Source organism: Nonomuraea sp. NPDC026600 (genome assembly GCF_040638335.1).
Taxonomy (GTDB): domain Bacteria; phylum Actinomycetota; class Actinomycetes; order Streptosporangiales; family Streptosporangiaceae; genus Nonomuraea.
Genome location: NZ_JBEZYD010000024.1, coordinates 57393 through 112914 on the forward strand (window position 1 = coordinate 57393; position 55522 = coordinate 112914).

Consider the following 55522-nt stretch of genomic DNA (forward strand, 5'->3'; position numbering starts at 1 on the left):
CTGATACCGCCGTTCGCGGTCGTCGGCAGCTCGGCGGCGACGTCGGGGACGACGGCGAAGCCCTTGGTGGTCTCGGCCTCCTTGGCCACGCCGTTCAGGTTGAACAACTGACGCGCGTAACCGCGCAGGATGCCGCTGGTGACCGTGTAGTAGGCGCTGGTGGGATCGAGGTGGTCGACGTCGCCGCCGCCCACCAGCCTGAGCGTGCCGCCCGGTAACGGATTGCCGGTGTTCTGGGCGGCTGTCGGGGGCGCGGAACCGTTCGTACCGGTTTCCGTGGCGCAGGCGGCGGCGAGCAGACTTGCCGCCGCCACCATGGCAATGCTGAGATAGCGCAAGCTGGCCATCTGGCCCTCCCTCGTGCCGAGATGGGATGTGTGGCTGGCCAGTGGGGTGCGCTTCGTGGCCGCGAGGCGTGCCCCACGTTCGCTCTTTCACGGTGCTCTTTCGAGCAACCCACCTGGAGGGGCCCGGTGTCGAGGACGGTTATTCAACCGTTGGCGAGTAGCGACCGCCGAGTGATGCCGGTTCTGTCAAGGAACCGTGAGAGATGACGACGAGAGCGAGATTCAGCTGAAAACCTGCTGGTAGAACGCCAGCTCCGCGGCCAGCGCGGTGGCCCGCGTCTCGGTGCGGCGGAAACCATGTGACTCGCCCTCGAACGCCAGATACGTGCACGAGACGCCGCGCTCGGCCAGCGCGTCGGCGAAGGCCGCCGACTGCTCGGGCGGCACCGCGGGATCGTCGAGCCCCTGGAGCAGCAGCATCGGGCAGGACACGCCGCCGACCAGCGCCAGCGGCTCGCGCTCGGCGTAGAGTCGCGGGTCCTCCGGGCCGACCAGCCACTCCACGTAACGTGACTCGAAATCGTGCGTGTGGGCGTTGAGCGGGGCGAGCGTGCTGACGCCGTAGTAGGACACACCCCCCGCGAACACGTCCGAACGGCAGCAGGCCGCCATCACGGTCCAGCCGCCCGCGCTGCGGCCGCGCACCGCGATGCGCCCGGGGTCGGCCAGTCCTTCGGCCGCCAGCCATTCGGCGGCCATGATCGTGTCCTCGACGTCGACGACGCCCCACTGCCCCTTCAGCCGATCGCGGTAGGCCCGGCCGTAGCCGGTGGACCCGCCGTAGTTGACGTCGAGCACGCCGATGCCGCGCGAGGTGAGGTAGGCCTTCTCCAGGTCGAGCGCCGTGTCCGCGTGCGCCGTCGGGCCGCCGTGCACGAAGACCACATACGGCGGAGCGTCCTCCGAGTCCTCGGCGGCCGGGTTGGACGGCGGGTAGAGGAAGCCGTGCACCCGGTGCCCCACCTCCACCGGCCGTGGCGTCGGCAGGCAGGCGAGGTCGGGCAGCTCCTCGATGTCGAGTCTGAGACCCTCGGCCCGGCCGGTCACGGTGTCGACGCGCAGCACCGATTTCGGCACCGCGGCGCCGTAGGCGATGCCGGTCACAAAGGTGCCGTCGGCGGTCAGCGCCGGATCCCAGCCCTCACACGGCAGGTCGAGGTCGGCGAGCTCGCCCGTCTCGGGGTCGAGCACCCCGAGCCGCAGGTCGCCGCGCCCGTGCAGCACCGCGAGCCGCCCGTCGCCGAGCACGAGGTAGGGCAGGCCGCCCAGCGTCCACGGCGGCCAGGCGAACTCCTCCTTCAGGGGATGGAGCGGCTGGGGCGAGGCGTCGTGGAGACCGGTCTGGTAGAGGTTCCACCAGCCGGAGCGGTCGGAGATCAGGTAGAGGTGCTCGTCGTCCTTCCAGCTGGGAGCCAGCACGGACTCGGACGGGCCGCCCCACACGGTCCACGAGGTGCCGTCGGACAGGCGGGTGACGCGGAGCTCGGTGCCGATCCACGGCATGAGCGGATGGTTCCAGGTGATGTAGGCGAGATGCCGTCCATCAGGGGAAATGGCGGGGGAGGCGTAGAAGTCGCCGCCGGTGACCCATTCGCGGGTCTCGCCGCCGCTGACCGGGACGGAGACGACGGCCCTGGTCACCTTTCCGTCGTCGGCGTGCCGTTCGCGTACGCACCAGACCTGGCCGTCGCGGATCAGCAGGTCGGCGTAGCGGTCGCCGCCGGGGGTGAGCGGGACGGGCTCGCCGGCGATCTGGTCGAGCAGGTAGAGGCGCTGGTCGGCGAAGCAGGCGAAGATCACGTCGCCCTCGGGGGTCACCGCGTAGGGGCGCCCGCCGTACTCGTGCACGCGGGTGCGGGCGCTCCACGGCGCGGGCAGCAGCTCGCGGCAGGCGCCGTCGGCGGCACGATGCATGATCGTGGTGCGCCCGACCTGGTCCGGTCGGTCCTCCGTCCACCACACCTGGCCGTCGAACGCGGTCGGCCAGCCGAGTCGCCGGCCGGACCGGGCGACGTCGGTGGTCGAGATGGGGGAGCGCCAGAAGGGCATAGACGCATCCTGCCGGAAGATCAGCAAGAGTGCGGGGTGATCACCTCACTCCGGTGACCACCCCGCTCGATCACCGTAGCCCGGTGACCACCCCACTCCCGCCACCCGTCCACCGCGGTGACCGGCTTTGCCGACCTCAGCCCTACGCCACCACGGCTCCGTCGGGAGCCGGCCGGCCCGAAGGCAGGCCCGCCACCGCACCCGGCGGCTCGATCGGCCTGGCCGTGGTCTTGCGGCTGCGGCGGCTGCGCTTCTCCAGCCAGGTGGCGAACGCGCTGAGCGCCATGGCCATGACGATGTAGATGACGCCGATGACGATCGCCGACACCAGCTTCGTGCCGGGGTAGACCGACGGCAGGGTCTTGAAGCCCATGTTCAGGAGGTCGACGTAGACGATGAAGTAGCCCAGCGCGGTGTCCTTGAGCAGGACCACGAGCTGGCTGACCACCGCGGGCATCATCACCGTGAGGCCCTGCGGCAGCAGGATCAACCGCATCACGCCGCCCTTGCGCAGCCCGACCGCGTACGCCGCCTCCGACTGGCCCTTCGGGATCGAGTTGATGCCCGCCCTGACCACCTCGGCCAGCACCGAGCCGTTGTACAGGGTGAGCCCGAGCACGATCGCGAACAGCGCGTAGTCCCCGCCGCCGAACACATCGGGAGACAGGAACCAGATGAAGAAGATCAGCAGGAGCAGCGGGATCGCCCGGAAGAGCTCCACGATCCAGGCGGCCGGAATCCTGACCCACCGGTGGTCGGAGAGCCTGGCGATGCCGAAGACCGCGCCGAACAGCAGCGCGAAGACAGCGCCCAGCGCGGCGGCCGTGAGCGTGCCCACCAGTCCGGGCAGGATGAAGTCCACCCAGACGGTCTCGGTGGTGAACGGCTCCCAGACCTTGGCGTCGAACTGGCCCTTCTCGTTGAACTTCAGCACCACCCAGCCGAGGATCGCCAGCAGGGCCAGCGCGGAGATCCCGGTGATCAGGTGGTTGCGCACCCGGCCGCGTGGGCCCGGGGTGTCGAAGAGGACGGACGTGCTCATCGGGCCACCGCCAATCTCCTGGCCAGCCAGCCGGTGTACCAGCCGATCGGCAGGATGAGTACCAGGAACGAGGCCACAATGCCGATGAAGATGGGGATCGAGACGCCGGTGGTGTCGAACGTCTCCCTCATCTTGGCGGCGACGTCGATGGTGTAGCCCGCGGCCGCCACCACGGTCGTGTTCTTGATCATGGCGATCAGGACGCTGCCAAGCGGGGCGATGACCGCCCGGAAGGCCTGCGGGAAGATGACCAGCGTGATCGACTGGCTGAAGGTGAGCCCGATCGCGCGGGCCGCCTCGGCCTGTCCCATCGGCACCGTGTTGATGCCGGAGCGCAGGGCCTCGCAGACGAACGCCGCAGTGTAGGCCGACATGCCCAGCACGGCGAGCCAGAACGAGTTCGTCAGCGGCACCTCGGTGGAGAAGATCAGCCCGAGGGTGTCGCTGAGCCCGAGGTAGCAGAAGGCCAGCACCAGCGTCAGCGGGGTGTTGCGCACCACGTTGACGTACGTCGTGCCCGCGGCCCGCAGGACCGGGGTGGGGGAGACCCGCATGGCGGCCAGGACCGTGCCGACGATCAGGGAGAACACCGCGATGATCAGCGAGAGCTTAATGTTGTTCAGGAATCCTTCGCCCAGGTCGGGCGCGTACTGAATCAGTTCGTCCATCGTGCTCCACCAGAGAGAATGGCGGCGGCGGCCGGGTCACCGGCCGCCGCGGGTTTGAGGATCAGGCGCAACCCTCGGCCGGTGGGGCCTCCTTGGGCAGTTCCAGGCCGGTCTTGCCGTACCACTTCGTGAGGAGCTGGGTGGCCGTGCCGTCCTGCCACATCTTGGCGACGGCCTTGTTGACGGCCTCGCAGGTCGTCTTGTCGCCCTTCTTCAGGCCGATGCCGTACTTCTCATCCGTGAACGGGTCGTTGAGCAGCTTGTACTTGCCCGGGTCCTGGCTGGCGAAGCCGGCGAGGATCAGGTTGTCGGTGGTGACCGCGTCCAGGTTGCCACCGCTGAGCTTCTGCACGCACTCGGAGTAGTTGCTGGCTCCGACGAGCTTGGCGGGCAGGTTGAGCTTGCCGTCCGGCGGCGGGTCGGTGATCCGCTTGTAGGAGTTGGAGCCCTGCGCCTGGCAGATCCGCTTGTCCTTCAGGTCCGTCGCCTTGGTGATGTCCGCGGCGTCCGCACGAACCATGGTGTCCTGGTGGACGATGACGTACGGACCACCGAAGGTGACCTTCGGCTTGCGAGCGTCGGTGATGGAGTATGTGGCGAAGATGATGTCCACGGTGCCGTTGGCGAGCAGCGCCTCGCGGTTGGACGAGGGCGACTCCTTCCACGTGATCTTCACATCCTGGCCGCCGGCCAGCTCCTTCACGATGTACTTGGCGACATCGACGTCGAAGCCCTCAGGATCGCCGCCACCCTTTTTCAGACCCAGGCTGGGCTGGTCCCACTTGGTGCCGACGGTGATTTCCTTGGCACCCTTGAGCTTGTCCATGACGTTGGTGTAGCTGCCTCCACCGCCACACGCGGCAAGACCGACCGCCATGGCCGTGACGGCGAACACGGCCCCAGTTCGACGCATCTGCATAGTGGTTACCTCAATCTTCCTGCTGCGGACTGGGATCAATGCGTGAGGATCTTCGAAAGGAAGTCCTTGGCCCGGTCTGTCTGGGCGTTGGTGAAGAACTCGTCCGGGGTGTTCTCTTCGACGATCTGGCCGTCGGCCATGAACACCACCCGGTTCGCGGCCCTTCGGGCGAACCCCATCTCGTGCGTGACGACCATCATCGTCATGCCGTCGCGAGCGAGCCCGATCATCACGTCGAGCACCTCCTGGACCATCTCCGGGTCCAGCGCCGACGTCGGCTCGTCGAACAGGATCATCTTGGGATCCATGGCCAATGCCCTGGCGATCGCGACGCGCTGCTGCTGGCCGCCGGAGAGCTGCGCCGGGTATTTGTCCGCCTGCGCGGCGATGCCCACCCGTTCGAGCAGCTCCATGGCGCGCGTGTCCGCGGCGTCACGGGCCTTCTTGCGCACCTTGATCGGTCCCAGCGTGACGTTCTCGCGAATCGTCTTGTGGGCGAACAGGTTGAACGACTGGAAGACCATGCCCACTTCGGAGCGGAGCTTGGCCAGTGCCTTGCCCTCTTCGGGCAACGGCTGACCGTCGAAGATGATCTGCCCGCCGTCGATGGTCTCCAGCCGGTTGACCGCCCGGCACAGGGTGGACTTGCCACCACCCGAAGGGCCGATCACGACCAGGACCTCGCCACGGGAAACGGTCAGGTTGATGTCCTTCAGGACGTGCAATGCCCCGAAGTGCTTGTTGACGTTCTCCAACTTCACTAGTGGAGTGACGTCCCCGTTCTCCGTCATGGTCAAAACCTAGGGGTGAATAGGACGCTGGTCACTAACCGAGCGGTACCGATCCGATCACATCGAGCCGTCAAGCTGCTGTTTTAGATCCTACGACCGTCGCAAGCCGGACAAGGACTACCCTTGGACGTGCGATGACTGTGACCGAGGAGAGCGCCCGCACCTATGAAGTGCGCACATACGGGTGCCAGATGAATGTGCACGATTCCGAGCGCCTTTCCGGCCTGCTTGAGGACGCCGGTTACGTGGCCGCGTCCGAGGGCGAGGCGGCCGACGTGGTGGTGTTCAACACGTGCGCCGTGCGCGAGAACGCCGACAACCGCCTTTACGGCAATCTCGGCCACCTACGGCCGGCCAAGATGAGCAACCCTCGCATGCAGATCGCCGTGGGCGGCTGCCTGGCGCAGAAGGACCAGGGCGAGATCGTCCGTAAGGCGCCGTGGGTCGACGTGGTGTTCGGCACCCACAACCTCGGGGCGCTGCCGGTGCTGCTGGAGCGGGCCCGCATCCAGGGCGAGGCGCAGGTCGAGCTCAAGGAGTCGCTCGAGGTCTTCCCCTCGACGCTGCCCACCAAGCGCGAGTCCGCCTATGCCGCCTGGGTCGCGATCTCGGTCGGGTGCAACAACACCTGTACGTTCTGCATCGTGCCGTCGCTGCGGGGCAAGGAGAAGGACCGGCGGCCAGGCGACGTTCTCGCCGAAGTCCAGACATTGGTGGATCAGGGCGTTCTTGAGGTCACGCTGCTCGGCCAGAACGTCAACACCTACGGCGTCGAGTTCGGCGACCGGCTGGCGTTCGGCAAGCTCCTGCGCGCCTGCGGCGACATCGACGGGCTGGAGCGGGTCCGCTTCACCTCGCCGCACCCGGCCGCCTTCACCGACGACGTGATCGCCGCCATGGCCGAGACGCCCAACGTCATGCACCAGCTCCACATGCCGCTGCAGTCGGGCTCCTCGCGCCTGCTGAAGGAGATGCGCCGCTCCTACCGGGCCGAACGCTACCTCGGCATCATCGAGCGGGTCCGCGCCGCCATGCCCGACGCGGCCATCTCCACCGACATCATCGTGGGCTTCCCCGGTGAGACGGAGGAGGACTTCCAGGCCACCCTCGACGTCGTACGACAGAGCCGCTTCGCCAACGCCTTCACCTTCCAGTACTCCATCCGGCCCGGCACGCCCGCGGCGACCATGGACGACCAGATCCCCAAGAAGGTCGTCCAGGAGCGCTACGAGCGCCTGGTCGCCCTCCAGGAGGAGATCTCCTGGGAGGAGAACCGCAAGCAGGTGGGCCGGACGCTTGAGGTGCTGGTCGCCGAGGGCGAGGGCCGCAAGGACGACGCCACGCGCCGGCTGTCCGGGCGCGCCGCCGACAACCGGCTGGTGCACTTCGCGGTCGGCGACCACGCGCCGCGGCCCGGTGACATGGTCACGGCCGAGATCACGTACGCGGCTCCGCATCACCTGGTGGCCGACGGGGCGGTTTCCGTCCGCCGTACCCGGGCGGGCGACGCCTGGGAGGCGCGGCAGGGCGCCCCGGCTCCGGCCAAGGGCGTCTCGCTCGGCATGCCCACCATCGGCCGCCCGCCGTCCGTGCCGACAGCCGAGGCGTGCTCCGCCTCCTAGCCCACGTTTCACGGGCCCCTTATTTATGGGCCCTATTGTCACGGGGCTGCGCGTCACGGGGCTGTCTGCCGACGGGTCATCTGCCGAGGCGGTCGAGCACCCGGTAGCAGTAGTCGCGGCGGAAGTCGAGGAAGGTCGCGCACGGGTCGGTCGCCAGGGGTATCGGAGGCTCGTGCCTTTCGGATCGCTCGCCGGGCGCGGTGGCCTGGGCCGCCGGTGCGTCCGGCGGGGGTTCCGTGGGTTTCCGCGGGGTCGGCAAGGGCCGGGGTGCCCGCGACCTCTCCGGCGGTCCGCTCGGCGTGGGACTGTCCCGCTGCGGCGGCGGCAGCGCTTCGCCCACTCCCGGGCTCGGTGAAGGCACGGGCTGTGGGCGCGCCTCGATCTCCTTGGGCGTCAGGTCCTTCTCGGGAGTCGGGCCGTTCTCCGGGGGCGGGCCGCTGTCGGGGTCTGGATCGTCGCTGTCGCTGTCGCTGTCGCTGTCGCTGTCGCTGTCGCCGTCGTTGATGTTGGCGGCGGCCTGGTTGTCGTCTGAGCTCGTGTACGACGGCCACGACATCGGGGTCGTAGTCGAAGCCAGCGTCGGAGGCGGGCTCGGGCTCGGCGAAGGAATGCGTGATTGATCGGAAAGCCCGCTTTCCTGATCATTTTCCGGCCCCTTTTTCGGCTCGGGACTTTGAGATCCCATGAGCGACAGGAAAACACCGAGCGCGGCGACGACGATCACCCCGGCCACACCTGCCGCGGCTGCCAGGCGGTCACGACGACCTGGGCGAATAGCTTTATGCGGTGACAAGTCGTGATTCCTTTGTGATTGGTGCGCGAGCATTCGACTCCTGCGGCTAGTGTGGTCCATCACCCGCGGAAGCCGGCGAGCTTTCCCGATACGACCGCAGGGAGTCGCACCACCATGCAAGATCCGATGGAGCCGGATCGCCAGGAGATCCTTATGGGGCCGGGCGATATGCCGAGACCTGCCAGAAATGGCAGGTCCGCCACCAACAAGAAGACCGCCATCATCGCCGCGTCGGCCCTCGTCGCGGTGCTCGCGGCGGGCGGCATCGGCTTCGCGCTGGCGGGTGGCACCGGAGGTCCCGCCCAGCCCGCGCCGTCCACCGGCCAGGCCGGCCAGGCGAGCCCCGCTGAGACCACCGCCGACGAGCCGCAGGACGAAGAGGCGTCCATGGGCGACGCCAAGACGGAAGCCCCCGACGAAGGACTCTCGTCCGACGAGCCCGCCGCCGACATGGGCGACGCGGCCACGGACCCGGATACGAGCACGGATACGGACAAGGGGGCGGCGGGCACCGATTCACGCACCACGACCACGCCTCCGGCCAAGAACGGCAAGAAGCCCACGTCCTCGCCGACCAAACCGGCGCAGGAGTCAGCGGGCGACAACCCGGCGGACGGCCCGGCGGGCGAGATCATCGGGCAGTGCGCGAAGAGCGGCTGCTGAACCGCCAAGTGGCTTGGCGGTTCCCTGCGGTATTGGCCCTTTGGCGGGAGCCACTCCCTTCCTAGGCTGACCCGTATGACCACAGACAAGGCCGCTCTGCTCCGGGCTCTCCACGTGCCCGGGAACCCGTTGGTGCTGCCCAACGCCTGGGACGCGGCGTCCGCGCGGGCCGTACAGGAGGCCGGGTTTCCGGTGATCGCCACCGGAAGCGCGGCCGTCTCCCAGGTGCTGGGCTACGAGGACGGCGAGGGGACGCCCGTCGCCGAGATGATGGCCGCCGTGGCCCGCATCACGCGCGTCGTGGACGTGCCCGTGACGGCGGACGTCGAGCGCGGGTACGGCCTGAAGCCGGCCGAGCTGGTCGAACGCCTGCTCACGGCCGGCGCCGCCGGCTGCAACCTGGAGGACTCCGACCCCCGCACCGACCTGCTCGTCGATGTGGAGGCGCAGGCCGAGTTCCTGGCGGACGTGCGGGCCGCCGCCGGGCCGGGGCTCGTGATCAACGCCAGGGTCGACACCTATCTGCACGGCGACCGGACACGGGAGGCGGCCGTGACGCGGGCACGGCGCTACCTGGAGGCGGGTGCCGACTGCGTCTACCCGATCGTCCTCGGCGACGCGGAGGAGATCCGGGCCCTGGTGAGCGAGGTCGGCGGTCCGGTGAACGTGCTGTTCAGGCCCGGGGTCCCGGATCTGGCCCGGCTGGCCGAGCTGGGCGTGGCCCGGATCAGCTACGGGGGTGGGCTGCACCGGGCCACGTACGAGTACGCTCGCGGCCTGATCCAGGCGATCGACGAGGGCCGCAGCCCGTACGAGTGACCGCGTACCTGCTCAGTAGGACTGGAACTCCACCAGATTGCCTTCCGGGTCACGCACGTGCGCGGCTCGCAGACCCCAGCCCGGCCGGTCCGCGGGCTCCGTGACGGACCGGCCGCCGTGGGCCAGGCAGACGGCGTACGCCCGGTCCACGTCGGCCACCCGGCTGACGAGCATGGCGTGATCCTGCGCGGCGGCGGCCACCGGCAGGGCGCCGGTGCCCGCGACCTCGGTCATGTAGCCGCGGTCGAGCATCGACAGCACCCCCTCCGACCCCACGTCCCAGTGCGCGTAGGGACCGTCCGGGCCGCCCTTCACCAGGCTCGCCCCGAGCACCTCTGGCAGGACCGCGTCATAGAAGGCGAAGCACTCCGCGAACGCCGAAACCAGCAGCCGAGGATGCAGCACGTCCATCCGGAAATCTCCTGAAATAGTGGGTCGAGACCTATTATTGGGTCAGACCCTACAATATTCAGGATGGAAGCGCTGCCGCCGAGCCTGCTCGGACTCACCACGTACCTGCTGTCGAAGACCGGGAAGGCGGCCAGAGGCCGGCTGGCCGCGCGGCTGGCGGCGGACGGGCTGCGCATGTGGCACATGGCCGTGCTGGCGGCGTTGGCGGACTTCGGGCCGCACGCCCAGCGCGACCTGTCGGCCCGGCTCGGCATCGACCCCAGCGACGTGGTCAAGGTCCTGGACGAGCTCTCGGCGCCCGGCTTCGTCGACCGCGCCCGCGACCCCGCCGACCGCCGCAGGGTCACCGCCACCATCACCGCCGGGGGACGGCGCGAACTCACCCGCCTGACGCGGGAGGCACGAGCCATCCAGGACGAGCTCCTCGCCCCCCTCGACGCCGCCGAACGCGACCAGCTGCACGCCCTCCTCACCCGGATCCTGGTCCAGCAGCTGTTGTCCGGTTCGGGTGCGAGCAGGTAGGAAAGATCTCATGACTGCTCTCGGCGCCGTGTTCCGGCCTCAGCTCCCTCCCGAACGGATGCGCGGCGTGGCCCGCGCGGCGGAGGAGGCGGGGCTGGACGAACTCTGGCTCTGGGAGGACTGCTTCTCCCAGAGCGGCATCGCCAGCGCGGCCGCGGCCCTGGCCTGGACCGAACGGCTGCGCATCGGCGTCGGCCTGCTCCCGGTGCCCCTGCGCAACGTCGCCCTGACCGCGATGGAGGTGGCCACGTTGCACCGGCTGTTCCCGGGGCGGGTCGTGCTGGGCGTCGGCCACGGCGTACAGGAGTGGATGGCGCAGGCCGGCGCGCGGGTGGACTCGCCGCTGACGCTGCTGCGCGAGCATCTCGCGGCGCTACGGGCGCTGTTGCGCGGCGAGCGGGTCACCGTGGACGGCCGTTACGTGCGGCTCGACGACGTCGCCCTCGACTGGCCGCCGGAGACGGCGCCACCGGTGCTCGCCGGGGCGATCGGGCCACGGTCGCTGCGGCTGTCCGGCGAGGCCGCCGACGGCACCATCCTCGTCGCCGGTACCCCACCTGACCAGGTACGACAGGCCCGGGAGCGCATCGACGAGGGGCGTGCGGAGGCCGGGCGTACCGACCACCACGAGCTGGTCGCCGGTCTCCACACGGCGATCGGCCCGGACGGACCCGAACGCCTCAAGGCCGAACTCGAGCGCTGGGGCGACGCCGGCAAACCGGACGTCGGAGTCGCCGGGGACGCGGGCACGGTCGCCAAGGCCGTTCAGCGGCTGGCGGATGCCGGGGCCGACACCGTGGTGCTCCAGCCGACGGCCGACGAGCCCGACCTCGAGGGCTTCGTACGGTTCGTGGCCGAAGAAGTCCGCCCGCTCGTTCCCTGACGTGCGAAGCAGGCTGGCCGACCCGGAAAGCGGCCGGCTGGCCTGGAAAGCGTCGGCTGGTTCGGAAGCGGTCAGTTGGCCTGGAAAGCGGTCGGCTGGTCTAGGAAGTGGGTCGGCGGCGGAGGAAGCGGGCCCATCGGCCGGGTGGTGGTCCGGTCGGTGGGGGGTCCAGCGGCAGGCCGAGCCAATCGGCGAAGGCCCTGGCGTCGCCCAGGGAGCCGCCGGGGGGCTTGGGGCGCCTCTCGGCGTACTCGGTGAAGAGCGCGGCGAACCGGGAGCCGAGCCGGATCGCCAGGTCGGGAGCCGACCTCGCCACGAGGCCCCGCCTCTTGGCGATCAGCCCGGCCGCCTCGATCCGGAGCCGTACCGGGTCGAAGCCCTCAGGCAGCGGCCCACCGGCGACGAGCGCCGCCAGAAGCCCCCGCTGCGCGTCCGCAAGCCGCTGCCGCCGCTGGTCGGCGGCGTGGTCATCAGGCGAGGTCCGTTCCTTCGCGAGGTGGTCATCGGGCATATGACGCCGCCCTGATGCGGTCGAGTTCGGCGGCGAGGACGGCGTCGCTCGGGTAGTCCGCGTCCCACTCCAGCAGCACGCCGGGCGGTTCCGCGCGGGCGGACAGCTCGGAGAGCAGGTCGAGGACGTCCGGTGGCACGGCGGTCGTGTGGGTGTCGTGCCATACGCCGTTGTGCGCGTACCCTCCGGCGACGTGGATGTAGGCCAGCTTGTCCAGGGGCAGCGCGTCGAGGGCCGCGCGGGCGTCGAGACCCAGGTTGACCTGGCTGGTGTAGAGGTTGGCCACGTCGATGAGCAGCCCGACACCGGTCCGCTCGACCAGCTCGCTCAGGAACTCGGCCTCGGTCAGCTCGTCCTCGGGCCAGCCGAACATCGCCGCCACGTTCTCCAGGGCGAGGGGCACCGGCAGGGACTCCTGTGCCTGCCGTACGTTCTGGACGATCACCGACAGAGCCTCGCGGGTGCGTGGCACCGGGAGCAGGTGGCCGGATTCCAGGTCTCCCGCCCTGACGAAGGCGAGGTGCTCGCTGACCAGCGGTGATTCGAGAGACTCCGCGCAGGCGGCGAGATGGGCGAGGCGCCGGCGATCGGGCGGTTCGGCGCCGCCGATGCCGAGGCTCACGCCGTGCGGGATCACGGGCGTGCCCCGGGAGCGGAGCACGCGCAGCGACTCGGGCAGTGCCGGCGGGCGGATGTTCTCCGCGATGGCCTCCACGAAGTCCACCCCCGGGAGCCTTTCCACGGTCAGGTCGAGCTCGGCCCGCCAGCCGATGCCCACGCCCAGCCGCTCCGGGCGGGGGCTCACGGGCTGCCTCCCCCGCAGCTCGAACCACCGCCGCAGCTGGAACCACCGCCGCAGCTCGAACCGCCCCCGTCACTGCCTCCGCCGTCGTGGCCGCCCCCGTCGTGGCTTCCTCCGTCGAAACCGCCCGAACCGTCGCCGCCGAAGAGGCCGCTGAAGAAGTCGCGGCCGAGGAGGCCGTCACCCCCGGAGCCGCCGCCCGTCCCGACATCCCCGGAGCCGCTGCTGGAGTAGGACCCGCAGTGGCCAGGGGCGCAGCACGTGGCGTGGCGCCGGTTCCGGGCGCGTGTGTCGCTCCGCAGGGTGCCGGCGAGTCCGCGGTCCGGCAGCTTCGTCAGCCCGTGCAGAGCCACCAGTCCGAAGTCGGAGTTCTTCCATCTGCCATCGGCGTCGTCGACGTCCGCGTGCTTCAGTGCCGCGTGGCCCGCATTCGTCAGCGGGTCCGTCATGAGGTGGCGCTGCCAGGAGAAGCAGGCGATGCCGGCGACGGCGGCCACGGCCGCGATCACCAGTGCATTCGCGGGCGCGCGGAGCAGGGCGTCCACGATGACCACGACCGCCGCCAGCGCGGCGAACACGATGAGCCAGCGCGCCCGCCGGCGCGACCGTACCCTGACACCACGCGGCATCAGGAGCCCCTGCCGGGACAGCATGACCGTCAACTGCCGGATCGCGTGGGCGTCAGTGGCCGCGTGCCGGACTTCGGCGGCGGTGCGGCCTCCAGGGGCCGAGGCGACCTGCCGGTACACGGCGCGCTCGACGCTCACCCCCTTGGCCGGCTTGAAGCCGTGCACCGAGGTGACCGTCCCATCGCGGGAGACCCGGAGGCCGCCCTGGGAGACCAGCGACACGAGCGCCGTGTTGATGACCCGTCGGGGGCCTCCGGCCAGGTACGCCGTCTCGTAGACGTCCAGCGGCGGGTATACGCCGGCGGGGGCGACGGAGCGGCCCCTGACCAGCGCCAGCTGTGTTCGGATCACGGTGAGGGCGACGAGTGCGAGCAGGACGATGCCGGCCGTGTAAAGCACTTCCTCCATGGGGCCTCCCCGCGTAGAGGGCTGTTCTTACCTGAATGACGAACGTGATCGTCGCGAAGTTTCCCCTACGGGTGTCGTCGTGGCACGGGGATTTTCATCAGGTCGCGGGCCAGGATGATCTCTCCGTCGTAGCTGCGCCGTGCCTCGCCGATGAAGGCCGGTTCGTCGGCGAAGCCGTAGCGTTCGGAGAAGTGGGTCAGAACCAGGCGGCGCGCGCCCGCCTCGGCCGCGACCTGACCGGCCTCGAACGCGGTGAGGTGGCCGTACTCCTTGGCCAGGGCGCCCTCGGCGGACAGGAACGTCGACTCGATCACCAGCAGGTCGGTGCCGGCGGCGAGTTCGAAGACGGCGTCGCACAGGCGGGTGTCCATGATGACGGCGGCGCTCTGTCCGGCTTTGGGGACGCTGCACTGGTCGAGCGTGATGCCGCGGACGGACCCGGTGCGCTGGAGCTCGCTGATCTCGGGCCCGCGGATCCCGAAAGAGCCGAGCTTGTCGGGGAGCATGCGGCGGCTGGAGGCCTCCTGGAGACGGTAGCCGTAGGACTCGACGGGGTGGGACAGGCGGCGCGCGGTCAGCGGTCCGATGGTGACGTGATCGCCGCTGATCGGCTGCTCTTCGATGACGGTGGTGTCGGCGAAGACGGCGGCGTGACGTAGCCGCTGCCAGTATTCGGCGCCGGAGGCGGGGTAGACGGCTCGTACGGGATGCCGGACCTTGTCGCGCGCGATGCGCTGCACCACGCCGGGCACGCCCAGGCAGTGGTCGCCGTGGAAGTGCGTCAGGCACAGCCAGTGAATGTCGTTGGCGCTGACCCCGGCGTGCACCATCTGCCGCTGTGTGCCCTCACCCGGGTCGAACAGGTAGCCCTGGCCGTCCCAGCGAAGCAGGTATCCGTTGTGATTACGGTGTCGGGTCGGAACCGCGCTGGAGGTGCCGAGCACCACGAGCTCACGTGAGGACATGATGGCCACGGTCGCGTTGGTTGAGCTGCCGACGCCGATCGGTCCGCTCGTCCCGGCCGTCACGGACGGCCTGGCCATGTCGGGCTGGAGGCGCCGGGAGCGCCCGGGTGAACGCCTTGGCCTGGCGGAGGTTCATGACCCGGATCGTACGGCTTTCGCCGTCGCCGAGCCGAACGCTTAACGGCTCAGTTGTCCCCCTCATGAGCCGAGCTGGTGCGCAATCAAAGATCCTCAGCGCGGAGAGACCGCTCCCAGCTCTGGAAGCGGTCGCGGAGCCGATCGATATCATCGCTCGCCAGACCATGGTGCGCCAGAGCCTGGTCAGGTATCCGCCCAAGAGCCGACAGGGCGACGGCGAACATGGTCCTGTCGAAGCCTGGATCGGCGTCCGCCGCCAAGCGGCTCAGATCATCGATGGTGTAATGGCCGCTGCGCAATACCGCGTCCACGTCGACGAAGTCGCGGACTTCGGCCCTGCCGTAGAGAGCTGCCACCTTGTTCCCGACCGCGTCGTCTTGATGGAGTACCGGGCCGATCTCCAGCCGAACCGGTGGATGGGCGCGCCAGTCCACCCCCATCTCGACCTTTACCGAGCGACCGCCCCCATCGGTGACGAGCAGGCGGGCGAAGCCGGGATTCTCCTGAGTGATCTCAGCCTGCATTCCAGCTTCTCGGTACGCATCCAGGGCGGCGCGGACCGCGGTATCGAGGCCCGCACCAGGTTTCGGAAACGGGCCTCCCACACTTGCCTGGCCTGGACGGGTAGGTAGAGTCGCGGCCAGATACGGACCAGGACTGAACCGTTCAGATAGGTGCGCAGGTCGTCCAGCTGAACCGCCTCGCGGATGACGCGCTCGTACATCAGCCCCAGCTGGCCGTCGTCCTTAAGGTCGTAGACACGCTGCTCTGACCAATCGAGGTGGAGCGGCAACTCCACGACCCCGGTGCTTGGCCCTGCCAGTTCGTGCAGATCGGCGGGCACCAGGTAGACGCGGTGGCTGGCGTAGCGTGACTGAGAGTTCACTCTTCCAGTCTGCCCGTTCGCCGAAGTATCCGCATCGCACGTCCTACAACTCGCGTGCGGGGACTTTCCGGTGGGTGAGGTGTCTGCGGGTCCAGCGGACCGCGCGCTGGACGACGGGTCCGGCCAGGCTGATCTCCCTGGTGGCGGACTTCAGGTTCTGGACGGCGGTACGGGATTCCGCCGCGGTCTTCTTCAGGTCCGCCGCCGTGCGCCGGAGCTCGGCGCTGAGCCGGCCCAGCTCGCCCAGGTCGCCGGCCGGTGCGGGCTTCTTGCGCTGGTTGACGCGGACGAGTTCCCGTTCGCCGAGCACGTCCGTGGTGTGCCAGAGCTCGGGGGTGGCGGCCAGCCACTCGAGCAGGCGCCGCTGGACGGGCGCGGGATCGCCCCACGTGGCGTACAGCTTCTGTGTGCTGACGCAGATCGGGGACAGCCCGAGCCCGGCGACCGCCTCCCAGACCGCGAGCGCGACGCCCGGCGTGTGCTCGCTGCGGTAGTCGTCGAAGGCGACGATCCCGTCCTTCCGCAGCACCGCACGCGCCGCCAGGACGTCCGCCTTGACGTGCGTGTAGAGGTGCGAGGCGTCGACGTGTACGAACCGGCAGGAGTCCGCCTTGACATGATCCAGGATCACCGAGGTCGGCCCGTGCACGATCTCCGGCAGGCTGTCGTGGACGCTCAGGTAGTTCTGCTAGAACCGCTCCCGGGTGAGCGTGGAGTAGGAGCCGGTGGTCTCCGCCTCGTTGGCGGCGTCGGGCGCCTCCGACTCGAACAGGTCGCAGACCGTGAACGACTGTCCCGGACGCAGGTGGCCGCCGATCAGGACCGCGCTCTTGCCGAGGTACGTCCCGAGCTCCAGGAGATCGCCCTGCGTGCCCGCTGACAGGAACCACTCGAACAGGCGCTGGTCAGTGGGCCAGAACCAGCCGGGGATCCGGTCCAGTGCGGCGGCAGTCGGTGCTGGCATGCTCGGACGCTAACAACTCGGATTCCCGGCCCTGAAGGGGCTTTGCCACATGGCCATCCGGGAGTCGCCTAGTGTTATGCCGGGAGTAATTCCTCCCAGGGGAGGACATGATGACTACGGTCGCGTTCGCCGAGGTGCCGACGCCGGTAGGGCCGTTCGTGCTGGCCGTGACCGAGGTCGGCCTGGCCGCCACGGGGTGGGGCGCAAGGACGCATCCGGGTGAGCGGCTCTCGGATCTGACCGAGGTGGACGACCCCGAGCGCACGGCCTTCGTCGTCGCCGAGCTGAACGCCTACTTCGCCGGTGACCTGCGTACGTTCGAGACCCCGATCGACTGGCGGCTGACCTCGGGGTCGCGGCGTCAGGTGCTGAAGACCCTGCACGGCATCCCGTACGGGACCGCCGTCACCTACGGCGAGCTGGCCGAGCGGAGCGGATCGCGGGTGCCGGCCCGCGGTATCGGTTCGATCATGGGATCCAACCCGATCCCGATCGTGGTGCCCTGCCACCGGGTCGTCGCGGGCAACGGGCTGGGTGGATTCAGCGGCGGCGAGGGTGTGGAGACCAAGCGCTGGCTGCTGACCCACGAGGGATACCTGCAGCCGACACTGCTCGATCTCTAAACGCTCGACCTCTAGACGGTCACCGGTCCGGCCATACCCAGACAGTTGACACACTTGTCGGTGTGCGTCAGCAGCCAGTCATCGCCGTCGTGGGTCCCACGGCAGCCGGAAAGTCCGATCTCGCCGTGGATCTCGCGCTCCGGCTGGGGGGCGAATGCATCAATGCCGACTCGATGCAGATTTATCGAGGAATGGACATAGGCACGGCAAAGCTTTCCCCGGCCGAGCAGCGGGGGGTGCCGCATCACCTGCTCGACATCTGGGACGTCACGGTGACCGCCAGCGTGGCCGAGTACCAGAAGCTGGCCAGGTCGCTCATCGAGTCGCTGGCGGCACCCGTGCTGGTCGGCGGCAGCGGGCTGTACGTACGCGCGGCCATCGACGACCTGGACTTCCCCGGCACCGACCCGGAGATCAGGGCCAGGCTGGAGGCCGAGCTGGCCGAACGCGGCCCGGCACCGCTGTACGAGCGGCTGCGAGAGGCCGATCCGGCCGCCGCGGTGGCGATCCTGCCGAGCAACGGCCGCCGGATCGTCCGCGCGCTGGAGGTGATCGAGCACTCGGGGCGCCCGTTCTCCGCGACCATGCCGTCGTTCGAGGCGATCTACCCGAGCGTGCAGATCGGGCTGGTGGTGCCCCGGCCGGAGCTCGACGAGCGGATCGAGATCAGGGTCGGGCGCATGTGGGCGGCGGGCCTGGTCGATGAGGTGCGGGGCCTGCTCGGGCAGGGCTTGGCCGAGGGGCGTACGGCGAGCCGTGCGCTGGGGTACGCCCAGGTGGCGCGCTATCTCGACGGCGAGTGGACCGAGGAACAGGCGTTCGCCGAGACCGTCAGGGCGACCAGGCGTTTCGCGCGCCGCCAGGAGTCGTGGTTCCGCCGCGATCCGCGGGTCCAGTGGCTGCCCTATGACGCCCCCGACCTGCTGGAGCGATCCCTGGCGCGAATCGCCGGCCAAGGCTCCGGATAAAATCGTCGCATGCGTTTTCTCAAGGGACACGGCACCGAGAACGATTTCGTCATCCTCCCCGACCCCGATGGCGAGCTCGACCTGTCCGCCGTGCTGGTCGCCGCGATCTGTGAACGGCGGTCCGGGATCGGCGCCGACGGCGTCCTGCGCGTGGTGCGCACCAAGCTCAGCCCCGAGGTGGCCGACCAGGCCACCACGGCCGAGTGGTTCATGGACTACCGCAACGCCGACGGCAGCATGGCCGAGATGTGCGGCAACGGCGCGCGCGTCTTCGCCCGCTACCTCGTCGAGACGGGGCTGGCCGGTGGGAGCGAGTTCGACGTGGCGACCAGGGGCGGCGTCCGGAGGATCCGCATCGAGGACAACGGCGACGTCAGCGTCGACATGGGCAAGCCCGTCGTCCGCGGCACGAGCGTCACCACCGTCACCGGGCAGGAGTACGAAGGCGTCCACGTCGACATCGGCAACCCGCACCTGGCCTGTGCCATCGGCGACCCCGTCGCGCAGCTCGACCTGACCCACCAGCCCGGCTTCGACCCGGGGGTCTTCCCCAGGGGCGTCAACATCGAGTTGTTCAACGCGGTCGGCGCCAGTCGTGCGGTCATGCGCGTCTACGAGCGCGGCTCGGGCGAGACCCGCTCCTGCGGCACCGGCACGATCGCCACCGCCGTCGCGGCCGCGGCCCTGTCCGGCGAGACCACCGGCACCTGGACGATCGAGGTCCCCGGCGGCACGGTCGTGGTCACACTCGACGAGGAGACCAGCTACCTGACCGGCCCCGCCGTCATCATCGCGAGTGGCAACCTGACGCTTGCAGAATGATGTTCTCCTGAGGGATGCTGAGTCCACTTCCCGAACCGAGAAGGGCTGGACATGGCGGACCCGAGAACCACGGCCGTGCAGGTCAAGACCCCGATCGGCCAGTACGGCGGCGGATTCATGCTCTCCAGGGAGGCCAAGACCCGCTGCGAGGAGCACGGCCTCGGCCCGCGTGAGTTCTACTTCCGCGGGCGCTGCGGGGTCCTCGGCGAGTGCGAGGCCGACGTGGTCACCTCCGTCGCGGTCTTCTTCCCCGCCGCCCACGTCGAGGAGAGCTGGTACGGCGGGCGCAAGCTGAGCGTCGAGCGGGCCGTCGAGATCTACGCGGAAGCCTGCCAGGAATGGGGACGCCGCCGGCTCGGCGACTTCGACGGCTGCGCCAGGCTCGCCGAACTGCTCGAAACGGTCGTCGCCCAGGCCCCGGCCGCCGGGGCGCCGCTGTTCGCCGGGTGGCGGGCCGTACCCCTGCCCGATGACCCGCCCGCGCGGGCCACGCAGCTCATGCATGTCCTACGGGAGCTGAGAGGGGCGCTGCACGCCAACGCGGTGATCGCGGCGGGCCTCCACCCGCTGGAGGCGATACTGGCGGCCGAGCACGACGCACCTTTCGGACACACCTCCGGTGAGGCGATGGCGCAGTTCTTCACCTGGCCGGCGCCGTACGAGAAGCCCGGCCCCGACGTGGTCGCGAAGCGGACCGCGGTCGAGGACACCACCGATGATCTGCTGGCATCGGTATTTTCGGTATTGAACAACGACGAATCGGACGAGCTCATCGAGCTTCTGCGTTTTGGGCACGGTCATTGACCTGGCAGACTGACTGCTCATGGACGTGGACATCTGGGCCTGGGTCGGTGAAACCCAGCAGCAGCTTTCTGAGGCGGGCAACGTGGGGCTCGCCATGGCGTTGGGAGACCTGCCCGCACAGGCCTATGAGGGGCGATACCCCCAGCTAGACGTGATGGCTCCGGCCATCGCACAGCAGGCGGAGGCCCTGGAGCTCCCGTGGCTCGAGTTCTACGCCCGCTACTGGCACCTGCTCGGCCGCGTGGGCGACCGCGCGCAGGGTGCCGTCGCGATCGGTGACGCCGAGCAGTTGCTGTCGTTCGCTCAGCGCGAAGAGGTGCGTGACTGCCCGGCCACCCCGGCCGCGGTCGAGGCGCTCGCGCTGGCGTGGGCCAACGCCGACGGCCCCGGCTACGCGGCCGAACGCCTGGAGACGCTCGACGCGGTCATCCAGGACCTCCAGCCGGCCGACCCCGCCTACACCGGGCTGGTCACGCAGTACATCGCCGCGCTCATCGACGCGGGCCGCGCCGGCGAGGCCGTGACCTACGCCGAGTCCGCCGTCGAGCGGCTGCGCGCCGCCGACCGCGAGGCGAGCTGGGAGCTCGGCGCCGAGAGCGCCCGTGCGCTGCTCACCGCCGGACGCGGGGAGGACGCGCTGGCCGCGCTCCAGGCCGCGGCCGACTTCCCGGCCGACGACCCGGTGGCCAAGGAGCACCGCGACGGCGTACGCCGCGCGCTGATCCTGGCCACGCTCGGCCGCATCGCCGAGGCCGTCGACGCGCTGCCCGACCTCGACGTGGTCGGCGAGCACCCGCGCTCGTGGGTGGAGTGGACGCAGGCGGTCGCCAAGCTGGCCGGCTCCTCGCAGATCACCAACACCTGGCAGCTCGGCCGCGTGCTGCGCCAGTGGATCGACTACTTCGGCATGATGGGCGGCTACCACGCCCGCTTCGAGCTCTCGCTGATCGCGGGCGAGCTGGCCATCGCCCGGCAGGGTGTCTGGCAGGCGAGGCTGCTGGCCGACCTGGCCCAGTCGGCCGCCGCCGAGCTGCGTGAGAGCGCGGGCGTGGCCGAGCGGATCGCCGCCCTGCGCGCCGCCGCCGACGCGACGGCCGAGCCGCCCGCGCCGTGCCCGGTCGAGGAGCGGGTGGCCTACTTCGACGCCGCCGACGGTCACAACGCCGACCCCGAGCGGTGGACCGGCTGGCTGGCCCCGCGCTCCGGTGAGGACCTGGAGACCACCCGCCGTCACACCACCACGCTCGGCTTCCTCGGCTACCCGGCGACGGGCGCCGACATCTACTGGAAGCTGCTGGTCGACTCCGGCGACCTCGCCGCCGCCGATCCCGACGACGTCTCCACCTTCAGCACGCTGCTCGTCGAGGCCCGCCAGGACGAGCGGCTCGAGCAGATGGCGGCGCTGCTGCCGCACGACACCCAATACCTCGCGCTGGCGCGGCTCCACAGCGCCCGCGAGCGCTGGCCGGAGGCGCTGGAGGCGGCCGAGCACGCCGTGGCGGCCGGAGCCGGCGTCGAGGCGCGCCGTCTGGTGGCCACCGCGGCCCAGCAGCTCGACGACAACGCCAAGGGCGCCCAGGCACTGCTCGAAGTGATCGACGAGATCACCGAGGAGGACACCTGGCGCATGATCGTCATGGCCACCTCGAGCGAGGACTGGGACATCGTCCGCAAGGGCATCGCCAAGATCGGCATGCCGGTCAAGTCGACCGAAGGGCCGATCGAGGAGGAGATGGGCCTCATCCGGGTCATCCTTCCCGCGCCCGACGGCGGCCAGCGGCAGATCCTGTCCATCCGCACCGGCCCGGCCACCGCCCGGCTCGCCCTGCCGCAGCCCCGCGGCATGGACTACAACGCCGGCGACCTGGTCGTGTTCGACCCGCAGTTGCTGGAGCCGGTCCCCGACGACCCCGAAGAGCAGCAGAACTTCGTGCCGCCCTTCGCCGCGGTGCGCATCCTGCGGCCCGGCGGCTACACCAGCTACTTCTTCGACGGCGCCGCGCCGAACGAAGAGGACTGGGCGGAGTTCACCGAGGTCATGGCCGAGCGCGGCTGGCCGATGTGGGTCTACAGCGACGAGAACTACACGGTCACCCACCCGACCGGCGGCGAGGCGCTGCCCGGGGTGTTCGGTTGGGTCGCGGTGCCGCCGGACGTCTCGGCGACCGAGGTCGACGCGCTGCTCGACGACGCCACCGAGCGGTGGTCGCACCCGCTGGCCTGGCTCGACCTGGCCAAGGAGGTCGACGTGGAGGTCGAACGCCACGAGCGGATCGTCAAGGAGTACGGTCTCTAGCATGCTTCAGCGGTTCAGCCTCGAGGGGAAGATCGCCATCGTCACCGGCGCGTCGTCGGGACTGGGCGTGGCGTTCGCCCGCGGGCTGGCCGAGGCCGGGGCCGACATCGTGATCGGCGCCCGGCGCCAGGATCGGCTGGATGAGACGCGGCGGCTGGTCGAGGAGACCGGCCGCCGGTGCCTGGCCGTCAAGACCGACGTGACGCGGGTCGAGGACTGCCAGGCGCTGGTGTCCGCGGCCGTGGAGACCATGGGCTCGGTCGACGTGCTGATCAACAACGCCGGGGTCGGCACCGCCGTGCCCGCGCTGCGGGAGACGCCGGAGGAGTTCCGGCAGGTGGTCGACATCAACCTGCACGGCACCTACTGGATGGCGCAGGCGTGCGCGCGGGTCATGCGGCCCGGCTCGTCGATCGTCAACATCGGCAGCATCCTGGGCGAGACGACGGCGGGGTTGCCGCAGGCCGCTTACAGCGCGTCGAAGGCGGCGGTGGTCGGGCTGACCCGGGATCTGGCGCAGCAGTGGACGGGGCGGCGGGGGATCCGGGTCAACTGCCTGGAGCCGGGGTTCTTCGCCTCGGAGATGACGGAGCAGTACAACCCCGCGTATCTGGAGCGGATGCTGACGCAGCGGGTGGTCATGGGGCGGGTGGGGGATCCGGCGGAGTTGGTGGCCGCGGCGGTCTTTCTGGCCAGTGACGCGTCCTCGTACATCACCGGCGCTGTCCTTCCCGTCGACGGCGGCATCCTCATCACCTGAGCGATTCGTCTGGTCGTGCACCGCCTGACCTGGAGGTCCGTGGTGCCTGGTAGTTTGAGCGCTGATTGATGGCGTGATTTTTCGGGACCCTGGAGGGGCGATGCAGGACATCGACAGGCTGGCGGCTGTGATCCGTGACGAGCGGCCGTGGGGTGGGTTCGAGCGGTTCACCCTCAATGAGGTGTCCACCGTCAAGATCATCGAGGTCTCGCCGGGGCAGCGGCTGAGCCTGCAGCGTCATGAGCACCGCTCCGAGCTGTGGGTGGCGCTCGACCCCGGGTGCGTGTTCGAGGTGGACGGGAAGCGGATCGAGCCCGCGGTGGGGGATCGGGTCCTGATCCAGCAGGGCCAGACGCACCGGCTCAGCTCGTCCGGGCCCGCCACGCGGATCCTCGAGATCGCCTTCGGCCACTTCGACGAGGACGACATCGAGCGCCTGGAGGATAGTTACGGGCGGTCGTAGTCGCTCTGCTCTCCCGTGGTGATCGTTCCCGCACTTAGGGGCGGGATCTTTTTTTGTCGTCTGTTTTACGGCCGGCCCGGTGAGCCCCACCCGCCATACGGGGCCGAGGTCTGTCCAGGGGCACGCTCCTCCGGTGGAGCGCGCTGGGCGCCGTGACGTGCGCATTCTTGGCCCCGTCCGTGGGACAGCCGGGCGCCGGTGGCTGGAACCCCGCTGTCCAAGGCCCGCACGGGTGTCACCTGCACCCGGCGGTGTGCCCAGACGCTGCTCGGCAAGGCCGCCGTCCTGCTCGAACGGATCACTGACGGCTGCCGGATCTACCGCGTACATCTCCAAATGGTTGCTTGACGTCCTTGAGGGATAAATCGTGCCTTAGGGGTAATTGCTCTACCTAGACTTTGCTAAAACTTTAGTCAAGGGGTAGAGCGTGCGGTTTCGTGTGGTTTTGGCCGGTTTGGCCACAGTGGGATTGCTCGCCGGATGTGGGCAACTGGAAGCGCAGACACCTCAAGCCGACTCGGGCAAGGCTCCATCGGCTGATGTGGGGGACGCCCGCAAGAAGCTGGCCAAGCTCGCCGTCAAAGGCCGTGCGCCGCAGACCGGCTATGAGCGGGAGAAGTTCGGCACCGCCTGGGCGGACGTCGACCACAACGGCTGCGACACGCGCAACGACATATTGAAGCGTGACCTGCACGACGAGAAGTTCAAGTCGGGCACCCACGACTGCATCATCCTCAGCGGCGTGCTCGACGACCCGTACAGCGGCAAGACCATCACCTTCAAGCGCGGCCAGGACACCAGCACCGCCGTGCAGATCGACCACCTCATCCCGCTCTCCGACGCATGGCAGAAGGGCGCGCAGCAGTGGACGGCGGACAAACGCAAGGAGTTCGCCAACGACCCGATGAACCTGATGGCCGTGGACGGGCCGCTCAACGGCCAGAAGAGCGACTCCGACGCGGCGACCTGGCTGCCGCCGCGCAAGGCGTACCGCTGTACCTACATCGTCAAGCAGATCGACGTGAAGGCGAAGTACGGCCTGTGGCTGACCACCGGTGAGAAGGACGCCATGGACGGCATCCTGAACTCCTGCTGACAATTCGGGCGCGCCTCTTCGAAGAGGCGCGCCCGGGGGTGCGTCAGTCGTCGTCGTCCGTACGGTCGGTGCCCTGGCTCAGGACCTTCCCCGTGGCCGCGTCGACGTCGAGGTCATGGTCCACATTGCCCTTGACCAGCTCCACCTCCCACACGTCCGGCCGGTTCCCGCGACCGTCGTAGGAGACCTCCTTGACCCACCCGCCGGGAACCTGCTTGTGCGCGATCTCGATGGCCCGCTCGGCCGTGACCTTCGGAGCGGTGGCCGTGGCGGCGGCGTAGGCGGCGCCGCCACCCGCGACGAGTACGACGGCACCGGCACCTGCTGCGACGAACTTGGTGATTGTGTTCATGCCGCCACACAATCGCGATCACCGGTAAGACCGCGCTAAGCCCCGGTTAACGTCACCTCCACCGTCGCTCCGCCCCCGGACGGGGAGGAGACGGACAGCCGCCCGCCCGCGTCCTCGGCCGTACGCCGCGCGATGTCCAGACCGAGCCCGGTGGATCCGCCCGCGCTGCTGCCCCGCTCCAGGAGCGCCCGGTCGAAGCCGGGGCCCTCGTCGGCGACGGTCAGCACGGCTCCGGGAGGGCGGGCCGCCAGCCGTACGGACAGGGCGACTCCCTCGGGAGTGTGCGCGAACACGTTGCCGAGCAGCGCGTCCACGCAGGCGGCGAGTTCCTCCGCGCGGACCGCCACGGGGAGCGGGCCGGGCGGCAGGTCCACCTCGACGGCCCGTCCCTGGTCCTCCGCGAGCACCGACCAGAACCGCACCCGCTCCCGTACCACCGCCGTCGCGTCGCACCCCTCCCGGTCGGCGGCGCGGCGGCGGGCGTCGGTGATGACCGCGCTCACGGCCCGCTCCAGTGCGTCCACACGGGCTCCGACGCGTTCCGCGTCGAGATCGTGCAGCGACTCCACGTCCAGCCTGAGAGCGGTCAGGGGCGTGCGGAGCCGGTGTGACAGGTCCGCCACCGACTCCCGCTCGGCCGCCAGCAGGTCGTCGATCCGCCCGGCCAGGTGGTTCAGCGCGAGCGCCACCGACCGCACCTCCGGCGGGCCGCCCGGCTCCGCCCGCGCGGCCAGGTCGCCACCGGCCAGCCGGTGCGAGACCTTGGCCAGCCCGTCGACCGGCCTGGTGACCGCGAGTGCCAGCCGGTCGGCCAGGACGATGCCCAGCACCATCAGTGCCAGGCCGAGCAGCAGCAGCGCCAGCCACGCCTCGCGGACCCCGCGCAGCAGTTCCGCGTCGTCCACGAACGCCCTGATCACCACCGTGCCCTCCGGTGAACGCACCGAGACGAGCACCTCCCTGCCGCCCGGCGCCTCGGCGGTGACGCTGCGGCCGGTCGCGGCCAGCCGTACCGCGTCGGAGCGGGGTGCGGCCGGGCCGAGCGTCCGCCCGTCGGGCAGGAACACCGTCACGGGGCGGGAGACCTGCGCCACCGCCAGCTCCAGGTCGGGCGTGCCGACCGCGACGGCGACCGACTCGGCGGCGGCGGTGGCGCGGTTCATGGCGCCGTTCGCCGCCACGGAGCGGATCAGCAGCGCCATCGGCACCAGCAGCGCGATCAGCACGACCGAGGTGGTCGCGGCCACCAGCAGCGCCAGCCAGCGCCTCACGACGGTCCGACCAGCTTGACCCCGACGCCGCGCACCGTGTGCAGGTAACGCGGTTCGGCGGCGGTCTCGCCGAGCTTCCTGCGCAGCCACGACAGGTGCACGTCGACGGTCTTGTCCGCCCCGCCGTACGGGAGCTGCCACACCTCGGTCAGCAACTCCCGCTTGGTGACCACCTCTCCGGGCCGGGCGGCGAGGTAACACAGCACGTCGAACTCGCGCGGCGTCAGGTCCAGCGCCTCGCCGCCGAGCGTGGCCACCCGCGCGCGCGGGTCGACGCGCAGCGCGCCGACCTCCAGCGGCTCGGGCGCGGTCTCGCCCGCGCGGCGCAGCACGGCTCTGATCCGGGCGTCGAGCTGCGCGGAGCTGTACGGCTTCACCACGTAGTCGTCGGCGCCCGCGTCGAGCACCGGCACCATCTCGGCGTCCCCGTCACGGGCGGTGGCGACGATCACCGGTACCCGGCTCACCGCGCGCAGCATGCGCAGCAGGTCCACACCGTCGAGATCGGGCAGCCCCAGGTCGAGCACGATCAGGTCGGGCCGGCCTTCGACGGCCAGCCTCAACCCGTCGAGGGCCGTGGGGGAGGAGGAGACGGCGTGGCCGAGCTCCCGCAGCCCGCGGCTCAGCGCCGTGCGGATCGCCACGTCGTCCTCGATGAGCAGGATGTCAGCCATATAGGGCAACGGTAGACGGTGTCAGGAGATGGGGAGGGTCGCCTTATCGTGGCGTTAACCCGGCCTTATCCGGAGACGGGGGAAGGTGGAGTGGTGAAGCGATTCGTGCTGGCCTGGGCCGCCACCGCGCTCGCCGCGACCGGTGCGGCCGTGGCGGTGCTCGGGCTGCTCGGCGGCGTGCTCACCGGCACGTCCGGGCGGGTGCTGAGCCAGGGCGAGATCCGCGCCGCCCTCTCCACCGCCACCGTACGGGCGCCCGGGACCGCCGCTCCGGCCGCTTCCGCGAGCCCGCGCGGTGGCGGGTTCATCCGCACGGCCGGCGGCACCGTGATCGCCTCCTGCGCGGGCGGCCTGGTGACGCTGCGGTCGTGGAGCCCCGCCCAGGGCTACTCCGTCGACGACGTCGACCCGGGCCCCCGGCAGCAGGCCATGGTCGAGTTCGAGGCCGACGAGGACGAGGGCGGGGACGTCGACGTGCGGATCGGCTGCTCGGGCGACCAGCCGATCACGCTTCCGCGCTGAGCGCCGCCTTCGTGAGCTCGGCCTGCTGTCTGATCTGCCCCATGATGATCTGGTTGACCCCCTTGGACTGGAACAGGGCGACCATCTTGTCCATCACCGCGTTGGCCCGTTCCAGGTCGCCCTGCCGGGCCTCGGCTCTGGCCAGGCGGCGCATCACCATGTTCAGGGTGATGTTGTCGACGCTGGCGTCACGGGCCACTGCGGTGAGCTGCTCGATGCCCTGCTTGAGGTCCGGTGGCCGGACCTGTACCTGCTTGTCGGTGGTGATCGCCTTGAACTCCCGCTCGGCGTTGAGTCCCTTGACCATGCGGGCGTAGACGGCCAGCGGGTGACCGCCGTACCTGCCGATCACCTCGTCCAGCGCCCGGTTGCCCGAGCTCAGCGTCGGCGAGTCGGAGCCGAGCAGTGAGAACAGCTTGCCCTGCTCGTCGCCCAGCATCAGCTCGGCCACCCGGTGGTCGTCCGCGCCGACCGGGTAACGGACCTTGACCAGGCAGGCGGAGGAGACGATGCGGGAGCCGTCGGCGGCGATGTACTGGGCGCGCACCTGGTATTCGCCGGGCTGCTGGAAGAAGTGCCCGTCGCGGCCGTGCCCGATGTACGCGCTCCGGTACATGGCCGGGTTGCCCGAGTCGAGCCGGATGTCGGGTGAGGCGTCGACGCAGTGCCGCATCATCGGCCGGTACAGCACGGTTCGGCCGGTCGGCTGGGTGATGGTGATCTGGGTGAACTCGGTGTCGGGATGGAGGTGGCCGTGCGTGGTGCGCGGCTCGCCGGTCGTGGACAGCTTCAGCTCCACCACGACGGGCTCGCCGAAGCCGAACGACTCCTTGGCCCGCAGTTCGAGCAGCAGCCCCGACCGGTCCACGATCGGCTGTTCGAAGGGCGCGATGTCGGCGGCGCCCGTGCCGAAGGCGTTCGCGCCCATGGCCACCTCCCGGTAGAAACCGTGACGGAGGTGGACGAGCTCGGAGTCGGTGAACTGGAAGGGGAAGGCGGTCCAGTAGCCCTGCTCGCCGCCGGGTTGGTAGTTCTGGACGTAGTTCATCCAGGACAGGTCGCCGAAGCCGCCGTTCGGGCCGAGCGGCTGGGGTGGATTGGCCAGGTTCTTCTGCCACGAGTGCAGCAGGTTGAAGGCGTGGCCGAGTTCGTGCACGTACGTGCGCAGTTGCGCCCGCTGCGCCTGCGGGGTGTCGCCCTTGATCGCGTCGTAGAAGACCGCGGACCCCTGCCGCTGGTGCGCGTCGTCGTAGTCGAACATGATGCCCCGGTAACCGCCCACGTGCTTGCTGGCCACCAGCAGCCACACCCGCCAGGCCGGAGCCTGCCCGAACGCGCTGAACTGCTGCGTCATCGCGTGATGCAGCTCGGCGTCGTCCCACGCCAGGTCCGCGCCCGACCCGTCGACCGGGATCACCCCGGGCGGGTTGACGGTCAGGCGGATCCCCGCCTCGTCGTAGGCGGCGGCCACGCTCAGCTCCCTCGCCGGCGAGCCCGTCGGGCCGGGCAGCGTCCCGGTCTGGTACTTCTCGAACGGTTGGGTGCCCGCCACCGAGTCCTGTTCCAGGAGCACGGTACGGAAGTGGCGACCGGAGAACGTCAGCTCGTAGGTCTGGCCGGCGATCTTGGCGGTGCCCACCGTGCCGCTGATCGTGACCGTCACGTCCTTCGCCGGGGTGTCGAACGAGAACGCCCCGCGCCCCGTGATCTTCGTCCCGGCGCCCTCGGCCCTCGCCGAGGCCGTGTTCACCACGAACGAGCCGGCGTATGACGTGGTCGCGCCGGCCACGGAGAACAGATCTCCGCTCACCCTCCCGGTGGGCCGCGCCCCGTCGACGTCAACCCGGAGTTCGAGGCGCGAGTCCCCGTCCCTACCCTGATACAGCCCACTGATCATGGGATGCCCCCTGGCGATCGATGCGGTTACACCGGGGACACTCCCTCCACTGAGGGATCGTGTCAACGTCCGCCGCGAACCTGTAGCGCCGCCAGCAACTCCTCCGACGCCCGGGTGATCGTCTCGACCGCCCGGTCGAACGCCTCGGCGTTGTGCGCGGCGGGCGCGCGGAAGCCGGAGATCTTGCGTACGTACTGCAGCGCCGCCGCCCGTACGTCGTCTTCCGTCACGTCCTCGGTGTACGGCGGGCGCAGGGTCTTGATGCTTCTACACATGCGGTCAACGGTAATAGGCGATGCGATCGGTTGAACGGGGCTGTTGCTCATAGCGTGACAGAGCGATCTTCAGCCCGCGCCGGCCACCGGGCTGAGCTCGGCGCCGAAGTCGAGCGCGAGCTTCCGCATGGCCGCGGCCAGCTCGTCCCGGTCGAGGGCGTCGATCCGCTCCGCCGGGCCCGACACCGACATGGCGGCCACCACCCGGTTCCCGTCGTGCACGGGCACGGCCAGGCAGTGCACGCCGAGCTCCTCCTCGCCCAGGTCCATCGCATAACCCCGGTCCCTGACCAGGCCGAGCTCGGTGAGCATGCCGTCGGTGTCGGTGATCGTGTTCGGGGTGCGGCGCGGCATGCCGGTCCGTACGAACACCGCGACCGCCTCATCGGCCGGCCGCCCCGCCAGCAGCACCTTGCCCACGGCCGTGCTGTGCGGCAGCACCCGCCTGCCGACCTCCGCGAACATCCGCAGCCTGCGCGGCGAGGGCACCTGTGCCACGTAGACGATGAAGTCGCCCTCCAGCACCGCCAGGTTCGCCGTCTCTCCCGACAGCGTCACCAGCTTCGACAGGTATGGCCGCGCCCACACGCCGACCATGCTCTCGGCGATGCCACCCAGCCGCACCAGGCCGCCGCCCAGCGCGTAGCGCCGGTCCGACTCCTGGCGTACGTAGCCGCGGGCCAGAAGCGTCTGCAGCAGCCGGTGGATCGTCCCGAACGGCAGCCCGGTCTTGGCCGCGATCTCCGACAGCCCCGCCTCACCACCGTGCTCGGCCAGCGCCTCCAGCACGTCGAGCGCCCGCTCGACCGACTGCACGCTCACCCGCACAACCCCCGTCCGGTCAAAGGGACACTCCGCGCAGCGACGCGTCCAGCACCTCGGCCGTGTGCGCCACCCTGATCTCCGCGCCACCTCGCCGCATCGCGGCGGCTATCTGCATCGTGCAGCCAGGATTGGCCGACACCAGCAGCTCCGCGCCCGTCGAGGCCACCGACTTGGCCTTCCTGTCGCCCAGGTCGCGGGCCGCCTCGGGCTGGAAGATGTTGTACGTGCCCGCCGAACCGCAGCAGATGGCCGACTCCGGCACCTCGCGCAGGTCCAGCCCCGGGATCGCCTTGAGCAGCTCGCGCGGCTGGGCCCGGATCCCCTGCGCGTGGGCCAGGTGGCAGGCGTCGTGATAGGCCACCGTGACGGGCAGCGGATGCCGGTCCGCCACCGGTCCCAGCTCGGCGAGGTATTCCGACAGGTCCAGCACCCGGAACCCCGGCTCCCTGCCCAGCAGCCGGCCGTACTCCTTCATCGACGACCCGCACCCGGCCGCGTTGACCACGACCGTGTCCACGCCGGCCCGGGTGAACGTCCTGACCGTGCGCCGCGCGAGCCGCCTGGCCTGCTCCTCGCGCCCCGAGTGCACGCTCAGCGCCCCGCAGCAGCCCTGTCCGGGCGGGATGACCACGTCGCAGCCCTCCAGCGCGAGCACCCGCGCGGTGGCCGCGTTGACCTGCGGGAAGAACTCGCCCTGCACGCACCCGGTGAGCATGCCGACCACGGCCCGGCGCGGCCCCCTGGCCCGGACCAGCCGCGGCAGCCGCTGCCGCCGCCCGGCCTTGGGCGCCAGCCCGGCCAACGCCCCGAGACTGGGATGCACCCGCTCCAGGAACGGCGCCATCCGCTCGGCCAACCACATCCCGGGGCGCAGCAGCCGCAGCCTGCGCGGGTAGGGGAACAGGCTGAACACGATCTCCCTGACCGCCCGCTCGCGCGGGTCGCGCACGTGCACCCGCTCGACCTCGGCCCGGGTCTGCTCGATCAACTGGTCGTACTGGACGCCCGACGGGCAGGCGGTGACGCACGCCATGCAGCCGAGGCAGGCGTCGAAGTGCCCGGCCATCTCCGGCGTCACCGGGGTGCCCTCGACGTGCTGCTTCATCAGGTGGATCCGGCCGCGCGGCGAGTCCATCTCCTCGCCCCACAGCACGTACGTCGGGCAGGTGGGCAGGCAGAAACCGCAGTGCACGCAGTCGTTGATCAGCTTGGGGTCGATGCCGGACGTCATGTCAGATGCCTCCCACGAACCGGCCGGGAGACATCCTGCGCCCCGGGTCGAACCGTTCCTTGACCCGCCGCATCAGCGGCAGCGCGCTCACCGGTCCCCACCGGTCCACATTCTCGTCCGGCGCGGCCAGCACGGTCACCCGGCCGCCCAGCGGCGCCAGGCGCTCCCGCAGACCGGACACGACACCCGCCAAGCCCGTGCCCGTGTCGCCCTCCGCGGCCACGATGCTCGTGTCGCCTATGGCGCCCGCGAGCTCGGTCCCGAGCTCCAGCCGGACCCGGCCCGCGACGGGCGAGCCGCGCAGCGCGAACCCGGTGCCGCGTACCGCCTCCAGGACCTCGCCCGCCCGCGCGGGCGGGAAGCGCAGCTCAAGCAGGACCTCGTCGTCCGTGATCAGCCCCCACCAGGCCGGTGCCTCGTCCGTGACGGTGCCCGCGCCCATCGCCTCGCGCAGCGCCTCCGCCCGCTGCCCGGCGGCCGAGCCCTCGACCAGCACGGCCAGCGTGCACGGCGCGTCCCCGCCGGGCCAGTCGAGCTCGACCGCGCTCGGCTCGGCCTGCGCCGTGGCGAGCAGCGCGGCCACCTCCTGGACGTGCTCGCGCGACTCGAACCCGGCCACGACATAGCGCCGGTCGGCGGGCAGCGGGTGCAGCCGGAACGTGGCCTCGGCGATGACGCCCAGCGTGCCGTACGAGCCGGTGAACAGCTTGCCCAGGTCGTAGCCCGCGACGTTCTTGACCACCCGGCCGCCCGACTTGGCCACGGTCCCGTCCGGCAGCACGACGGTGATGCCGATGAGCAGGTCGCGGGCCGTACCGTAGCGGAAGGCGCGCGGCCCGGCCGTCGCGGCGGCCAGCGTGCCGCCGACCGTCGCGCCCTCGGCGAACGGCACGTCCAGCGCCAGCTCCTGGCCCTGCGCGGCGAGCGCGTCCGCCAGCGCGTCCATCGTCACCCCGGCCTGGGCCTTCACCACGAGGTCGCCCGCGGCGTGCTCGATGACCTCGTTCAGGCAGCACAGGTCGAGCAGCACGTCACACCGTTCGGGCGGCGCGCCCCAGTGCAGTTTGGTGCCGCCGCCCGCGGGCACGACCGCCAGATCGTGCTCGGCGCAGGCCCGCAGCACGGCCGAGATCTCCTCGACCGACTCGGGCAGCGCCACCACGCTCGGGCGCACCCCGCCGACGGCGTCGTCCGGCCCGGCCTCCCTGACCGTCACGCCGGTTTTCTCCAGCCACTCCATCAGAACTGCTCCGCCTGCCCCGAGGCGACCAGCGGATGGACGCCCTTGCGCACCCCGGGCACCTCCCCGCACAGCCGCGGCGTGGGGAAGATCTTGCCCGGGTTCGACAGGTTCTTCGGGTCGAAGGCGCAGCGGACGAGCTGCATGGTGTCGAGATCGTCCGCCGAGAACATCTTCGGCATGTACTTCGCCTTGTCCGCGCCCACCCCGTGCTCACCGGTGATCGACCCGCCGTGCTCGATGCACAGGTCGAGGATCGCGCCGGAGACCACCTCGGCACGTTCGCCCGCGCCCGGCTCCGCGTCGTCGAACAGCACCAGCGGATGCAGGTTGCCGTCGCCCGCGTGGAAGACGTTGGCCACCCTGATCCCGTACTCCTGCGACAGCCGGTCGATGGCGGCCAGCACCTTGGGCAGCGAGGTGCGGGGCACCACGCCGTCCTGCACGATGTAGGCCGGGCTGATCCGGCCGACGGCCGCGAACGCCGACTTGCGGCCCCGCCAGATCGCCGCCCGCTCGGCCGGGTCGTCGGCCACCCGCAGCTCGAACGCCCCCGAGCAGATCTCCTGAAGCCGCTCGAACTGCCGGACGACCTCCTGCCCCGGCCCGTCGAGCTCGACGATCAGCACCGCGCCCGCACCCTCGGGATAGGAGCAGGCCACCGCCGCCTCGGCCGCCTCGATGGACAGCGCGTCCATCATCTCGATCGCGGCCGGCACGATGCCCGCGCCGATGATCGCCGACACGGCCTGCCCGCCCTGCTCGATGCTCTCGAACGCGGCCAGCACGGTGACGACGGACTCGGGGGTACGGCTCAGGCGTACCGTGATCTTGGTCGCTATGCCCAGCGTGCCCTCGGAGCCGATGAACGCGCCGAGCAGGTCGTAGCCGGGGTCCATGCGGTCGAGCGTCACCAGGTCGCCGTCAGGGGTGACGATCTCGCAGGCTTCGATGTGGTTGACCGTGAAGCCGTATTTGAGGCAGTGGGCGCCGCCGGAGTTCTCCGCCACGTTGCCGCCGATCGAGCAGATCTGCTGGCTGGACGGGTCGGGGGCGTAGTAGTAGCCCTGGTCGCGGACGGCTTCGGTGATCGCCAGGTTCGTGACGCCCGGCTCGACGACGGCCCTGCGGTTGGGCAGGTCGATCTCCAGGACGCGGCGCATCTTGGAGGTGACGATCAGGACGCCGTCCTCGCGGGGGAGCGCCCCGCCCGACAGCCCGGTGCCGGAGCCGCGGGCCACGAACGGCACCCCGAAGTCGTTGCAGGCGCGGACCACCCCGGAGATCTGTTCGGCGGTCTCCGGCAGCACGACCACGCCCGGCGTGGCCCGGTGGTAGGTCAGGCCGTCGCACTCGTAGGTGCGCAGGCGTACCGGGTCAGTGATCACCGAGTCGGCGGGCAGCAGCGTGTGCAGCGCGGCCGTCAGCTCGACGAGCGGCTTGCCGACCATGGCGCCCCCCTTCTTTCGGCCACCCTTGCTCTCTATCCGCCATCCTTGGTCATATCTGGATGATCGCACCACCTTTCCGGTTATATCCGGCGCTGACGCACCAGATATAACCGGAAATATCATCATTCTTTACGGCATGCGGGCGTACGCGGGGAGCGTCAGGAACTCGGCGAAGTCGTCGTCCAGCGCGACCTCCTTGAACAGCGCCGTGGCCTGCTCGTACAGCGGCTCGTCGTAGCCGGGCTCGGCCGCGATCTTCGCCAGCTCCTCCGAGATGATCTGCTCGACCAGCTCCTTCGTCACCGTCGCGCCCGTGTCGGACAGCGTGATGTCGTTGTGGATCCACTGCCAGATCTGCGAGCGGGAGATCTCCGCCGTGGCCGCGTCCTCCATGAGGTTGTGGATCGCCACCGCCCCGAGCCCGCCCATCCAGGCGGCCAGGTAGCGCAGCGCCACGTCCACGTTGCCGCGCAGCCCGGCCTCGGTGATCACGCCCGGCGTCTCGGAGACCGCCAGCAGGTCGGCGGCCGAGACCGAGACCTCCTCACGCGTCCGGTCGAGCTGGTTGGGCCGCGAGCCCAGCACGCCGTCGAACACCTCGCGGCAGATCGGCACCAGGTCGGGGTGCGCCACCCAGGAGCCGTCGAAGCCGTCGCCCGACTCGCGCGTCTTGTCGGCGCGCACCTTCTCCAGCGCCGTCGCGTTCACCTCGGGATCGCGCCGCGAGGGGATGAACGCCGCCATCCCCCCGATCGCGTGCGCGCCGCGCTTGTGGCAGGTCCGCACCAGCAGCTCGGTGTAGGCGCGCATGAACGGCGCGGTCATCGTGACCGCGTTGCGCTCGGGCAGCAGGAACTCGCGGCCCCTGGTGCGGAACTTCTTGATCACGCTGAACAGGTAGTCCCAGCGGCCCGCGTTGAGCCCCGCCGAGTGCTCGCGCAGCTCGTAGAGGATCTCCTCCATCTCGAACGCCGCCGGATACGTCTCGATCAGCACCGTCGCCCTGATCGTCCCCTGCGGGATGCCCAGCAGGTCCTGCGCGCGGACGAACACCTCGTTCCAGAGCCGCGCCTCCAGGTGCGACTCCATCTTGGGCAGGTAGAAGTACGGGCCGCGGCCCTTGTCGAGCTGCCGCTGGGCGCAGTGGAAGAAGTAGAGCCCGAAGTCGAACAGCGAGGCCGACACCGGCCGCCCGTCCACCAGGGCGTGCTTCTCGTCGAGGTGCCAGCCGCGCGGCCGGACCACGATCGTGGCCAGCTCGGCGTCGGGCCTGAGCGCGTAGGACTTGCCGCCGGTCTCGAAGTCGATCGTCCGGTCGAGCGCGGCGCGCAGGTTGAGGTGGCCGCTGACGCAGTTCGCCCAGAGCGGGGAGTTGGCGTCCTCGAAGTCGGCGAGCCAGACCTTGGCGCCGGAGTTGAGCGCGTTGATCGTCATCTTGCGGTCGACCGGGCCGGTGATCTCGACGCGGCGGTCCTCGAGGCCGGGAGCCGGGGGCGCGACGCTCCAGTCGCCTTCCCTGACCGCCTTGGTCTCCGGCAGGAAGTCGAGCCGGCCGCCCGCCGACAGCTCCGCCTGCCGAACCTGCCGGGCTTCCAGCAACTCCTGGCGCGTCGCGTCGTACTCCCGCTGGAGGGTCTCCACGAAGGCGAGCGCCTGCGGCGTGAGGACCTCGTCGAACCGGTCGAGCATCGGGCCGGTGATCTCCATGAGCCCCTTCTTCCATGATGTGGAAAATCAGTTCTGGATTATGGAAGCGAAGCTACTTCATGGGTGGTCCCGGGTCAAAGGTGGGGGTTCCCCTGGGAGGGGTTCGGGGGGAAACCCCGATGTGCGCCAGGGCCTGCGCACGCGAGGATTTGCGGCATGAAGACAATCGTGATCGCGGGCGGCCTCCTCGCCTCGGCGCTGCTGCTGACGGGCTGCGGGCTCAAGAGCCTCGCCGGCCCGACCAACCAGGACACCGTCACGTACCAGGTCACGGACAAGGTGGCCAAGCTGCACGTCAGGAACGAGTCCGGCGACACCGTGATCACGGAGTACGACGGGACGGCCGTGCGGGTCACCGAGACCATCCAGTGGCGCAACGAGAAGCCGAAGGCCCAGCACAAGGTCGACGGCGACACGCTCTCGGTGTATTACGACTGCGACAAGGACTGGGGCAGTTGCAGCATCGACTACAAGATCGAGGTCCCCAAGGGTCTCCAGATCGGCGCCGACGCGGGCTCGGGCAACATCACGATGCGGCAGCTGACCGGGCAGATCGAGGCGTCCGCCGGCTCGGGCGACGTGGACGCCACCGGCCTCGGGGGCAAGAAGATCTACGCTGAGGCCGGCTCCGGCGACGTCGAGGTGAAGTTCGCCGTCGTGCCCGACAGCGTCGAGCTGGAGAGCGGCTCCGGCGAGGCCATCCTGCACGTTCCGGACGGTGCCTATGATGTGAAGACCGAGGTCGGATCGGGCGAGGCGACGGTTTCGGTCAAGAAGGACCCGTCCTCCCCGCACAAGGTGTCGCTGACCACGGGCTCGGGAGACGCCAGCGTGTTGCCGGGATAACCAGGTGATGGCTCGAGGGATGTCATGTCACCATCGGGGAAGACACTCCGGTGTTCAGACGTTGCCTATTAGAGATGACACGAATGCACGAATACTCCGCGCGCGACGAGTTCGAGACCGGCGAGATGGACCTCGAGGAGCGCCAGGCGCTACGCCGCGTGGCGGGCCTGTCCACCGAACTTCAAGACATCTCCGAGGTCGAATACCGGCAGCTGCGGCTTGAGCGGGTCGTCCTGGTCGGCGTCTGGACCTCAGGCACGGCGGAAGACGCCGAAAACTCCCTGCTGGAGCTCAAGCTCCTGGCCGAGACGGCCGGCTCCGAGGTCCTCGAGGGCCTCATCCAGCGCCGCCAGAAGCCCGACCCGGCGACGTACATCGGCTCGGGCAAGGCGCTCGAACTCCGCGACGTGGTCGACTCGACCGGTGCCGACACCGTGATCTGCGACGGCGAGCTGGCCCCGGGCCAGCTCCGCCAGTTGGAGGAGACGGTCAAGGTGAAGGTCATCGACCGCACCGCGCTGATCCTCGACATCTTCGCGCAGCACGCCAAGAGCCGTGAGGGCAAGGCTCAGGTCGAGCTGGCCCAGCTCCAATACCTGCTGCCCCGCCTGCGTGGCTGGGGTGGCAACCTGTCCAGGCAGGTAGGCGGACGCGCCGCGGGCGGCGTCGGCATCGGCGGCCGCGGCCCCGGTGAGACCAAGATCGAGCTGGACCGGCGCCGCATCCGCGAGCGCATGGCCAAGTTGCGGCGCCAGATCAGCGGCATGTCCACCTCGCGCGACACGATGCGCCACCGGCGCTCCCGGCGCGAGGTCCCGGCCGTGGCGATCGCGGGTTACACCAACGCCGGCAAGTCCTCCCTGCTCAACCGCATCACCGGTGCGGGAGTGCTGGTGGAGGACGCCCTGTTCGCCACCCTCGACCCGACCGTACGCCGGGCGCACACGCCTGACGGCAGGCTGTTCACGATCGCCGACACCGTCGGCTTCGTCCGCCACCTGCCGCACCAGCTCATCGAGGCGTTCCGCTCCACTCTGGAGGAGGTCGCCGACGCCGACCTGATCCTGCACGTGGTCGACGGCGCTCACCCCGACCCGGAAGGTCAGCTCGCCGCCGTACGCGAGGTCTTCGCCGACATCGAGGGCGCCTCCGACATTCCCGAGATCGTGGTGATCAACAAGGCCGACGCGGCCGACCAGGAGGTGCTGGACCGCATCGCCAGGCGCGAGCGCGACAGCATCGTGGTCTCGGCGCGCACCGGCGCCGGCATCGCCGAGTTGATGGCGCTCATCGAACGCGAGCTGCCCAGGCTCGACCACGAGTTCGTGCTGCTGGTGCCGTACGACAGGAGCGACCTGATCTCGCGGGCCCACAAGGAGGGCGAAGTGCTCTCGGTGGACCACGTGGCGGACGGCACGATCCTGCACGCACGCGTGCTCCCGAGCCTGTTCCAGGAGCTGGAGCGGGCCGGTAAGCCGGTCGAACGCGTCTCTTAGCGGTCGTAGCGGGCAGCTCCGCCAAAATCACTGCAGGGCTGCCCAAAGGCGGCAGTGGTCCCTGAACGCTGGGATTGCTAGGATAAGCCGAGTCTTACGACACTAATGGCGCGGGTTTCGGATGATCGCTGCTGTGAGTGAGGTCGCGTGCGGGGGCCACAGGGGTTCGATGGGGTCGAGTGGCGGTTGGGAAGAGTGGGCTTTCTTCCGAATAACCCTGTACAGCAAGCCCACCTGTGAAATAACGTAACTGAACTGAAATCGCCGGATCATGAGTCCGGCGATACGGTCACCGCACAGCCATAGCGGATGAGAGCAGGAGACCCCCCATGTCGTCCGGACCCGGAGCCGACTCAGTGGGCGCGGCGTCAGCCGTGCGCTGCTGGGTGCTGTGCTCACCTGGGGGATCCCGCGGGGCGGTGATGCGGTGACCGTTCGGCTTCTGACCAATATCGGCCGCCTCTGGACCGGCAACGAGGTTCTCAGCAACGCGGCCATCCTCGTACACAACGACCGGATCGCGTGGGTCGGGCGGGCGCCCGATCTGCCACAGAGCGTCCCCGGAGTCGTTGACGACATCGTCGATGTCGACCACGTCGAAAACCTGGGTGGCGCACTCGTCACGCCCGGCCTCATCGACGCGCACACCCACCCGGTCTACGCGGGCAACCGCTACGCCGAGCTGGCGATCCGCACTGGCGGCTCCACCTCGTCGGCGATCACCGCGGCGGGCGGCGGCGTGGGCTCGACCGTCACCGTGACCCGCGGCACCGACCCGTGGACCCTGTGCAACGGCGTTCGCGAGCGGCTGCGCGGCTGGCTGCTCAGCGGCACCACGACCGTCGAGGCCAAGACCGGCTACCACCTCACCCGCGACGGCGAGCTCGCCGACGTGCGGCTCCTGCGCGAGCTGGAGAAGGAGCCGATGATGCCGCGGGTGCACGTCACCTTCCTCGCGGCGCACGTGGTGCCGCCGGAATACTTCGGCCGGCAGCGCGAATACGTCGAGGCCGTGGGCGCCTGGTGCGCCGACGCGGCCGCCGCCGGTGCCGACAGCGTGGACGTCTACTGCGACGAGGGCCACTTCACCACCGAGGAGTCCCGCTGGGTGCTCGCCTCGGGCCGCAACGTCGGCCTGCTGCCGCGCATCCACGCCGGCCTCTTTAGCCGCCGCGGCGCCGTCCAACTGGCCGCCGAGCTCGGCTGCGCCTCCGCCGACGGGCTGCACCACATGTCCGAAGAGGACATCGCGATCATGTCCCGCTACGGCGTGCCCGCCGTGGTCTGCCCCGCGACGGCGCTCCAGCGCGGCCACCTGCCGCCGGTCCGCCAGATGATCAAGCACGGTGTGCAGATCGCCCTCGGCAGCGACCACAACCCCGGCTACTGCGGCATCACCTCGATGTCCCTGGTCATCGCGATGGCGGTGTCGGCGTTCGGGATGAGCGTCAACGACGCGCTGCGGGCGGCCACGCTCGGCGGCGCCACCGTGCTGGGCGCGCCCGACCGCGGCGTCCTGGCTCCCGGCCGCCTGGCCGACATCGTCCAGTGGGACGCCGACCACGAGGGCGCCTTCGCCTGGTCCTTCGGCCTCAAGCCACGCCGGGTCTGGCGGGGTGGAACCCCGGTTCAGTAGTTAATCTCGGACTATGCCGCCATCGGTGCTCGTGGTCACGGATTCAACCGCTTATCTACCACCGGTGCCCGGTGTCGCTTTTGTACCTGTACAGGTGACTTCCGGTGGTTTGTCGTATGACGAGGGCTTATTCACCGGCGACCTGTCGTCGGCGACCACCTCCAGACCCGCACCCGCGCGCTTCGCCTCGTGCTACTCGTCGCTGGCGGCCGGCGGCGCGTCGGGCGTGGTCTCGATCCACCTGTCGGGCGAGTTCTCCGGTACGGCCTCCGCCGCGCTGCTGGCCGCTGCAGAGTGCCCGGTGCCGGTCGAGGTCATCGACAGCCGGTCGATCGCCATGGGGCTCGGCTACCCGGTGCTCGCCGCCGCCCGTACGGCCGCGGAGGGTGGATCGCTCGCGGAGGTGGCGGCCGCCGCCCGGCGGTGCGCCGCGCGGACCCGGACGTACTTCTACGCCGACACGCTGGAGTACCTGCGGCGAGGCGGGCGCATCGGGACGGCGGCCTCGCTGGTGGGGTCGGCGCTGATGATCAAGCCCCTGCTGCACCTTGTGGACGGACGGGTCTCGCTGCTGGAGAAGGTACGGACCGCGGGCAGGGCCATCGCGCGGCTGGAGGACCTGGCGGTGGCGGCCGCGGAGGGCGAGGCGGGGGTGCGGGTGGCGGTGCAGCACCTGGGGGCGCTGGGACGGGCGGAGGGGCTGGCGGAACGACTGGCCAAGCGGCTGCCCGGGATCGTGGAGATGCGGGTGGTGGAGGTTGGGGCGGTTATCGGGGTACATGTGGGGCCGGGGATGCTGGGACTGACGGTCACCTCCGCCGACTAGCCGTACTTCCCACGGACGTCTGATCACTCGCTCACTTCGAGGACCAACGGACGTCTGACCATCCGCCCACTTCGACGCCCACGCGAGCGGTCTTCGACCTCGCACGGCTGCTCCGAGCTACCCGCACTGGCGGAGGTTCACGTCCGCGGGCGGCTCAGAAGCCATACCGGCCGTGACCCCTCTTCGTCCGGGCCGCTCACCATGTTGTCCACAGGCTGGCTCGCCATGCATCGGCTATCCCCAGAACCTCGTTCACCGCTCTGCGAGCCCCAGCCGGTCTCGTACCTTCGCTGCCGTGCGCAACCACGATGCGACAGCCGAGCGGACCATCGCCGAGTCCCGCCTACGGTCGATCACAAGCCCCAGCCTGCCCGGCGGCGCACTCCAAAACCCGCATGACCCGCCCAGGAGGTCAGGCCGGCCTCCGCTCCCGCCTGAGTCGCCCCTGGGATCAGATCGTCCCCCGCTCCCGCACGACCCACCCTTGAGGTCAGGCCGCCTGCTGCTCCCGCACGATCCGCTCCTTGGGTCAGGTCGCCCGCTGCTCCCGCACGACCCGCCCCCGACGTCAGGTCGCCCGCTGCCCCCACACGACCCGCCCCTGGGACCAGGCCCACCCCCGCTCTCGCACGACCTGACCTTGAGGCCAGGTTGGGCCCCCATCCCACCCTCGTTCGAAGCCTTTCGCCAGGCCGTCACCACCAGGCCCCCCGCCTCCCTAGACCCCGGCAAGCCAGGTCTGCGCATCCTGATAGCCCTGGCCGTCCTGGCCGCGGTGGTGGCAGGCGTGATCGCGTGGCGCTCCCAACCCACCCCGGAGCCCCTCCCCGCCCCGATCCCCAGCCCACCGGTGCCCTCCAGCCCATCTCCCACGGCCAAGGTGACCGTCCACATCACCGGCAAGGTCCACAAGCCTGGCCTCTACACCCTCGCCATGGGAGCCAGGGTGGCCGACGCCCTGACAGCCGCCGGCGGACCCCTGCGCGGCACCGCCATGTCCTCGGTCAACCTGGCCAGACGCCTGGTAGACGGCGAACAGATCGTCATAGGCGCCCCATCCGGCCCCACCCAGGCCGACCCCGCCACCACGACACTCGACCTCAATTCGGCCACCCCCGACCAACTGGAGCAACTCCCCGGTGTGGGCGAGGTCCTGGCGGCCCGCATCGCCGACTTCCGTACCACGCATGGCGGCTTCACCAGCATCGACCAACTGCGCGAGGTCAGCGGCATCGGCGCGAAGAAGTACGAGGAGATCAAGGGAAAGGTCCACGTCTGACATGCCCCACGACCTTCCCGCCTCCCCCCACTCCTGGTCCCTGGCTCTCCCCGCTTTGGCCGCCTGGGCCACCGCCCTCACCCTCCTGAACCTCTCCCCGACGACGGGCCTGATCGTCTCCATCCTGGCCACTGGGTCCGCGGCGACCCTCCTGGCAGTCTCCAATTTCGCGCGCGTACACCGACCCTCCTCGCTCACCCGCCCGCCGCTGACACCTTCCTCACCCCGAGCCGCCCGCTTCCTCTCCGTGCTCAGGCGGATCGCATCCGCTCGTGCGTCCTCGGGACCGGTTCCCGGCGCCGTTCGACGGCTCTGGCGCAACGTGGCGATCGCGACTCTCACCTGCGTCGCCGCGACCTCGGCTTCGGTAGCGCTCCGCGTCCACGCCGTGAGCACCGGGCCGGTGGTCGCCCTGGCGGCCCGCGGAGCCCAGGTCACCGCACAGATCACCCTCACCGACGACCCGAAGGTCAGACGCCACCGAGGCGGACGCTTCGCCCAAGACCGAATAGTCGTCCCCGCCACCCTGACCCTGCTCCAAACCCCGGCAACCCGGCTGGCCGTGAACACCCCCGTGATCGTCTTCGCCCAAGGCCCCGAATGGACCCGCCTCCTCCCAAGCCAGCGCCTGGAGGTAACCGCCCGCCTCGCCCAGGCAACCCCAGGCGACTTGATAAGCGCCGTCCTCCTCGTCCGGGGCCCACCACATGTCCTCACACCTCCGTCATGGATCCAAGCCGCGGCAGGCACCCTCCGCGCGGGTCTGCGGACGGCCGCAGACGTACTCCCGGCAGACCAGCGCGGCCTCCTGCCCGGCTTGGTCGTAGGCGACGTCTCCCGCATGGACCGACAACTCACCGCCGACCTCACCGAAGCAGGCCTGAGCCACTTGAACGCGGTCAGCGGCGCGAACCTGGCGATCGTCGCAAGCGCCGTCCTGGCCGTCTCCCGCTTGGCAGGACTCCCGCTCGCCCTGAGAGCCGTCCTCGCCGCCGTCGCCATGATCGCGTTCGCCGTGGTGGCCAGGCCCTCGCCGAGCGTCCTCCGGGCCCTGCTCATGGGCTTGAGCGCCGCCGTAGCCCTCGGCACCGGCCGGACAAAGGATGGCGTTGCGGCTCTGTCGGTGTCGATCCTGCTGCTCATCCTGTTCGACCCCGAACTGGCGCACTCGTACGGCTTCGCCCTGTCGGTGTCCGCCACCGCCGGCATCCTCCTCCTCGCTCCCCGCTGGAGAGCCCGCCTCACCGGCCCTGACCCGGCGGAGACCCCGGCCAATGCCGCCATCCACAACGACTCGGACTGCGAGCGGCCCGTTTCCACCCGAGCCAGCGACACTGGGCGCCACAGCGACTCGTCGCCCTGCGGCGCCGCCACATCTGATCCGGCGTTCGGTGGTGCCGTCACGTTCGACTCGGTGGTCTGTGGCGCTGTCGCCTCCGACTCGGTACTTCGTGGTGGCGGCACGCTCGATACGGCGTTCGACGGTGCAACCACATCCGATGAAGTCCTGGCGTCTCCCTCTACCCCGATCCGCTCTCCGCGGGGGCGTCGTCTGCGGCTTCCTCGATGGGCGGCGGAGGCGGTGGCCGTGTCTGCGGCGGCGCAGGTCGCTGTGACACCGGTTCTCGTGCTGATGTCCGGCCAGCTCACTCTGGTGGCGATCCCTGCCAACCTGCTCGCGGGCCCGGCAGTGGCGCCCGCGACCATCCTCGGGTTCGTTGCCGCGCTGGTGGCTCCCCTTTGGCCTCAGGCGGCTCAATGGCTGGTCATCCCGGCCGGGTACGCGGTCGGCTGGATCATCATGGTCGCCCAGTGGGCCGTGGGCGTGCCGCTCGCCACACTTCCGTGGCCGGGCGGGCTTCCGGGGCTCGGCCTCCTGGTGATCGCCGTGGCTGTGGCGGTTCCCGTGCTTCGACGCCGTGCCTGGCGGACGGTGGCGCTCACGATGGCCGGCGTGGCGCTCGTGGTCGTGCTCGTCGTTCGTCCCGTGGTCAAGCCATGGCCGCCCCCGAACTGGCTGATGGTGGTCTGCGACGTCGGACAGGGTGACGGCATCGTGCTGGCGGCCGGTCCCGGCCGGGGCATCGTCGTCGACACCGGCCCGGACCCCGTCGTCATGGACCGCTGCCTTCGCAGGCTGGACGTACGCGACGTACCCCTGCTACTCCTCACGCACCCGCACGCCGACCACGTGGACGGGCTCCCCGGCGTACTCAAGAACAGGCGCGTCGGCGCGGCCATCGTCAGCCCGCAACGCGTCGCCCCGCAGGAGAGCAGCCGCATCGCGACCATCCTCGCCCGTCACCGGATCCCTGAGTGGACACCGCCCTCGGGCAGTCGCTGGCAGCTGGGACCCTCCGAGGTGACCATCCTCGCCCCCGACCTGTCGCAGGGTAAGGCCGGCGGCCAAGGGGAAGGAAGCTTGATCAATAACGCCAGCGTCGTGGCCCGCGTACGCTGGCGAGCAGGCTCGGCCCTCCTGAGCGGCGACATCGAGACCGAGGCCCAAGACGAACTCCTGCGCCGTCTCGCCCCGCGAGCGGACGTACTCAAGGTCCCGCACCACGGCTCGCGCAGGCTGGACCCGGCCTTCTTCGCATCCGTCGGCGCTCGCGCGGCACTGATCAGCGTGGGCGCCGACAACGACTACGGCCATCCAGCCCCGTCCACGATCGCACTCCTGCAACGCCTCGGTGCCCGCGTCTACCGCACCGACCAGTCAGGCGACCTCGCGGTGATCGATCAGGACGGACGGCTGGCGGTGGTCGCCCGTGGTCCGTAGCCGGGCGTATGCGCAGTCGAGTGCGAGCAGGTCATGTGTTCGGTCGGGTGAGAGAGCCGGCAGCGCGCGAGTGAGCTGCCGGTGGGGATGTGTTCGGCCGGTCTCGAGGTCCGGGCATAATTCCGGCATTGTCGTGAGCTCGAATCCCGGGTTGCTGCCGCCGAACGTGCCGACCGGGTTTCTGTGCCTTTAGGGGAGCGGAATCTGAGATGAGGCCTTCCTGCGATGTACGGCAATCGCCGCCCCAAGGGCGAGGGCGGCATATCCGCAGGTCACGGCCAAGCCCGCCCATGGCGGGAGCGGGTAATAGCCCCCGAGCAGTGACTGGTCCACGTCCACATGCGCGAACGTGGGGATGCTCTGCGTGATCGCGAACCCGGCGGCAGGAGTGATCATCAGCAGCCATGGCGCCAGGCCCGCGGTCGCCAGCAGGTAAGGCACGACGACCAGCGCGATGGCCAGCCCGATGGCGATGATGCCCCGCCTGACCAGCGCGGCCAGGCCCAGAGCCAGCACGGCGGCGGCCGCGGTCAGCGCCGCGTAGCCGACGATCACCCGCAGCTCGGTACCCAGGGTGATCGGCTGAACCGGGTTCTGATGGGCACGCAACATCGCCAGGCCGACAGGGACCACGACCCCCGAGGTCACCAGCCCCGTCACGAACGCGACCGCGCCGACCACCGTGGCCTTGGCCGCCAGCAGCCGCGCCGGATGCGGCTCGGCCGGCAGGCCGGTCCCGATCAGTCCGCGCCGGTGCTCCGCCGTGAAGAACATGACCGCCACCACGAGCACCAGGATCAGCCCCACGGCCCCGCCGATCAGCATGAGGTCAGCGCGCAGACCGCCCTCCACCGTGGCGGGCCCGATGTCACCACCCCCGGTCACGATGAGCTTGTCGCCGGACTCGACGACCCCGCCCGGGTGATGCGGGGTCTTGCCGTCGGACTCCATGGAGACGCCGACGTCGTCGCGGCGCCACGAATCGTTCGCGCCCTGCAGCGTGATCTGGTCGAAAGTGGCGGTGGCCTGGGCGAAGGCTTTCGCCATCTCCCACAAGACGCCTGGCGAGGTGGCGAACAGCCCGATCTCCGCCGTCTCCGGCAGCCCGGTCAGCTTGACCGTGCTGACCTCGGTCCACGTCTTGCCGTCGTCTGACTCGTAGCCGGTGATGGTGTCGCCCGACCTGGTCAGCCGCAGCCACTGCGGGCCATTGTGCGGACCGCCGGGCACGTCGTGGGTGAAGTTGTACTGCATCCGTACGCCGTGATCTCCGGTGAGCATGACGGCGGCATACGGTGTGCCCTGCTTGAGGCTCTGCCTGACGAGGAGCCCGGCCTTCGCCCACGGCACCACCCCCTCCTTGATGTTGCGCACCCCGGGTACGGCGTCCGGCAGCCGGATCTGCCCGGTCATGTCCGAAACGCGGGCGGTGATGCTGCCGTTCCCCTTGAGTGGCTGGTGCACGAAGTAGTACCTGTCCTGCACCGCGGTGCCATCGGGTCCCACCAATGGCGCGGGGCAGGGGCCCTCTCCCTTTCCGGTCACGCAGGTGGTGCGGGCGCCCCCGGCGATCAGCAGTCCGAGCGACACGGTGACCAGCACGGAGGCCGCCATGGCGAGCACCCAGCCCCGCGCGGAGCGGAACTTGGTCCACTCCGCGCGCAGCAACGCGGAGAAGCCGGCCCGTTGGCTGGATCGGTGGGGCGTGAATGAACTCATGCCGACGGTTGTACGCGGCACCAGGTTCCAGCCGGGTCGCAGCCGCTGCGACCCGGCTGGAACCTGGGATCTGGCATCGTTGACGCATGGCACCTCGACCCGGCGGCCGCCCCGCCCGTACGACGACCGGCGGTGAGCGGCGGTGAGGGTCCTCGTCGTCGAGGACTTCGAGGTACTGGCCCGCTCCATCGGCACCGGGTTGCGCCGCGAGGGGATGGCCGTCGACGTCGTCCTGGATGGAAACGACGCCCTCGACCGTTTGGCCGCCACCCGCTACGACGTGGTGATCCTCGACCGGGACCTGCCCGGCGTCCACGGGGACGAGATCTGCCGGCGACTCGCCCACGGCCGCTGTGAGACCCGCGTGTTGATGCTGACCGCCTCCGGGACGATCGAGGATCGCGTCGACGGGCTCAGCCTTGGTGCTGATGACTACCTGCCCAAGCCGTTCGCGTTCGCCGAACTGGTCGCCCGCGTGCGGGCTCTGGCCCGTCGCGCTACGCCGCCGGTACCGCCCACTCTGGTATGCGGGGACATCACTCTCGATCCGGCCCGCCGTACCGCGTTCCGGGCCGGTCGGCGTCTTGAGCTGAGTCCCAGGGAGTTCGCCCTGCTCGAATGCCTGCTCGCCGTACCCGGGCTGGTCATCTCGGCGGAGGAACTGCTGGAGCGCGTCTGGGACGAGGCCGCCGACCCCTTCAGCAGTGCCGTCAAGCACACCATGCACCGGTTGCGGGCCAAGCTCGGGGACCCGCCCGTGATCGAGACCATCCGCGAAGGCGGCTACCGCATCGGACCGTCATGACCTCCCACAAGCTCGCCAGAAGGTCCCTGCAGACGCGGCTCGCGCTCGCCTACGCGGCGGGCATCTACGCCGCAGGGGTCTTCGTGCTCGTCTTCGTCGACGTCCCCCTCGCCAGCATCCAGGCGGTCACCCCCAAGGGCCACCCCTCATCGAGCGCGATCACCGAAACCGGGCCCGGGGTCAGCCTGCCCCAACTCCTCGTCGGATCCGCCGTCGCCCTGGTCGTTCTGATTCCCGTCGCCCTGGCTCTCGGCTGGTACGTCGCCGGCCGGTTCCTGCACCCGCTGCGCGCCATCACCGCCACCGCCCAAATCATCTCCGCCAGCGACCTCCACCGGCGCCTTGACCTCGGCGAGCCCACGGACGAGCTGACCGAGCTCGGCCACACCTTGGACGACCTGTTCGCCCGCCTGCAGGCGTCCTTCGACGCCCAACGCCACTTCGTCGCCAACGCCTCCCACGAGCTGCGCACCCCTCTCGCCGGCCTGCGCACCCTTCTTGAAGTCGCCCTCGCCGACCCCGATGCCGACACCGCCACCCTGCGCTCGGCCTGCCAGGAGGCCCTCGCTCTGGGCGGACACCAGGAGCGGCTCGTTCAAGCACTGCTGGCTCTGGCTACCAGCGAGCGTGGCGTCACCCGCTGGGACACCTTCGACCTCGCCCGCGTCGTCGAAGGAGTACTCGCCTCCCGCCGCGACCAAGCTACGGAGACAGGCATTGACCTGGCCGAACGCCTAACGCCCGCAGTGACGACCGGGGACCCCAGACTGATCGAAAGCCTCGTCGCCAACCTCATCGACAACGCCATCCGCCACAACCACGCAGACGGGCACATAAAGGTCACCACTCAGACCTCTGGCACGCAGGTGGCCCTTACGGTCACCAACAGCGGGCCGGTCATCCCCGACAACCAGATCCAGCGCCTCTTTCAACCCTTCCAGAAACTGGCGCCTGATCGTCACGGGCGTCGCGACGGCTACGGTCTCGGCCTCGCCATCGTCAATGCCGTCACGCAAGCTCACCACGCGATCATCACCACCAGCGCACGCCCCGAAGGCGGCTTGTCCATCACGGTGCGGTTCGCGCACGGATCTCATCCGAACCTTCCCTGACGTCAGGGGACGACCACGCAGGGGCTCGCCGAGGCCGGAACGCACAACCCCTCATCGTGCAGGAACCGCAGCCAACGCAACGTCTTGAAGACGTGGCAGGGCCCCGGACGGACGTGAACGCCCCGCCTGGCATCAACCGGCGGGGGTTGTTCACGTCCGCGAGTGTCGTGGTGGCGATCAGTTCAGTGGCATGGTCGTCGTGCAGTTGCACTGCCCGTCCCCGGCATGGTCGGACTGGATGAACGCCAGGTGACGCATGTACACCCCACTGACGTACCTCTCCCAGTTCGCGTCGGTCACGATCCGCCGGCAGATCTGGACTGTCCTGATGCCGCTGGTGCAGGCGGAGGTGCCGTTCGCGGGAGTCGACCTGCTCACGCCCCCGACCACTGCCCGAGAGGCTTGGGCAGTTGTAGACGGCGTAGGTGGAGCCCTGCAGCAGGGCGAAGTCTCCGTAGAGGTCCTGTGTGCCGTCCGTTATCGCGCTCGGCTCCCCGCCGACGGTCGTGGTCACCACGGCGCCGAAGTAGTCCCAGGCAAAGGCGCCCGCCCAGGCAAAGGGCGCTCGCCCCCCTCCCGGCGAGCGCCCCTTGTCTGGGCGGGCGCCTTCGGCGCGGGCTCAGGGGGTTGGTGGCTCACCACATCTGTGGCCCCCGCCTGGGATCTCCGCCCGAGATCCCCGCCTGCGGCCCACGCCTGTGGCTAAGCGCATAGGCGGTGGCTCAGCACCTCACAAGGATTGCCGGTACGAGAGCCACGTCTTCCCCGCGACCGCCGCCCTGGCCCGGAACTCGCGCATCTCCTCCGGCCCGTACCGAGCCTTGTAGATGCGGAACCGCGTCCACAGCGCCGCCAGCCCGATCACCGCGTCGGGAGGTGCGGACGTCCACGAGGGCACGCGGGACAGTAGCTCGTCCACCTCTGGTGGGGTGTGTCCGGCCTCGACGAGGCGTGGGGCGAGCATGGCCGCGTCGATCCAGGCCGCGCCTCGAGCGGCGTACGACCAGTCGATCACGTACACGCTCCCCTGTGAGATGAGCATGTTGCTCGAGCCGAGGTTGTAGTGCAGCAGGGTGTTGCCGCGGAGGTCGCTTGGCTCGAACCGTTCGATCGCGGTGTCGTACAGGTCGCGGTCGGCCGGGATGCCCTTGTCGCGTAGGTGGGAGTCCTTGGCCAGGAGCGGCAGGATGTTGTCGATGACCGGCGCTCCTCCTCGGGGGCAGGGGGTGAGGAGGGCGCCGAGCAGGGAGACCGTGTCCAGGACGGCGGACAGGTCGGGGGAGCCGGGTGTCAGGTCGACGTGGCGGCTGTTGTCGTTGATGTACTCGAACAGCGTCACCAGCCAGCCGTCCTGCTGCCCTCGCCACAGCAGGTGCGGTGCGGGAGCCTCGTCGGGCAGGACGCTCGCCGCCCAGGACTCCGTACGGTGTGCCTTGGCAGCGATACCGGCTGCCTCGACGGCCTTGATGAACACGCTGTGGTTGTCGGTCTGGAGCCGCGCCGCGACGCCGGGCATGACGCCTTCGCCGGCGGGCTCCGCCTTGATCACCGGGCCGCCGCATTCGAGCTCTACCCTTTCGCGTACGCTGACCGGGAGGTCTTCCCATTGCTGGCGGGTCATCGTCATCCTCCACTTCCGGAGTCGTCGGCGCAGCCGGAGTAGCACTGGCCGCATCTGCCGTCGGGGATCCACAACTCGACGTCCACCGGGAGACCGGTGGCACGCATGGCTTGTACGGTGGCGCCGACTCGCTCAGCCGCGGGGCGGGGCGCTTCCCCGGCCGGGTCGTCGGGCCTGTGATGGATGAACCGTCCGGCCACCTGCTCGCAGAACGCCGCGTACTCGCGGGTGTGAAGCAGGAAGGCGTGCCAGCCCTTGTCCACCTCTTCCGAGGGTGACAGACCGGCGTCTGGATTGAGGGCACATGTGGCAAGAAAACCGAGCGTCTGCCGCATGATTCGCTCGGCGTAGGCGGTGGTGGTGCAGTTGTCGCGCGCGACTCGCTCGATCAGCCGATCGAGCAGGCCCACGTCGACGAGGTCGCACGGATCGGTCAGGGCCGACCGATCCAGCAGGGGGATCATTGCCGTACTCCAATCGTGAGGTGGGGGCTGCACGAAGGGATGGGCGCTGCCGAGATGACCTGCGCGAACGGCCGCTGTACCGCCTGGCGGTGGTCCTGGGAACCGGCGGGGAGCGGGCGAGAGCTGTGAGGATGCGGTGCTGGGGCTGATACGCCGAAAGTGCGGTCGCGGAGCGCGGACGGCGGTGAAGTCGCGGGCCGGCGTGGGGAGACGACCGCGGATAAGGCGGTGGGTGACACAGCGGGTTCCTCACAGAGGTGGTTCTTTGCTTGCGGCGGCCGGGGGTTTGGAAGTTCGGGAGCCTTCCGACCGCCGCGAAGTGGTCCGCCTCGAAAGTACGAACCAGCGTCCGCGCAGCTCAAGTAAGTTTCGAAAAGTTTCTCAAAGATCTCGGCGAGCCGCGTCGATACAAGCCAGTGCGGGCTGCCCGTAAACCGCCACCTCAGCCAGTGCCGTGAACGCCTTCTCGTAGACGGCGACGTCGTCCGGTTTCTTGATCCGGAACTGCGCCGCCACCCCGTCCACCCGGACCTCGTTGGCGTCGTACAGCCAGAAGTTCTCCGGCGGCATGACGGGAGGTTTGCGGGTGTACGGGAGGATGCCGAGGCTGACGTATGGATTGTCCCGGGTGTAGGTGGCCAGTCTGTCGAGCTGGGCGTTCATCCCGGTGGGGTTCACCATGGGCGTGCGCAGTGTCTGCTCGGCGAGCACGAACACGAAGCGCCGCACGCCGCCGAGCGACTGCTGTTGCGCCATGCGCGCGGCCACGGCCCGCTCCAGGTCGTCGGGTATGCCGCGGAACGAGATGATCGTGGACAGGTGGGCGCGCGCGTACGCCTCGGTCTGCAGCAGGCCGGGCACCGTGGAGTGCTGCCACACGCGTAAGCGGGTCGTCCGCTCGTACAGCGGGATGAACGCTTCCTGGACCTGGCCGAGTCCGTGCCGTTCCAGGCGGCGCCATTCGGTGTACAGCGTGTCGATATGACGGGCGGCGGCGAGCAGGTCGGGTATCTCCTGTTCGGCGCCGCAGGCGGTGGCCCAGGCGCGGATGTCGTCCTCGCTCGGGACCTGCTGGCCGTTCTCGATCTTGGAGATGCGGGCCTTGCGTCCGCGCCATCCCATGGCCTCGGCCAGGCGGTCGCCGGTCATGCGCCGGCCGTCCCCGGTATGGGCGGTTCGGAGGTCTTTGAGCCGGGTGGCAAGCGACATTCGCGCTTCCATGATCGTGCTGTGACTTGTCATGGGTCACCTCGGCTCGGGGCGATGAAGTTGCTTCGAAGCTACGCCCGGCTTCGGCTTCACGTCAGTAGGGTTTCTAGAAAATCATGAAGAAACCCTACTGAGTATGATTTCGTCGGATGTGGCCGCTGCTTCGGATGTGCCACGCGGCCGGCCCATCAGTCGTTCACATCTAGGCCTATGCGTGGCCGCGCGCCAGCTCCCTGTCCGCCTCCTCCTGCACACCGTCAAGATCGTCCGCGATCTCGGCACCCGCCACCGCGTCCGGCAGGTGGTCCTCCATCAGCCGCAGTGGCCGGTACCACAGGCCCAGGGCGCCCCACACCACCAGTAGCGCGCCCGTCACCGCCAGGAGCAGCCCCACGCCCCGGCCTGGGCCGACGCCGACGAGCTGAGCGACGATCGTGCCGTCCAGCGCCCCGCCAGGCTCCAGCAGCGGGCCGAACAGGTCGGACAGGGCTGGTGCGGTGAGGAAGGCCAGCGGCGTCATGGACACCGCCAGCATCTGGTTGGTGGCCAGCACCCGCCCCTGCAGCTCCAGTCCTACCTTGAGCTGGATGATCGACAGCCAGTGCGCGTTGAGGATGCTGAGGAACAGCCACGACAGCAGGCCGCCGGCCGCCGCCAGGGCGACCGACGGGCGTAGTCCGATCAGCAGGATCCCCAGGCCGAAGCCGCTGACGAAGCCGACCATGCCGATCGCCCGCCGCTCCGTGCCGCCCCAGAACACCATGACCAGCGCCCCGAGCACCGCGCCCAAACCCTGCGCCGCAGTCACCGTGCCGACGGCCGCCACGTCGCCGAACGACAGCACGGTGGGCACGGTCACCGCCAGGGCGAGCATCCCGAGGTAGTTCTCCACGACGAAGAACCCGATCATGATCATCAGCGGGCGGCGCCGTACGAGGAAGCGCCAGCCGCCCACCATGGCCTGTGTGAACGTCTCCTCCAGCCGGTGGAACATCCGGTCGGGGAAGCGCACCAGCAGCAGTGTGGACAGGCCGATGACGAAGGTGGCGATGTTCACGGCCACCACGCCGTGCAGGCCGATCAGCGTGATCAGGGCCGCCCCGGCCAGCGGGGCGAGCAGCATGCCGAGCCCGGTACCGAGGTTGGCGACCGCGTTGGCCTGCATGAGGTAAGGCTTGGGCACGAGCTGCGCCACGGCCGCCAGGTAGGCGGGCCGATGGAAGGCCGTGACCAGCGACAGCACGCCGGAGATCACACCGACCTGCCACACCTCCAGCCGCCCGGTGACCAGCAGCGCCACCAGCACGGCCGTCGCGACGGCGGACATGGCGTCGCAGGCCAGCATCACCAGCCGGCGGTCCACCCGGTCCGCCACGGCCCCGCCGAGCGGGGAGGCCAGCAGCGACGGCAGCGTGGCCAGCATCGAGACCAGCGCGTAGTCCGACACCCGCCCACTCTCCTGATAGGCCCACACGCCCAGAGCGAACGCGGTGAGCGCGCTGCCCAGCAGCGAAGCGGTCTGCCCGACCGCCATGGTGTAGAAGCGGCGCAGGTCCCTGCGGGCACGCTCGCCGACCACCTCGACCTCGCCGATCGGTGGCGGCATCCGGCCCGCCGCCCAGCCGTCGAGGTGCCCGTCGATCAGCTCGGCCAGGAGTGGTGCCTGGTGCTTGAGGAAGTAGTGGCCCGCGCGGGGGATGGTGGCGAGCTCCACACGCTCGGCGAAGGCGCCCCACTCCCGGTAGCGCTCCTGATAGAGCTCGGTGGAGCGGTCGCGCTCGCCGATCACGCACAGCACCGGCGCGGCCAGCTTGCGCGCGCCGTCGATCACACGGTTCTCGTCGCTTCGGCGCGTGCCCGCGGCGGCCAGCTCCCCGCTGAACCAGGCCTGTGCCTCCTCCACGTCGTGCCGCAGGCCGCGCAGCATGATCGCGGTGTCGCCAGTGTCCTCGTCGAGCGCGCCGAGCGTGCGCAGGAAGTCGCGCTGCGACCGGTCGGATGACCACCTGTTCGCCGGGAACTTCCGGTTCCACCAGGCGGAGATCCGGCCAGGTAACCGGGCGTCGGGGAAACTGCCGCCGATGAACAGCCCGGCCACCGGCACGCCCGACTCCTCCAGGCGCAGCGCCAGTTCGGTGGCCGAAGCCGAGCCGACGCAGTGTCCGTAGAGCGCGATCGGCCCGGTGGTCAGCGGGGCGAGCTCCGCGATTACCCGATCGACCAGCTCGGGCAGGGAGAGCATCGGCTCCTCCGGCCGGGCCGGGTCGTGGCCGGGCAGCTCCACGGCCAGCACCGCGGTGCCGGGATGCCGGGTCGCCAGCTCGGTCGCCAGCGGCCCGTAGGCGGCGGCCGAGCCACCGCCGTACGGCACGCACAGTACGGTGCGGCTCGCCACGGCGGGCCCCGCCAGCCGGTGCAGCAGCCCGGGCTCGGCCCCGTCGTCCGAGTCGAGATGGGCGGCCAGCTCGCGGATCGTCGGCCGGGTGAACAGGTCGATCACGCGCAGCGCCGGATCGATCTCCCTCACCGCGCGCACCGCCATGAAGGAGTCGCCGCCGAGGGCGAAGAAGTCGTCCTCGATGCCGAAGTCCTCCGTGCCCAGCACGCCCGCCCAGGCCGCGGCGACGCGCAGCTCCGTCGGCGTGCTCGGGGCCACCCGTTCGCCCGCCGCGGCCACCTCGGGCATCGGCAGCGCGGCCCGGTTGACCTTGCCGAGCGGGGTGAGCGGAAGCGTGTCGAGGACGACGATCGCCGGTGGCACCATGTATTCGGGCAGCCGATCCCGCAGACCAGCCCGGACCGCCGCGAGGTCGACGGTGGCGGGCGCGATCCACGCGGCCAAGCGGCGGTTGTGCGCCTCGCCGATCGGCAGCACCGCCGCCTCCAGCACGCCCGGCTGGTCGTGCAGCGCCGCCTTGACCTCGCCCAGCTCCACCCTGAAGCCGCGGATCTTGACCTGGTCGTCGACCCGCCCGAGGAACTCGACCAGGCCGTCCGCGTTGAGCCGTACCCGGTCACCGGTCCGATAGCACCGGGTGATGCCGGTGACCGGGTCGGGCACGAAACGTTCGTCCGTCAGGTCGGGACGGCCGAGATAGCCGCGCGCCAGACTGGGACCCCCGATCCACAGGTCTCCCGGCACACCCGTGGGCAGCGGCCTGCCGGCCGGGTCCACCACGTAGCAGTCGACGTTCGCCAGCGGCCGGCCCAGCGGGACGGCCGCTGTGCCCTTGGGCGTCTCCGGCGCGGTGCAGCTCAGCACGGACACCGTGGTCTCCGTGGGACCGCAGTGGATCTGCAGCTCCAGGTCCGGTCTGGCCGCCCTGATGCGCTCGGCCAGCTCCCATGAGGTGGCCTCGCCCGCCAGGATGAGTAACTCCGACGGCAGCATGGCGGCCAGGTCGCCGTGCGCCCCCAGCAGCTCCAGATGGCTGGGCACCATCTTGATCACCTCGACCGGATGGGCGGCGAGGTAGCGCGTGTAGGCGTCGGGGTCGGTGCCGGTGTCCTGGTCCACCAGGTGCACGGTGGCGCCGCTGATGAGCGCCCCGAACAGGCAGGTCATCACCAGGTCCGAGGCCATCGTGGAGACCACACCCCAAGAGGCGTACTCGCCGT

General features: G+C 70.1%; 56 protein-coding genes (2 of these 56 only partly in view). 23 read left to right on the top strand and 33 right to left on the bottom strand.

Going from position 1 to position 55522, the window contains the following annotated elements:
- The 6 genes from AB0F17_RS40855 to AB0F17_RS40880 all read right to left on the bottom strand — a co-directional run.
- Positions 1 to 347, bottom strand: the 5' portion of a protein-coding gene (locus tag AB0F17_RS40855) for an ABC transporter substrate-binding protein (protein ID WP_358034489.1). Its footprint begins 1480 nt before the window's first position; only the first 347 of its 1827 coding nucleotides appear in the window; its start codon is at positions 345 to 347; its stop codon lies off the left edge, out of view.
- 222 nt (positions 348 to 569) lie between these two features.
- The gene (locus AB0F17_RS40860; protein ID WP_358034491.1) at positions 570 to 2396 is read right to left on the bottom strand and encodes a prolyl oligopeptidase family serine peptidase; all 1827 of its coding nucleotides are present in this window, start codon (positions 2394 to 2396) and stop codon (positions 570 to 572) included.
- Positions 2397 to 2538: 142 nt separating this feature from the next.
- The gene (locus AB0F17_RS40865; RefSeq protein ID WP_358034495.1) at positions 2539 to 3438 is read right to left on the bottom strand and encodes an amino acid ABC transporter permease; all 900 of its coding nucleotides are present in this window, start codon (positions 3436 to 3438) and stop codon (positions 2539 to 2541) included.
- On the bottom strand, positions 3435 to 4106 hold the full coding sequence (locus AB0F17_RS40870) for an amino acid ABC transporter permease (RefSeq protein WP_358034498.1): 672 nt from the start codon (positions 4104 to 4106) through the stop codon (positions 3435 to 3437). The genes AB0F17_RS40865 and AB0F17_RS40870 overlap by 4 nt, the downstream gene beginning before the upstream one ends.
- A gap of 61 nt (positions 4107 to 4167) precedes the next feature.
- The gene (locus tag AB0F17_RS40875; protein WP_358034501.1) at positions 4168 to 5019 is read right to left on the bottom strand and encodes a glutamate ABC transporter substrate-binding protein; all 852 of its coding nucleotides are present in this window, start codon (positions 5017 to 5019) and stop codon (positions 4168 to 4170) included.
- Between the two features lie 41 nt (positions 5020 to 5060).
- Positions 5061 to 5816 carry an amino acid ABC transporter ATP-binding protein gene (locus tag AB0F17_RS40880; RefSeq protein WP_214638495.1) on the bottom strand — a complete coding sequence of 252 codons (756 nt, stop codon included), beginning with the start codon at positions 5814 to 5816 and terminating at the stop codon, positions 5061 to 5063.
- Between the two features lie 134 nt (positions 5817 to 5950).
- Between AB0F17_RS40880 and miaB the strand changes: the two genes are divergently transcribed.
- Entirely contained in the window at positions 5951 to 7438 is a 1488-nt protein-coding gene (gene miaB / locus AB0F17_RS40885; protein ID WP_358034504.1) for a tRNA (N6-isopentenyl adenosine(37)-C2)-methylthiotransferase MiaB, read from the top strand.
- A 76-nt stretch (positions 7439 to 7514) separates the two neighbouring features.
- On the opposite strand, the gene AB0F17_RS40890 is transcribed toward miaB, so the two are convergent.
- Positions 7515 to 7994, bottom strand: a complete 480-nt coding sequence (locus AB0F17_RS40890; RefSeq protein ID WP_358034507.1) for a hypothetical protein — start codon at positions 7992 to 7994, stop codon at positions 7515 to 7517.
- A gap of 351 nt (positions 7995 to 8345) precedes the next feature.
- Here AB0F17_RS40890 and AB0F17_RS40895 point away from each other — a divergent pair, with 351 nt between their 5' ends.
- Together AB0F17_RS40895 and AB0F17_RS40900 are read left to right on the top strand one after the other, a co-directional pair.
- On the top strand, positions 8346 to 8894 hold the full coding sequence (locus tag AB0F17_RS40895) for a hypothetical protein (protein WP_358034510.1): 549 nt from the start codon (positions 8346 to 8348) through the stop codon (positions 8892 to 8894).
- A 75-nt stretch (positions 8895 to 8969) separates the two neighbouring features.
- Positions 8970 to 9713, top strand: a complete 744-nt coding sequence (locus AB0F17_RS40900) for an isocitrate lyase/phosphoenolpyruvate mutase family protein (protein ID WP_358034513.1) — start codon at positions 8970 to 8972, stop codon at positions 9711 to 9713.
- A gap of 12 nt (positions 9714 to 9725) precedes the next feature.
- Here the strand turns inward: AB0F17_RS40900 and AB0F17_RS40905 are convergent, their stop codons facing one another.
- Positions 9726 to 10124 carry a VOC family protein gene (locus tag AB0F17_RS40905; protein WP_358034516.1) on the bottom strand — a complete coding sequence of 133 codons (399 nt, stop codon included), beginning with the start codon at positions 10122 to 10124 and terminating at the stop codon, positions 9726 to 9728.
- 63 nt (positions 10125 to 10187) lie between these two features.
- On the opposite strand from AB0F17_RS40905, the gene AB0F17_RS40910 reads away from it, so the two are divergent.
- Both AB0F17_RS40910 and AB0F17_RS40915 read left to right on the top strand, forming a co-directional pair.
- Entirely contained in the window at positions 10188 to 10646 is a 459-nt protein-coding gene (locus tag AB0F17_RS40910) for a MarR family winged helix-turn-helix transcriptional regulator (RefSeq protein ID WP_358034519.1), read from the top strand.
- Positions 10647 to 10656: 10 nt separating this feature from the next.
- Positions 10657 to 11529 carry an LLM class flavin-dependent oxidoreductase gene (locus tag AB0F17_RS40915; protein WP_358034523.1) on the top strand — a complete coding sequence of 291 codons (873 nt, stop codon included), beginning with the start codon at positions 10657 to 10659 and terminating at the stop codon, positions 11527 to 11529.
- A gap of 100 nt (positions 11530 to 11629) precedes the next feature.
- Here AB0F17_RS40915 and AB0F17_RS40920 read toward each other — a convergent pair whose 3' ends face one another.
- The 9 genes from AB0F17_RS40920 to AB0F17_RS40960 form a co-directional block, all read right to left on the bottom strand.
- Positions 11630 to 12040 carry a hypothetical protein gene (locus tag AB0F17_RS40920; protein WP_358034526.1) on the bottom strand — a complete coding sequence of 137 codons (411 nt, stop codon included), beginning with the start codon at positions 12038 to 12040 and terminating at the stop codon, positions 11630 to 11632.
- Positions 12030 to 12845: a DUF692 domain-containing protein gene (locus tag AB0F17_RS40925; protein ID WP_358034529.1), complete on the bottom strand. Its 816-nt coding sequence runs from the start codon at positions 12843 to 12845 to the stop codon at positions 12030 to 12032. The genes AB0F17_RS40920 and AB0F17_RS40925 overlap by 11 nt, the downstream gene beginning before the upstream one ends.
- Positions 12842 to 13879: a TIGR04222 domain-containing membrane protein gene (locus tag AB0F17_RS40930; protein WP_358034531.1), complete on the bottom strand. Its 1038-nt coding sequence runs from the start codon at positions 13877 to 13879 to the stop codon at positions 12842 to 12844. The genes AB0F17_RS40925 and AB0F17_RS40930 overlap by 4 nt, the downstream gene beginning before the upstream one ends.
- Positions 13880 to 13944: 65 nt before the next feature.
- Positions 13945 to 14844, bottom strand: coding sequence for a ribonuclease Z (locus tag AB0F17_RS40935; RefSeq protein ID WP_358034533.1), 900 nt, complete (start codon positions 14842 to 14844; stop codon positions 13945 to 13947).
- Positions 14831 to 14980, bottom strand: coding sequence for a hypothetical protein (locus AB0F17_RS40940; protein ID WP_358034536.1), 150 nt, complete (start codon positions 14978 to 14980; stop codon positions 14831 to 14833). The genes AB0F17_RS40935 and AB0F17_RS40940 overlap by 14 nt, the downstream gene beginning before the upstream one ends.
- Positions 14981 to 15065: 85 nt before the next feature.
- Positions 15066 to 15506, bottom strand: coding sequence for a nucleotidyl transferase AbiEii/AbiGii toxin family protein (locus AB0F17_RS40945; protein WP_358034539.1), 441 nt, complete (start codon positions 15504 to 15506; stop codon positions 15066 to 15068).
- Positions 15431 to 15868: a hypothetical protein gene (locus AB0F17_RS40950; RefSeq protein WP_358034542.1), complete on the bottom strand. Its 438-nt coding sequence runs from the start codon at positions 15866 to 15868 to the stop codon at positions 15431 to 15433. Before AB0F17_RS40950 ends, AB0F17_RS40945 begins: the two co-directional genes overlap by 76 nt.
- A 43-nt stretch (positions 15869 to 15911) precedes the next feature.
- Entirely contained in the window at positions 15912 to 16517 is a 606-nt protein-coding gene (locus AB0F17_RS40955) for a class I SAM-dependent methyltransferase (RefSeq protein ID WP_358034545.1), read from the bottom strand.
- Positions 16518 to 16556: 39 nt separating this feature from the next.
- A complete protein-coding gene (locus AB0F17_RS40960; protein WP_358034548.1) occupies positions 16557 to 16832 on the bottom strand; it encodes a hypothetical protein in 276 nt (91 codons plus the stop codon).
- Between the two features lie 107 nt (positions 16833 to 16939).
- Between AB0F17_RS40960 and AB0F17_RS40965 the strand changes: the two genes are divergently transcribed.
- The 9 genes from AB0F17_RS40965 to AB0F17_RS41005 all read left to right on the top strand — a co-directional run bounded on the left by AB0F17_RS40965 (position 16940) and on the right by AB0F17_RS41005 (position 24664).
- A complete protein-coding gene (locus AB0F17_RS40965; RefSeq protein WP_358034551.1) occupies positions 16940 to 17455 on the top strand; it encodes a methylated-DNA--[protein]-cysteine S-methyltransferase in 516 nt (171 codons plus the stop codon).
- Between the two features lie 62 nt (positions 17456 to 17517).
- On the top strand, positions 17518 to 18423 hold the full coding sequence (miaA, locus tag AB0F17_RS40970) for a tRNA (adenosine(37)-N6)-dimethylallyltransferase MiaA (RefSeq protein ID WP_358034554.1): 906 nt from the start codon (positions 17518 to 17520) through the stop codon (positions 18421 to 18423).
- Positions 18424 to 18432: 9 nt separating this feature from the next.
- On the top strand, positions 18433 to 19245 hold the full coding sequence (gene dapF, locus AB0F17_RS40975; protein ID WP_358034557.1) for a diaminopimelate epimerase: 813 nt from the start codon (positions 18433 to 18435) through the stop codon (positions 19243 to 19245).
- 51 nt (positions 19246 to 19296) lie between these two features.
- Positions 19297 to 20049 carry a hypothetical protein gene (locus AB0F17_RS40980; RefSeq protein ID WP_358034560.1) on the top strand — a complete coding sequence of 251 codons (753 nt, stop codon included), beginning with the start codon at positions 19297 to 19299 and terminating at the stop codon, positions 20047 to 20049.
- Between the two features lie 19 nt (positions 20050 to 20068).
- The gene (locus tag AB0F17_RS40985; RefSeq protein WP_358034563.1) at positions 20069 to 22345 is read left to right on the top strand and encodes a tetratricopeptide repeat protein; all 2277 of its coding nucleotides are present in this window, start codon (positions 20069 to 20071) and stop codon (positions 22343 to 22345) included.
- A gap of 1 nt (position 22346) precedes the next feature.
- Positions 22347 to 23105 carry a glucose 1-dehydrogenase gene (locus tag AB0F17_RS40990; RefSeq protein WP_358034567.1) on the top strand — a complete coding sequence of 253 codons (759 nt, stop codon included), beginning with the start codon at positions 22347 to 22349 and terminating at the stop codon, positions 23103 to 23105.
- 100 nt (positions 23106 to 23205) lie between these two features.
- Positions 23206 to 23568, top strand: coding sequence for a phosphomannose isomerase type II C-terminal cupin domain (locus AB0F17_RS40995; RefSeq protein WP_214638474.1), 363 nt, complete (start codon positions 23206 to 23208; stop codon positions 23566 to 23568).
- A 198-nt stretch (positions 23569 to 23766) separates the two neighbouring features.
- Positions 23767 to 23916 (top strand): hypothetical protein, encoded by a 150-nt coding sequence (locus tag AB0F17_RS41000; RefSeq protein ID WP_358034570.1) that lies wholly within the window; start codon positions 23767 to 23769, stop codon positions 23914 to 23916.
- A gap of 79 nt (positions 23917 to 23995) precedes the next feature.
- A complete protein-coding gene (locus tag AB0F17_RS41005; RefSeq protein WP_358034572.1) occupies positions 23996 to 24664 on the top strand; it encodes an HNH endonuclease family protein in 669 nt (222 codons plus the stop codon).
- 43 nt (positions 24665 to 24707) lie between these two features.
- Here AB0F17_RS41005 and AB0F17_RS41010 read toward each other — a convergent pair whose 3' ends face one another.
- The 3 genes from AB0F17_RS41010 to AB0F17_RS41020 are packed head-to-tail and all read right to left on the bottom strand — an operon-like array spanning position 24708 to position 26961.
- Positions 24708 to 25016, bottom strand: coding sequence for a PepSY domain-containing protein (locus AB0F17_RS41010; RefSeq protein WP_358034575.1), 309 nt, complete (start codon positions 25014 to 25016; stop codon positions 24708 to 24710).
- A 35-nt stretch (positions 25017 to 25051) separates the two neighbouring features.
- Positions 25052 to 26287 (bottom strand): HAMP domain-containing sensor histidine kinase, encoded by a 1236-nt coding sequence (locus AB0F17_RS41015; RefSeq protein ID WP_358034578.1) that lies wholly within the window; start codon positions 26285 to 26287, stop codon positions 25052 to 25054.
- The gene (locus AB0F17_RS41020) at positions 26284 to 26961 is read right to left on the bottom strand and encodes a response regulator transcription factor (protein WP_358034581.1); all 678 of its coding nucleotides are present in this window, start codon (positions 26959 to 26961) and stop codon (positions 26284 to 26286) included. Before AB0F17_RS41020 ends, AB0F17_RS41015 begins: the two co-directional genes overlap by 4 nt.
- A 93-nt stretch (positions 26962 to 27054) precedes the next feature.
- On the opposite strand from AB0F17_RS41020, the gene AB0F17_RS41025 reads away from it, so the two are divergent.
- The gene (locus AB0F17_RS41025; RefSeq protein ID WP_358034584.1) at positions 27055 to 27483 is read left to right on the top strand and encodes a hypothetical protein; all 429 of its coding nucleotides are present in this window, start codon (positions 27055 to 27057) and stop codon (positions 27481 to 27483) included.
- On the opposite strand, the gene AB0F17_RS41030 is transcribed toward AB0F17_RS41025, so the two are convergent.
- The 7 genes from AB0F17_RS41030 to aceB form a co-directional block, all read right to left on the bottom strand.
- The gene (locus AB0F17_RS41030; protein ID WP_358034587.1) at positions 27467 to 29380 is read right to left on the bottom strand and encodes a hypothetical protein; all 1914 of its coding nucleotides are present in this window, start codon (positions 29378 to 29380) and stop codon (positions 27467 to 27469) included. The genes AB0F17_RS41025 and AB0F17_RS41030 overlap by 17 nt on opposite strands.
- 62 nt (positions 29381 to 29442) lie before the next feature.
- Positions 29443 to 29655, bottom strand: coding sequence for a DUF2277 domain-containing protein (locus AB0F17_RS41035; RefSeq protein ID WP_214638472.1), 213 nt, complete (start codon positions 29653 to 29655; stop codon positions 29443 to 29445).
- A gap of 69 nt (positions 29656 to 29724) precedes the next feature.
- Complete coding sequence (locus AB0F17_RS41040) at positions 29725 to 30477, bottom strand: IclR family transcriptional regulator (RefSeq protein ID WP_358034589.1); 753 nt, start codon at positions 30475 to 30477, stop codon at positions 29725 to 29727.
- 19 nt (positions 30478 to 30496) lie between these two features.
- A complete protein-coding gene (locus AB0F17_RS41045) occupies positions 30497 to 31711 on the bottom strand; it encodes a heterodisulfide reductase-related iron-sulfur binding cluster (RefSeq protein ID WP_358034591.1) in 1215 nt (404 codons plus the stop codon).
- Position 31712: 1 nt separating this feature from the next.
- Complete coding sequence (locus tag AB0F17_RS41050) at positions 31713 to 32951, bottom strand: FAD-binding oxidoreductase (RefSeq protein ID WP_358034595.1); 1239 nt, start codon at positions 32949 to 32951, stop codon at positions 31713 to 31715.
- Positions 32951 to 34402 carry an FAD-linked oxidase C-terminal domain-containing protein gene (locus AB0F17_RS41055; RefSeq protein ID WP_358034599.1) on the bottom strand — a complete coding sequence of 484 codons (1452 nt, stop codon included), beginning with the start codon at positions 34400 to 34402 and terminating at the stop codon, positions 32951 to 32953. Before AB0F17_RS41055 ends, AB0F17_RS41050 begins: the two co-directional genes overlap by 1 nt.
- A gap of 129 nt (positions 34403 to 34531) precedes the next feature.
- Positions 34532 to 36109 (bottom strand): malate synthase A, encoded by a 1578-nt coding sequence (gene aceB / locus AB0F17_RS41060; protein ID WP_358034602.1) that lies wholly within the window; start codon positions 36107 to 36109, stop codon positions 34532 to 34534.
- A gap of 156 nt (positions 36110 to 36265) precedes the next feature.
- On the opposite strand from aceB, the gene AB0F17_RS41065 reads away from it, so the two are divergent.
- From AB0F17_RS41065 to AB0F17_RS41090, 6 genes are all read left to right on the top strand, one after another.
- Positions 36266 to 36955: a DUF4097 family beta strand repeat-containing protein gene (locus AB0F17_RS41065; RefSeq protein WP_358034606.1), complete on the top strand. Its 690-nt coding sequence runs from the start codon at positions 36266 to 36268 to the stop codon at positions 36953 to 36955.
- 83 nt (positions 36956 to 37038) lie between these two features.
- Complete coding sequence (hflX, locus tag AB0F17_RS41070; RefSeq protein WP_358034840.1) at positions 37039 to 38451, top strand: GTPase HflX; 1413 nt, start codon at positions 37039 to 37041, stop codon at positions 38449 to 38451.
- Between the two features lie 427 nt (positions 38452 to 38878).
- A complete protein-coding gene (hutI, locus tag AB0F17_RS41075; RefSeq protein ID WP_219527611.1) occupies positions 38879 to 40087 on the top strand; it encodes an imidazolonepropionase in 1209 nt (402 codons plus the stop codon).
- Positions 40088 to 40100: 13 nt separating this feature from the next.
- Entirely contained in the window at positions 40101 to 40913 is an 813-nt protein-coding gene (locus tag AB0F17_RS41080) for a DegV family protein (RefSeq protein ID WP_358034609.1), read from the top strand.
- A 640-nt stretch (positions 40914 to 41553) separates the two neighbouring features.
- Entirely contained in the window at positions 41554 to 42192 is a 639-nt protein-coding gene (locus AB0F17_RS41085; protein ID WP_358034612.1) for a ComEA family DNA-binding protein, read from the top strand.
- 1 nt (position 42193) lies between these two features.
- Entirely contained in the window at positions 42194 to 44974 is a 2781-nt protein-coding gene (locus AB0F17_RS41090; protein ID WP_358034614.1) for a ComEC/Rec2 family competence protein, read from the top strand.
- Between the two features lie 189 nt (positions 44975 to 45163).
- On the opposite strand, the gene AB0F17_RS41095 is transcribed toward AB0F17_RS41090, so the two are convergent.
- Entirely contained in the window at positions 45164 to 46693 is a 1530-nt protein-coding gene (locus tag AB0F17_RS41095; RefSeq protein ID WP_358034616.1) for a hypothetical protein, read from the bottom strand.
- A 142-nt stretch (positions 46694 to 46835) separates the two neighbouring features.
- On the opposite strand from AB0F17_RS41095, the gene AB0F17_RS41100 reads away from it, so the two are divergent.
- Both AB0F17_RS41100 and AB0F17_RS41105 read left to right on the top strand, forming a co-directional pair.
- Positions 46836 to 47498, top strand: a complete 663-nt coding sequence (locus AB0F17_RS41100) for a response regulator transcription factor (protein WP_358034619.1) — start codon at positions 46836 to 46838, stop codon at positions 47496 to 47498.
- Positions 47495 to 48610, top strand: a complete 1116-nt coding sequence (locus tag AB0F17_RS41105) for a HAMP domain-containing sensor histidine kinase (protein WP_358034622.1) — start codon at positions 47495 to 47497, stop codon at positions 48608 to 48610. Before AB0F17_RS41100 ends, AB0F17_RS41105 begins: the two co-directional genes overlap by 4 nt.
- A 177-nt stretch (positions 48611 to 48787) precedes the next feature.
- Here the strand turns inward: AB0F17_RS41105 and AB0F17_RS41110 are convergent, their stop codons facing one another.
- The 5 genes from AB0F17_RS41110 to AB0F17_RS41130 form a co-directional block, all read right to left on the bottom strand.
- Entirely contained in the window at positions 48788 to 48988 is a 201-nt protein-coding gene (locus AB0F17_RS41110; RefSeq protein WP_358034625.1) for a hypothetical protein, read from the bottom strand.
- A 352-nt stretch (positions 48989 to 49340) separates the two neighbouring features.
- On the bottom strand, positions 49341 to 50231 hold the full coding sequence (locus tag AB0F17_RS41115) for a phosphotransferase (protein ID WP_358034628.1): 891 nt from the start codon (positions 50229 to 50231) through the stop codon (positions 49341 to 49343).
- A gap of 2 nt (positions 50232 to 50233) precedes the next feature.
- A complete protein-coding gene (locus AB0F17_RS41120) occupies positions 50234 to 50695 on the bottom strand; it encodes a hypothetical protein (protein WP_358034630.1) in 462 nt (153 codons plus the stop codon).
- Positions 50696 to 51076: 381 nt separating this feature from the next.
- Positions 51077 to 51904 (bottom strand): helix-turn-helix transcriptional regulator, encoded by an 828-nt coding sequence (locus AB0F17_RS41125; RefSeq protein WP_358034633.1) that lies wholly within the window; start codon positions 51902 to 51904, stop codon positions 51077 to 51079.
- Between the two features lie 208 nt (positions 51905 to 52112).
- On the bottom strand, positions 52113 to 55522 hold the 3' portion of the coding sequence (locus AB0F17_RS41130; protein ID WP_358034636.1) for an amino acid adenylation domain-containing protein. The gene runs 1951 nt beyond the window's last position; the window shows 3410 of its 5361 coding nt (coding positions 1952-5361); the start codon falls outside the window, past its right edge — the gene reads right to left on this strand; the stop codon is at positions 52113 to 52115.

Excerpts from the sequence above, each read along its gene's own strand:
- AB0F17_RS40875 (WP_358034501.1), bottom strand. The coding sequence starts at position 5,019 with ATGCGTCGAACTGGGGCCGTGTTCGCCGTCACGGCCATGGCGGTCGGT.
- AB0F17_RS41105 (WP_358034622.1), top strand. The coding sequence starts at position 47,495 with ATGACCTCCCACAAGCTCGCCAGAAGGTCCCTGCAGACGCGGCTCGCG.
- AB0F17_RS41090 (WP_358034614.1), top strand. The coding sequence starts at position 42,194 with ATGCCCCACGACCTTCCCGCCTCCCCCCACTCCTGGTCCCTGGCTCTC.
- AB0F17_RS40935 (WP_358034533.1), bottom strand. The coding sequence starts at position 14,844 with ATGTCCTCACGTGAGCTCGTGGTGCTCGGCACCTCCAGCGCGGTTCCG.
- hflX (WP_358034840.1), top strand. The coding sequence starts at position 37,039 with ATGCACGAATACTCCGCGCGCGACGAGTTCGAGACCGGCGAGATGGAC.
- AB0F17_RS40980 (WP_358034560.1), top strand. The coding sequence starts at position 19,297 with ATGGCGGACCCGAGAACCACGGCCGTGCAGGTCAAGACCCCGATCGGC.
- AB0F17_RS40915 (WP_358034523.1), top strand. The coding sequence starts at position 10,657 with ATGACTGCTCTCGGCGCCGTGTTCCGGCCTCAGCTCCCTCCCGAACGG.
- AB0F17_RS40900 (WP_358034513.1), top strand. The coding sequence starts at position 8,970 with ATGACCACAGACAAGGCCGCTCTGCTCCGGGCTCTCCACGTGCCCGGG.
- AB0F17_RS40930 (WP_358034531.1), bottom strand. The coding sequence starts at position 13,879 with ATGGAGGAAGTGCTTTACACGGCCGGCATCGTCCTGCTCGCACTCGTC.
- AB0F17_RS40910 (WP_358034519.1), top strand. The coding sequence starts at position 10,188 with ATGGAAGCGCTGCCGCCGAGCCTGCTCGGACTCACCACGTACCTGCTG.
- AB0F17_RS41050 (WP_358034595.1), bottom strand. The coding sequence starts at position 32,951 with ATGGAGTGGCTGGAGAAAACCGGCGTGACGGTCAGGGAGGCCGGGCCG.
- AB0F17_RS41020 (WP_358034581.1), bottom strand. The coding sequence starts at position 26,961 with ATGGCTGACATCCTGCTCATCGAGGACGACGTGGCGATCCGCACGGCG.
- AB0F17_RS41065 (WP_358034606.1), top strand. The coding sequence starts at position 36,266 with ATGAAGACAATCGTGATCGCGGGCGGCCTCCTCGCCTCGGCGCTGCTG.
- AB0F17_RS40860 (WP_358034491.1), bottom strand. The coding sequence starts at position 2,396 with ATGCCCTTCTGGCGCTCCCCCATCTCGACCACCGACGTCGCCCGGTCC.
- AB0F17_RS41120 (WP_358034630.1), bottom strand. The coding sequence starts at position 50,695 with ATGATCCCCCTGCTGGATCGGTCGGCCCTGACCGATCCGTGCGACCTC.
- AB0F17_RS41080 (WP_358034609.1), top strand. The coding sequence starts at position 40,101 with ATGCCGCCATCGGTGCTCGTGGTCACGGATTCAACCGCTTATCTACCA.
- AB0F17_RS40865 (WP_358034495.1), bottom strand. The coding sequence starts at position 3,438 with ATGAGCACGTCCGTCCTCTTCGACACCCCGGGCCCACGCGGCCGGGTG.
- AB0F17_RS41055 (WP_358034599.1), bottom strand. The coding sequence starts at position 34,402 with ATGGTCGGCAAGCCGCTCGTCGAGCTGACGGCCGCGCTGCACACGCTG.
- AB0F17_RS41030 (WP_358034587.1), bottom strand. The coding sequence starts at position 29,380 with ATGATCAGTGGGCTGTATCAGGGTAGGGACGGGGACTCGCGCCTCGAA.
- AB0F17_RS40920 (WP_358034526.1), bottom strand. The coding sequence starts at position 12,040 with ATGCCCGATGACCACCTCGCGAAGGAACGGACCTCGCCTGATGACCAC.
- AB0F17_RS40890 (WP_358034507.1), bottom strand. The coding sequence starts at position 7,994 with ATGTCGTGGCCGTCGTACACGAGCTCAGACGACAACCAGGCCGCCGCC.
- AB0F17_RS40945 (WP_358034539.1), bottom strand. The coding sequence starts at position 15,506 with ATGCAGGCTGAGATCACTCAGGAGAATCCCGGCTTCGCCCGCCTGCTC.
- AB0F17_RS40965 (WP_358034551.1), top strand. The coding sequence starts at position 16,940 with ATGATGACTACGGTCGCGTTCGCCGAGGTGCCGACGCCGGTAGGGCCG.
- AB0F17_RS40880 (WP_214638495.1), bottom strand. The coding sequence starts at position 5,816 with ATGACGGAGAACGGGGACGTCACTCCACTAGTGAAGTTGGAGAACGTC.
- AB0F17_RS40990 (WP_358034567.1), top strand. The coding sequence starts at position 22,347 with ATGCTTCAGCGGTTCAGCCTCGAGGGGAAGATCGCCATCGTCACCGGC.
- AB0F17_RS40895 (WP_358034510.1), top strand. The coding sequence starts at position 8,346 with ATGCAAGATCCGATGGAGCCGGATCGCCAGGAGATCCTTATGGGGCCG.
- miaB (WP_358034504.1), top strand. The coding sequence starts at position 5,951 with ATGACTGTGACCGAGGAGAGCGCCCGCACCTATGAAGTGCGCACATAC.
- AB0F17_RS41115 (WP_358034628.1), bottom strand. The coding sequence starts at position 50,231 with ATGACCCGCCAGCAATGGGAAGACCTCCCGGTCAGCGTACGCGAAAGG.
- AB0F17_RS40940 (WP_358034536.1), bottom strand. The coding sequence starts at position 14,980 with ATGAACCTCCGCCAGGCCAAGGCGTTCACCCGGGCGCTCCCGGCGCCT.
- AB0F17_RS41045 (WP_358034591.1), bottom strand. The coding sequence starts at position 31,711 with ATGACGTCCGGCATCGACCCCAAGCTGATCAACGACTGCGTGCACTGC.
- AB0F17_RS40905 (WP_358034516.1), bottom strand. The coding sequence starts at position 10,124 with ATGGACGTGCTGCATCCTCGGCTGCTGGTTTCGGCGTTCGCGGAGTGC.
- AB0F17_RS40960 (WP_358034548.1), bottom strand. The coding sequence starts at position 16,832 with ATGCCAGCACCGACTGCCGCCGCACTGGACCGGATCCCCGGCTGGTTC.
- dapF (WP_358034557.1), top strand. The coding sequence starts at position 18,433 with ATGCGTTTTCTCAAGGGACACGGCACCGAGAACGATTTCGTCATCCTC.
- AB0F17_RS41095 (WP_358034616.1), bottom strand. The coding sequence starts at position 46,693 with ATGAGTTCATTCACGCCCCACCGATCCAGCCAACGGGCCGGCTTCTCC.
- AB0F17_RS41125 (WP_358034633.1), bottom strand. The coding sequence starts at position 51,904 with ATGTCGCTTGCCACCCGGCTCAAAGACCTCCGAACCGCCCATACCGGG.
- AB0F17_RS40870 (WP_358034498.1), bottom strand. The coding sequence starts at position 4,106 with ATGGACGAACTGATTCAGTACGCGCCCGACCTGGGCGAAGGATTCCTG.
- aceB (WP_358034602.1), bottom strand. The coding sequence starts at position 36,109 with ATGGAGATCACCGGCCCGATGCTCGACCGGTTCGACGAGGTCCTCACG.
- AB0F17_RS40995 (WP_214638474.1), top strand. The coding sequence starts at position 23,206 with ATGCAGGACATCGACAGGCTGGCGGCTGTGATCCGTGACGAGCGGCCG.
- AB0F17_RS41010 (WP_358034575.1), bottom strand. The coding sequence starts at position 25,016 with ATGAACACAATCACCAAGTTCGTCGCAGCAGGTGCCGGTGCCGTCGTA.
- AB0F17_RS40985 (WP_358034563.1), top strand. The coding sequence starts at position 20,069 with ATGGACGTGGACATCTGGGCCTGGGTCGGTGAAACCCAGCAGCAGCTT.
- AB0F17_RS41035 (WP_214638472.1), bottom strand. The coding sequence starts at position 29,655 with ATGTGTAGAAGCATCAAGACCCTGCGCCCGCCGTACACCGAGGACGTG.